Raw genomic sequence first — 44,551 nt, forward strand, 5'->3', positions numbered from 1 at the left:
GCCTTTCGTTTCTTCCCCATTCGGCGTACTGCCGAACGTCATCGTTCTCATCGTTCGCAAGAACAATCAGATCAGCGAGATGAGTGTTCGGGTGTTTTGCCACTCTCAGGCGCACAGCAGCAGAAGGGTGGGGAACGAGATGCGTGAGCATGTCACCTGTGGCTTTCGGATTCCATGACACCTCGCCACTCACTTTCGTGTCAGAGTCCGTGGCGAGGTTCGCAAGCGTGGTCAGTGAGATGTTCAAGTGACGGGCTGTGTTTGCCCGCACACTCCAATGCTCACTATCAGCGAGAACATCAAGCACAGCCGTAGTCGCAGCCGGGTTCTGATGAATATTGTGAATCGCGATCTCATGACCTTCCTGCGCCAAGCTCAGTAGCGTGGAAGGGCGAGCGCTGACGTTCCGCACGACCGCTTCCGCTACCGAGTAATGAAGCTCATCCAAACGACTCAGCAGGTCTGCGATCACTTCTGATGGGAGGTTCGGATTATTGGCTGCGCAACCGGGGATGTACACCTCATCCATTCGGAGCAACGTGGTCAGGACATCTCCCGGTGTGTGGGGGTTCCCGGCGACCCCTTCGACAGGCGCGGTATAGCGGTCGTTAGCCAACTTCCTCAGCACATCAGGCGGGGTGTTCAAATGCTTGGCGACCGCCGCACGTAGCTCGATGTCGTCGTCCTCGGCAAGCACACGCAGGGCATCCGGGGGAGCGGTGGGATTCTCCGTCAGGACTTCACGTACTCTCTTGTGCTTGTCGTGCGCGAGTGACACAAGCACATCAACAGGAGCCGAGTGATTCTCCGCAACACCCACACGCACATCCGCCTCTTCATCGGAGGCGAGCCGTCTTATCACGTGGGTAGGAAGCCGTGAGTCGGCGGCAGCGAATCGCCGAACAAGCCAATCCTCATCGGATGTAAGGAGGATAAGCACGTCCTGAGGGAAGTAGGAGTTCTCCCGGTGAAGCAAGCTGCCGGGTGGGTTCTTGGCAGGGTCAGGCGGTACCAACGCTGCTCGCACCGAGCTATCTCTGTCGCGGGCGAGCTTACGAATGAGGTCTTCCGGGAGATCTTCCCGGCGAGCGACCCATTGCCGAACTGTGTAGTCATCGTCCTCAGCGAGCTTACGAACCAAGTACTCGGGGGTGTCGCTCCACATCGCGACCCGCCCCCGGACATTCCGATCCGGACTCTCCGCTTCCCGCTCATACCGCTCAACGTCGACATCCCACTCAGTCATCAGTAGCAGACCACCGTTGCTCACATGCCTTGTAACCGGACACGGACACTCCTTCGGAGGGAATCAAGTAACTGAGCGACACCCTATCGGGATGATGGGGTGTCGCTCAGCAGAAATCGGTCAACGGTCATGCGCCTCGTGGGAGTGATGGGGGTGAAAGCTCTAAGCCCGGAAGGGTCTCAGCATCCACACGTTCACGAGCCTCCACAATCTTGTCCAAGAGCTCAGCGTTGTAGAGCATCGCAACCGCGTACTCGTAACCGTTGCGGTAGACCCTTGTGGGGGTGAAGAAGCGCGCCTTTACAAGAGCCTCACGAGCATTGCGGCGATACGCGGCAGCACCGTCACGAGTCAGCATGAAGGTGTTCACAGCGTCACTCCAAGCAAGGTAGCTCGCTTCATCAGCAGGATTCTTCTCAAACGCCTTACGCAGACGGTTGATGTGCTTCTCAGCAGGGGTTAGCTTTTGGTAGTTCCTCATAGTGGTAGTCCTCTCGTAGTGGGGGTCTCCTTCTATATCGGCAGAACCCGCCTCAGTTGGGTTGAGGCGGGTTCTGTGAGAGGTATCAGTTCTTGCTATGGCGGTTGTAGAGTTCAATCAGAGGTAGTTTCACTTTGTCAGTCAACTCGGCTACACCGCTGTTCTTCACTGTCGGCGTTCCGTCTACGACCTCAATCCACACTTTTCCTATGTCAGCGAGTTCGCGGCTTGCTCGGGAGTTGGAGATTCTCTCTCCGTTATGTTCAGCGGAACTGATGTTTCCTGTGTTGTACCGACTGATGTTGTAGCCGAGGGCTGCTTCAACGCTACTACCGCCCCACTTCTCATCGTTGAGGTAGTACCTCACTGTGCCGTCTGTTGGATGCTCCCAAGTTCTCAAGACAACTCCCTCGGGTGGCTCAACATCCTCAGATGAGGGCGCGGACGAGACGGAGAGATCTTCATCTTCCTTCGCCTTCGCGACGTTCAGAGCTGCTTCCGCTGTGCTGTACTCCTGAAGAGCCTTGCGGATCGCGGGAGTCCAATGCTTCTGTCCCAACTCTTTCCACACGGCGTAGTCGGAAGCAGACATCACTTGGCTGCGCAAGTTTTTCTCAGCAGCTTCGACTGTCGTTCCTTCGGCGTCTATCCCGGTAGCGTCAAAGCCTTCAACATCGCGACCTGATGAGTCGTATGGTGTCACGTTTACTTCTTCTTCGACGGTGATGCCAATATCAGCCATTGCTTGTTTCGCTTCGTCGCGGCTTTTCTCACCTATCGCAAGACGAGTTCTCACCTGACGAGTTGAGATGCCGTTCTTGACGTGGTGCTCGAAGAGGGCTCGATTACGCTCGATGCCCTCAGGTGAGCTGTCGTACTCATCGCGAGCTGTTAGGTAGCGTTCTTTCGCTTCGGGGGTTCCTGCTTCTCTCCAAGCAGCGCGAGCTGCTATCAGTGATGCTCGTGTGTGAGATGAGCAGCGAGGTCCGGGTAGTGGGTAGCACATCGTGGGGTGTCCTTTCGTAGTGGGTTCCCCTTCTATATCGGCAGATCGTGTCCGTAACGGACAGCACCTAAAAAAGAGCCTCCACCCAATGAAGGGCAGAGGCTCAGAGGGAGACGTTCGTGGCGTCAGGGCGTCATCAGTGCGGGTATCAAGTTGATGAGGATAACGACGAGACCCACGTAGAAGACTGCGAGCCACAGAAGACGATGCCCACCGAACTCATCGGTAGCAACCGAGAAGTCATTCTCACGTGAGGGATCACGGTACGTCTCAAGTGTCTCCAAGAACAACACGGCGACCCCTGATGAGATGAGGAACAAGCCAAGAAGCACCAACGCCCATGCGAACGGAACAACGGCGCTAAGTAAGAAGGAGACGGTGACGAATCCGATGAAGCCGAAGGTAAGGAGAAATGCTCTCAGGGAGCGGGAACACATGAGCAGAAGAAGACAGACACCGGTAAGCAGGAGCAGTCCGAAATGAGACCCGGAGAGGGTCACCACGTCTTCATGCGGGACGACAAGACACACGATGAAGAGAACAGTGCTCACCACAGCGAACGGAAGTCCAAGCCCGTAGAGCGGTGTGCTCATCAGTAGAGCAGCAAGAACGGCGAACGCAACCACACTGCCCCACAGGGGGGTGAAGCTGAACTCTCTACCGAGACCGGCAGCGAGCAACACGATGCCGAGAAGCACAGAGGCTGAATGCCCTGAGAGAAGTGTCAGCAACCGGAAGCACCAAGCGAGCGGTGCGTCAATCCACTTAGGAAGAGCCGTGAGCAAGATGGGCGGATGCGGATACGTGGCAGCATCGCCATTCAAGGAAGCGACCTTGATAGATGGGAGCGGAGTTCCGAAGGGAAGCTGAACAACTGCGTGCCCAAGCTCGTGAATCATCATGTCTGCCAAGCTGCCGACACGAACGAGGAAGGCAAGCGCGGTATGTAGCGCAGGAGCGCGGTCAAAAAGATTCAGCATCATCGGATTCTCCAAAGGTCAGGGGTACAAGTGATATCGGTCAAACACCAACATGTGTAGACACGCACACCCTGACGTCCTTTCCCAACCGCTACCGGCGACGACGACGGAACAGACCGGTCGGCTGCGACAGTTCCTCACGAAGAGCAGCCACCTCAGCCTCAAGCTCACGCACCCGAGCCTCCGCAATCTCAAGCGCCGAAGGAGCAGGAACATTTGAAGGGGAGGGATCAACCCACCCGAGCATCTGAAGAGTCGTGTGAGGGATACGCCACCCCTCATCACTCACCGTCGCTCCCGCAGCCACAAGCTTGTCCTTGTTGTAACGGAACTTGCCCTGACTGAAACCCGTCAGGTCAGCAGCCTGACGAAGTGAGTAGACCCGCTCATTCAGATTCATCATCATCGTGTTCCTTCGTGAAGTGTGTTTTCAGAGGTGTTGTATCCCCCGGTACAAGAATCGCTCGAACCTCGGACATTGTGTGTTTTCGGCTTCCGAGACCAAAATCGGTGCTCGCAATCTCTCGCTACCCGCATTTTGTGCCTCTCGGCAGCCCCGGAAGGGGGTTCTAACGCGATTAGGCATCTTCTACGGGTCAGCGGAGGGGTACGAGTTCTCAAAGGCTCACAGAGGCGTACAGCAAAATCAGATTCACCCCGAAGTCGACCTCAACCGCACTCGTGAATCTTGGCGAGACGACGAAGCAAAGTTGTAGGGGGAGGATCAAAGACGATCCAAGCCAACCCACACCGGGACGGTTCCACGTCTCTGTCGCAATTCCCGGTCGTGAGCCGACAGCGTGAAGCTCCAACTCGAACTTCTGAGTTGGAGCTTCACCGCTCATATAAGTCAGCTTCACTCCCCGATGAACGCCCTGATGATGTCAGCACGATGTGCTCGTGGCGCATCAAGAAGGACACCAAGCTCACACAGCGTCAAGTCCACCAACTCCGAAAGAGTCTCAGGCGAGAACATCGCAACGCGTGCTTCCGCAGCGACACGAACTCTCTCATCCTTATCTGCGGTGAGATGAACAAGAGACCGGGTGGGGGTGTTCAGATTCTCCGCAACGTCAAGACGCACCAACGTGTAGTGATGTTTGGCAAGATGAGACAGGACATCGGACGGCGTTGAGAGATTAGACGCTACCCCTCTTCGCACGCCCATACTCATCTCCGTACTCAACTCTCTGAGCACGTCAGGTGGTGTGTTCGGGTTGAGCGCGACGGTGGCTTTGACGCGAAGGTTCTCATCCTGCGCCAATCTTCGAAGGGTGTTCGCAGAGTAGGCATTGCGAGCCTTGGCGACTTTGGTGTCTGAGACGAACTCAAAATAGTCGTCATAGTCTTTTAGCTGTGGCATGCGGATGAGGTTAGGCATGGGGTCTCCTTCGTTGGTTGTACCTATATCTATCGGGCGCAATGAAAGAACCCCCACTCCGAAGAGCAGGGGTTCAACGATTGAATCTCGGTTCACGAAACGGGAACTGCGTGGAGGAAGAGAAGGTTTCCGGTCTGAACACCACCCTCAGAGCGGATCCGAGCAGGGTTGCTCACCTGAGTGAAGAGCAGCCCATTCACCGGCACCGCAACAAGACAATCCATCAGAGCCACAACATCCTCATCAAGCACAGGAACGATGACCGCCAACGACGAAGCACCCATACCGGTCATCTCAGATACGGCAGCGTCACCCGCGAACGTCAACTGAGTCAGAGTGTCAGGGCGAACAACCTCCACCTCGGCCGCACTGTCATCCGTGAACAGACGCACCACCTCAGTAGCAGCAGAGAGCAGACGAGCAGGAGTGTCCTCGTCTGCCTCAAACTCAGCGAACCGGGCGAACTCATCCGACAGGGAGAGAGCTGCGTCAGCCTGATGAGAGGTGAACCGGTCAGCAGGACGAGCATCCACCACATCCTCAATAGCAGGGTTCACAAAGAACAACACCCGGAACTTCCCCGGACGAGCGAGAAGACCCATCACCAACACGTCCGTGTTGAAGAACCGATTGACGATGGAGAACTCACCCTCGTAGGTGTTGAAGAGGTCAGTGAAGAGGTCTACGAACACCGCGTCCTCGTGAACACCCACGCCGATCTTCATGGAGCCAACGTCCGGGTTGCTCCGTAGCCGGCCGAAACCCTCAGCCTCACCAAGGGAGTCCGCGAGCATCATTGACATCTCCACATAGTCATGCGCAGCGAACGGCAGGAACCGAGTCAACGGTTCACGTGTGCGTCGGTCAGAGTTCATGATCTTCTCCTTCGAGGGATGAACCCAAGTTACCGTAACTTATATAACCGCTCAAGTAAGTAGATGTTACTCCGTCACGCCGGGACAAGTTCTCGTCCCCAATGACCAAGAATCTGCCGATAGCACTTCTGAGGGATTCACCCGGAGTCCCACGGAAGGAGAACCCGATGTGTAAATCAAAGGATGACGGCGGGAGACGATGCCTTGCCCATGTCAAGCAGGGACTTGGCAGCAAGAACAGACAAGTAGAGCAGAAGACGGCGCACCTTGAAGCGCTGAGAGCAGAGCCAACGAACGGGGAGATACGCAAGCGCATCATCCGCTTGGAAGACACACTTGAACGTCTCATCGTCAAACGTGACGAGCTACAAGCGGAGTTCACCATGCTTGACGCTGAAGCGAAGCTCAAACAGGAGCAAACCGAGCTTGACCGTAGGCAGAAGCGCAAGGTGAAGAACGAACACGAAGACCACAACCTTGAATCAGACTTCAAGATCGCGGTCACTGATGACGAACGAGACGAGATTGAAGACAAGCGAGAAGGTCACACCGTCGCTGACTACCTCATCCATACAGCGATGAACAAACCACTTGGACACAACAGCAAGGTTCGTGCCCTTGCTGAGCTTGATATGAGGAAGACAAGTAGGCACCGTGTAGCCGAGTTCATTGACGAAGAGGGAAACACCACGAAGACTCAACTGTCACAGGGGAGGATGCCAACCGAGGACGCAACCGTTCGCGACAAGTACATCAAGATTCAGAACGGAATCAAGAACCGAACCGCAGCCACCCACTACCTCAACGTGATGTCCCAAGCCTACGGACTATCCCGAGACGCCTACGTGAGGATGAGGGCACTCGGAAAAGACATGTATGAACCCCACGCCCACCTTTCAGATGAGAGCAACAAGTATCGTCTTCGTCATCAGATGAAGATGGAGCGTGAAGCAGGGATTGACGCCAACTCCACGAAGGAGCAGATTCTTGAAGCGCGCAGGAAGTACGACGAGGAAGCCTCACAGCGAGCATGGGCAGCAGTAGAGAAGAAGTTCGGTGCTCACGCCGTCACAGCACTACGTGGCACATACGGCGCATAGAACATAGAGAAGCCCCCACCTGATTCAGGTGGGGGCTTCTCTATGAGTTAGGCAGCAAGGGCAGGGGAGAACAGTTCGTCCAACAATCCGCAGCGCTGAGCAACCTCAGCCAAGCCAACGGGATTGAAGAACCCTTGAGCCAAGTCTTCCTCAAACAGGTAGAACACCTGTCGACCTGTCTCAGCTTCCCATGCCAACTGCGCACGAAGATTGGCGAGTTGGTCAGCGCGGAACCCTTCGTTTCCACGGGCAGGAGTAGCAAAGAGAAGGTTCTTGATTTGCCACCCGTCATCACCAACACGGTCAAGGTGGTTCTTGGACTCTTCCTCGGGTGTAGGCATACGAACCTTGATGTTATTGGCTTCAAACAGTTGGTCCGCGAGCTTCTCGGTTCTGAATCCCTCATCAGTCTGAACGATGAGGCGGATGTAGAGAGCATTCAACGCGAACTCGGTTGTCAAGTAGTCACGCAAGATGTTGCGAGCATCAGCGCTGAGGTGAGGTGCGTACTCACGCAGCACTTGTCTACGAGCCTTGATAGCAAGTTGAACGAACGACTGATAGGACAGCACCTCAGTGAAGTAGCGTTCTTCCCACGCAGCACGGTCAAGGTCTCTGTGTAGCTCGCGGTGCTTCATCATCGCTCCAACAGCAGCAACGTTGGTGTAGCCGAAGTTTCGGAACGGCGTGTTGAGTAGTTTGTATGCGCGTGAGGTTCGTGTGGCGGTAAGACGTGTCTCACTCCACAGTTGCGGGATGACTAACCTCTTCTGCTCTTCCAATGGAAGGTGAGCACGTGCCTCTATGAGGTGGGCTTCTACTTGGCGTAGGTGAGCACTGCTTCCGTGAAGGCGAGTCACCCATCTTGATTGACCGGTCATGGTTCTCCATTCGTGAAAGCAAGGGGTTTACCTTCACTCTTTGTTCCTATCGGCGTCTTATCGGGAAAGACGAAAAACCCCACTCCACGGTCTGTGGGTGGGGTTTCGGAGAGTGGTCAAGGTCGGTGCTGCTCTGCGCCGATTCCTGCTGAGCCTGAACGAGTCTCAATGAGGATGCCTTGCTCATGAGCGTCATCGGAGATGATCCCGGCTGAACCGCTCTTCTGTTCTATGAGAGTTCCGGGTTGGGCTTCGTTTGATTGAAGCTTGTGGTCAACGGTCATCTCATGTTCGGTTGGGATGCTTGTTCCGCAGCCTGTGAGCGTGATGAGTAGCGCGATAGCGGCAGCGGCAGTGGTAAGTCGTTTCATGGTGGGTCTCCTTCGGTTGGGGTCTCTTCTAATATCGGCACTTCGCCGGAGATCGAACGGAAACGGTTCACCTCCCCAACCGTAGAAGGGGAGGTGAACCTGACCAACGGAGCCGGATACCCGAAGGGATCAACATGTCCACCTTCTATATCGGCAGAACGCGACCGGAACGAACGTCACTGAGTCAAAAACTTCAAGAGTTCCGCATCAGCGCCAACCGAGCATGCTCTTCACCTGAGAAGGGTGGTCGCGAAGCATGGTCTCAACCGCAGAGACATCGTCTGACATCCCCAATCGGGTGGCGACCATCGTGGGGGATTCCAAGATATGAGAACGAGCCGCTGTGTGAACATCAGCGTTGTCATCGTCCGTGAGAGTCCAAAGCACCTCAGAATGCGTATTCGGATTGCCCGCGACGTTCATACGAACTGAGGATTCCTCAGCTTTCGCAAGACGAGACAGCGCCTCAGTGGGAGTGTTGGGATTGCCCGCGACAGCGACACGGATCATGTATCCCTCATCCTCCGCGAGATGAGACAACGCCGTGGCGGAGGTTGTCCTCGGACTAACGGCTACCCAATAGCGAACGTTGCGGTCGTTCGACCTTGCGAAATATCCGTATGCGAACTCGGGGTCATGATGAGCAGCAACAACATACGGGATGTAGTCAATCGGTGAAGGGTCACGCACTCCCTTCACTGACTCAGAGAGAAGCTCACGAAGAGACTCCCGATTGTCAGCCTCTCGGGAGAGGAGAGCAGAACGCTTGTAGTCCCTGTCATCTATCGCCTTGGACGCAGCAGCACGAACCTGCTTGATTCCCTCCGGAGTGATTGCGAAGTCACTTTCAGCTTCGCGTAGCGCCGTAGCAGTAGCTGTCGTGGGGTTAGAAGTATGCGCAGCTTGCGCCTTCGTGAGTGCTTCTTTGGCATGCCCCGAGCATCGGGGTCTTGGTTGTGCGTAACACATGGTGTTGTCCTTTCGTAGTGGGTCACCTTAGATATCGGCAGATCCCGTCCGTAACGGACAGACCTCCAACCGTCAGATGAGGTGATGGGAAAAGAGGCACTTTCCTTGGAGCGGGACGGTCACATGTCCCTGACGACCGTGAAAGGGATTACGCCGCATCCGCCGACCGCTCCCGGATGAACCCCTCTACCGCAGCAACGAACTCCACATCACGAGCCACATGACGAACCTCAGTGCTCAACAGCCCCCCCTCAGCAGTCAGCCACGACACACACAGCACCACAGCACCACCAACACACGCCTCACACCGGCAATCCACCACAGACGCATCAAACGTCACATGCGCAGCGAACCCACCCACAAGCAGCGTCAACGACCACGACACGTCAGAGAACATCACCGGCAGCATGTGCTCAACAAACGTCGCCACATACGACGTCGACGCGGAACGCTCAACCGGCAGCGTCTCAACACGCCCCAACCGGGAGCAAGCAAAGAACTCCACAGAAGCAGCGGAGGAAGGGAAGTCAATCAGATTCATCGTGAACAAGGTCTCTATGTCCTCTAACCCCCTACAGGGTGAGGATCGTAACCGCAGAGCGCGGGAGACGTTGTTCAGTTGAGTACATCTCAAGATAACACACAAAAGTTACGTAAGTCAATACCAAGCCTCAAATAACTTATCTGAGTGTCCGTGCCTACCTCTACGGTCGACGTACCCAAGAAGGAGCACACCATGAACGAAACCCAAGCCGAACGACGCGGACACACCTTCCTCCCCGCAGAGACCACCATCCCGGCGCTCTACTCCACCGAAGAAGTCCGAGCCGGGAACAAGATGCTCACCCTCCACTACTTCATCGGAGAGAGCCATTGGTACCTCTGCGAACTCGACCCCACCACCGGGATCGGCTTCGGATGGGCGATCCTCTCCGGGAACATCCAAGACGCGGAGTGGGGATACGTCTCCCTCGAGGAATTGGAGACCCTCAACTTCCGAGGCTTCATCGTGGAACGCGACACGGATTGGAACCCCTGCCCCGCACGAGAAGTGCTGCCACCGAAGGCATGGAACTTCGACTGACCTCAACGAAAGAACCCCCACCTGATTCAGGTGGGGGTTCTTTCGTGTGCGGCTACTTCGCCAACACCTTGTCAAGCGTCTGACGCAGCTGCTCATTCTCTGACCGAGCAACAAGCAACTCAGAGTTCAGGCGACCGATCTCCTTCGCAAGCACCTCAGGGGGGAGCTTCACAAGAACGAACGGATCCGTCATGTCCGCATCCGCAGGGTCAACCGCAGCAGCAGGGCGACCACGACGAGAAGCATTCACCGTGCCGTCCTCGTTCATCCACCCAATCTTGATGAGAGCCGAACGGGGGATAGCCCACCCCTCAGCGCCGCCTACGCTCGCCCCGTACTCCTGAAGCGCCTCACGGTTCTTCTGCGTGTAGAAGGAACCGGTGGTGCGTCCAACCAAGTCCGCTGCCTCTGCGAGGTTGTAGATCTCATCGCTGCTCATAACTTACATAGTAACGAAATAAGTTATGAGCAGCAACGATGGAATACTCACTCTGTGACGGTAGGGGGAGCCGCTTGAGGCGCCGTGGTGATGTCTGTGCTGCTGTCGTAGACGAGAGGCTCACCGTCGTTGTAGCTCGGGTCAACGATCTCTATGCGGAGCGTCTGAGGGTTCCATACCTTGTTTCCCTCGCTGTCAAAGGAGAAGTGAGGCTTGTTGCCCTTCACGCGAACACAGGAGTTCTCGGTGGGGTGGACAGCAGGAAGACCGCCAACAAGCTTCTGAGGTTCACCGTCGCATCCTGAGACAAGGTCGAAGGTGTCAGCCGTGTTTGGGCTGCTGATGTACGCGGTCACGTATGACTGCTGCTGTCCGATTGCTCCGGACATCTGAAAATCATGTTGAAGCTGCGTGCCGTTGATGAGGGTCGCACCGGAAACGGCAGCGAGAGCGGCGAGAAGCGTCGTAGCGACGATGGTTTCAAGTAAAGAGGGCATGAGGGTAGTCCTTTCTGTGTAGGGGTAAGAGGGGGAGCACGCAAAGAGAGAGACCCTGAACCGGCATGCTCAGAACGGTTCAGGGTCTCAGTCTTGTTAGGCGGTTGCTCTACGGCTTAGGGCGAACAGTGCTCCACCGAAGATGAAGATGCCGACACCGGCAATCCCAATCATCCATAGAGTGCTGCTATCAAGACCGGTCTTCGCAAGAGGCTCATCCACCACAGGTGTGTCAGTCACAGGTGGTGTGACAACCGTTGGAGGCTCCACAACAGGAGGAACAACCACAGGTGGCGTCACTACCGGTGGAGTCACTGCTTCAAGAGTCTTGGAACAAGAAGCGAAAGCAGGGTCAAGGTACTCGTGAAACTCAAACTCGTAGACTGCTTCACTCTCACCGTTGTAAGGCGCTGTGAAGGTCACAGGTGCTGTCGTAGCAGTGATGGAAGTGAAGTCATCTGACACAACGTAGGTGCGGTCAGAGAAGTCCACAGGCGTGTCACTCACAACTTCGCCGTTCAAGCTCCATGAGAGAGCCGTGTTGAACACTGTCCACATGTAGGTAAGAGGTGTCACCTCGGGGTTGAACATGTTGATGGTGAAGAGTTCGGAACCCCAAGCGTCATCATTGTAGGTGTAGGAGTCGAAACCGTACTCACTTCCGTCATTCAACTCGGCAGGGATATCAAGTGAGGAACTGAACTGAACCTCGGAAACAAGCTGACCATCAACAACACGAGCATCCACGATGGAACAGGTAGTTGAAGCCCAAGCAGAGTTACCTTCACCTGTTCCACCGTCAACAGGAATCTCAGGTCCTCGTGGGGAAGTTGTGGTGTGTTGGTTGGAAAGATCCAAGCCCCACACCTCACCACCGTTACATACTTCGCCGGGTTCGCAGACAACATCGGTGAAGTGAGCAAGGTCAGCAAGGAACTGTGAGTAGTCACCGAACGCGTTCGCAACGGTATATTGGTAGATGTCCTCGCCAATCTTCACTTCAATCACTGCGAAGATTCGTGCTTCGTACATCACGGCGTTCAACACACCATCGGTGTTCACGGTTCCGGTTGGGTTCAGAGTGAACTTCGCGGTGATGTTCTTCCCTGTGCTTGTGAAGTCGTTGTCTGAGAGGTCAGCGTCAACACCGAAGAGAGTGTATTCAGGCATGTGGGTAGAGGCTCCACCAAGACCTTCATATGGACTCGTGTAGGTCTGACCAAGCAGACCATACGCTGTTGGGTTCAGTGTTTCACCGTAGAAGCCGATTACTCGGAACTCAGGGTTCACTTTTCCACCCTGCGGGAAGGTGTTGAAGAAGTTGAAGTCAACCTCATACTCACGGGAAGCCGTAGATGGTGAGGAAGGGTCAATCAGAACAGCGGAGTCCGCACGGTGTCCTTGTGGGGCTGCGTAGTCCCAATCGGTACGGAACTCGCCAAGAGTGACGTGTGGGGCTGAGATGTTCGCAGGGAGCGGGTCAGCATCAGCAGGAACGGTAGCGGGAGCCAAATCGCGATAGGTGAAGTCCTTACAGTCCACGGTGTCTGCTTCAAAATCCGAGATACAGATCGTGTCACGGGCAGGAACGTAGTCATTCGCAGGAGCGACAGCAAACGGTAACTGACGTGCCTCAGGAGCAGGGGTTGGAACGGGCGCAGGAGCGGCTTCTTCTTCAACAGGAGCTACCGGAGTAGCCTCCGCCTCTTCTTCGGCTACCACAGGCTCGACAGGAGCCGTAGGAGTGCCGTTCATGTAGTCACTGTTGATTTGGTTGTAGGTGCTGATGACCTCAGCAGGTTCGCCTTGGTTCACAATCGCCACGACTGTTCCGTTCACAAGCACTGTGTCTGTGCCGTCATCGTTACGTGTGGTGGATACGGCGAAGGAAAGGTTGGATGCGGTGGCAGCTACTTCCTCGGCTACGGCTTGACGGTCATCACATAGCTCGTCGTTGACGGTGCCTGTGAGGTTGTAGGTTTCCCATTCACAGGGAGCAGCGGTTTCACCTGTTGCTGCTACGGCTGCGGTGATGGGTGCTGTGGTGATTAGTAGTGCTGCGACTACGGCAGCGAGAGCGGGTTTCGTCGCTCTGAGTTTTCTAAGTCTCATAGGATCCTCCGGTGGTCAAGCGAACGGGGTTGTTCGCCTCTACAAGTAGTTATCGGCAAAAAACGGAAATGCGGGCGGGACAAGATCACGTCCCCTGCCAATTCCCGGTCAGAACCTGCCAAAGAGAACCCCGCCTGTGTTGGAGGTCACAGGCGGGGTACAATCACGCGGCTTCGTGACGGAACAAGTTGAAATCACTCGCGTGTCTTTCTCCAAGAGCTACAAGGCTCCAAGTGAGTTCCTTCACTCGCTCATACTGTTCAGGAGTCAGAACCCCCGGAGTCTTCGCAAGTAGCTGAGCGGCTTCGATGTAGTCTCCGGTTTCAATCAGATACTCAAAGCACACATCGCCAACCGGATGACGGTCTATCGCAAACTTGCGAACGAAGTAGCCGTGAACGATGCCTCTCCATGCTGCGTCTGAGTTCAGGATGCCCTTTGAGCTTCCACTGTGGATGAACAGAGCTTCAACGAGAGAGGCGCGGTCTCGGGGTAACGCACAGTCGATGTTGTTACACATTTCAAATCACCTCCATCACTCTGTTGTTCTGATGACGGATATCGGCTGCGCACGTGCGGCAGACGTAGAGCGTGATGTTGTCGCTGTCTGTGATGACCTCACCGATTCCTCGGATGATGCCGTAGCACTCATCACACTCGTAGCCGTGGTGAGTAGTAGAACGAACTACCTCTTCCACCTCATAGCGATATGACTTAGCCATGTCAGTTGCCACCACCGATGGTTGCTGAACCGAAGCCGTAGATGGTCTCGCCTTCTTGGTAGGTGGTGACGGTGTCTTCGTCTTGTGATGAGGCGTTCGCTACACCGCTTGTGGTTGTGATGCCTGTCACAAGCAGAATCGCTATGACAGCAATCCATGCTTTCTCGCGAGCGATTTCAAAGACGTTGCTCCAAGCGAAGGACAAGTTGGAAGGTGCTACTACCTCATCGGAGATGGTGTCGTAGTGTTCACGTACTTGGCTTACTGCGGAACGATTGAAGTTGGTCATGATGGTCATGTTGTTTTTCCTTGGTCAGAGTTTGCTCACCCTCCTTGGGTGGGCATAGTTATGTACTAACGACGTCTGATCGGGAAAAACACAAAATGCGGGTGGAGACGGCATCCAACGAAAGAACCCCTCCACCAAAACAGGTAGAGGGGTTCAGGGGAGTGGCGAACTCTTCAAGTTTTTGAATCCGCAGAGCGCGGGAGCTACTACAGATCAGTCAGACTTCTGTACGCGGATCAACGACCTGTACCGGTGCGCAGCCGTCGCCAACTCTCGAAGTTTTTAACTCGCCACGTCAGACACACGAACCGACACACCAAGACGAGAAGCAAGTGCTCCACGCACAAGGTCATCATCGTCTCCCATCAAACGCTGAACCACACCAAAGGGAGCGTTCGGGTTCTTCAAGACCTCAGCACGCACCCTGCTGCTCCAATGAGATTCAAGCGAACGCAGCACACTCTGAGAAGCGCGAGGATGACGAGCCACATGGAACGGAACGAAGTCACTCATCGGAGCGATACTCAACGCTGTCTTCAAGGCGAGAGTGACCGCCTTCTTCGGAGCGTTTGGGTTGAGCACCACCCATCCCAAAACGTAGATGTTCTTGACGGTGGAGAGAGTAATGAGATCCGCAGCACGAGTGTGAGCGTGAGAAGCAACAGCGTTACGCACTGAGTGCTCGGCGCTACCTACTAACAGGTGGAGGATACGTCCGGATGCCTCAGGGTGCGTTGCTATGGCTGTGAGCGCCTTGGGGTGGGTTTCTGTCTTGGCTGCTTCGTAGAGGATGTGTTCAGGGCACGCAGGGTTGCTGAGGGCTTTGAATCGCACGTAGGGAGATTCGTCTGCGATGAGGAATCTGAACATGCGTTCTTCTCGTGCTGTCAGGGGAGTGGTGGTCTCTTCATTGAGTGTGGTGATCGTTGTTTTCATGGTGTCCTCCGGTGGTTTGCTTCGTTACTCGTACTATCGGCAAAACACGAAGCAAAATGCGGGTGGAGACGGGACAGGATCACGTCCTTGACTCAATTCCCGGTCAAGGCGATGGGGGAAGAAACCCTGCCTGTGTTGGAGGTCACAGGCAGGGTAGGAGGTTCAAGCAACAAGGTCGCTATCAAACTCCGCATAGGGGAAGTAGCCGATGTAGCTGAGTCCCATGTTGTCCGTGCTCATCAGCAGCGCAACATCCATAGGGCTGATACCTTCCTCACGGAAAGCCTCAGCAACGGCAGCAGATATCAGAGAGGTTGAGTTAGCAACGAAACCAACACAGGTTACTCCGAACATCCCGCGACCGGAGTATCCAACGTGTGCTCTCGCATCGGAATCGTAAGGTTGTAGCGCCTCAACTACGCGTTCAATCTTGTCTTGTGTGAATCTCATTTCAGTCATCATGTTGTCCTTGGTCATGTGAGCGGACTGCTCACTGTCTCTGTGGAAGGAGTCGAACCTTCACTGAACCGCTACTCAGGCGGATTCCTCTACCGGTTGGGATACACAGAGGGGAGCCACCCCAAAGGGTGATGGTCGTTATAGGAGAACGGTTACGCGATCCGCGTCAGTGCCGTTCCATCGCGTCTCAAACCCGTTCGCCTCGAAGACAGCAACAGCCGCAGCAACCCTTTCTAAGTCACCACCATGAAACAGTGAGAGTTCGGTCACGGGGTATGTGTTTTGAACGGACTCTTCTACGTACTCATCCTCTTCGTAGTCAAAGTCCAACTCGTCTTCCCACACGGTTAGCGTCAGGTGACTGCCAAACATGTTCCATGACCAACTTGGGTCACTACCGTGCTGTGTCACGAGAATCTCCGCAAGATAGGTGTCCACACTCAGGTCAACGCTGAGCATCTCGGGAAGGTTCGTGCATCCGTAACAGCAAGCTCCTTCGCCCATATACCACTTGATGCCGAGCGCTTCAATCTCAGCGACCGCCTTGGTGAAGAGTTCTTCCTTGGTGTGAGTGCTCATGGTCTTTGCGTCCTTTGGTCTTGGTGATCACCCTCCTTGGGTGCTCATAGTTATGTACTAACGAATGTCCGAATGGGAAAGTACACATCTTGGAGACACTTCACCATCGCGATAGATCGAGTTATATAACTTACCATAAGTCTTAAAATAAGCTCAGAAATCGAACACACGAAAGTTGCCCCTCACTCAACGAAGAGCAAGGGGCAACCGAAGCAACAGCTGAATCAGTAGTTGAGATACACGCGAACCGCGAACACCCCATCCCACGCAGTGTGAAGACCCGCCTCACGGAACGCACTCACAACCTCACTACCGTCCCTCGTGAAGTTGACCCACAGAACATCAGCAGGTTCACCCACACTCCAAACCACAGGAGCGCCGTCAGGCACATCTAAAGCAGCACAGACATCACAACACGCGGCAAGACGAGTAGTAACACCTCGCTCCATCAACAGGCGCTCAGCAGCGCTCACACGGGCATCAAGAATCGAACTCATCAGAGAACTCCAATCAATCAGGGAAACAAGGAGGGATACCTTGTTCTGACATCTCTAACGAGCAGAACCAACGAACCAACACGAACCCACACCGGGACGGTTCCACGTCCCCAACGACCGGGAATAGAAGTGATTCAAAAAGAAGAAGCCCCCACCCAACGAAGGGCAAGAGCTTCAAGTAGATGAGTAGAACTACATCAGGATGTCTCGGAAGCAGCCATGAACAGCGAGTAGTCAAGCAGCGAGAACGCCACAGCCAACACACTCTCCGACGAAGCACGCAGACCCTCCGCCCGCAAAATGCCCTCAGCGACCCGGAACGAGGCATCAGACGGCACAGAATCCGCAGAACGCATCAACACAAGCAAATCCTCCCTGTGAGCCTCATACGCCCGCACAGAACGAGCATCCGAAAGAAACGAGATCACACCCGGATCGTTCACAAGAAGATTCACCATACCCACCAAGATACGAACAACATCAGACACCGGGACGGCTCTACGTCTCTGAATAATTCCCGGTCGGAGCGGGTGAGAAGAACCCCGCCTGATGGACGACAAGCGGGGTTCAGATTGTGAGGCTACTCATTCCGAGAAGTAGCGGAAGGCGGGGCCGTGCGATACGTCAGTCCCACAGCCCATCAAAGTCAACTTGTTTGATGATGCGTACCTTGTCATCACCAACAGTTTCTGCTGCTACCGCTGCCTCATCAGTATCAGGGATATGGCGTCTCACTTCACGCACATGCCCGATGACACTACTGCCGGGTTCAGGGGTGAAGATTCTTGTCTCTATGATTTCCATTCTGTTGTCCTTGCGTTATCACGGTGAGCATCATGCCCACTGACCCCGTGGCGGGACTCAAACCCGCAACCTCCTGCTCCGCAAGCAGGTGCTCTATCCAATTGAGCTACACAGGGAGGGAACACCCGAAGGGTGCTACCGCTCAACCTTCTGTGTAGTAATCCACAGCAGTGGCTTTGAAAGTCTGATAAGCAGCGTCAAAGAGTTCCACGCCGTTGAAGTCTTCAAAGTACGCAAGTATCTTCGCGTCAAAGTCTTCATCGTTCACAACAGGGAAGCGAACATCAAGTATAGGAAGCTCCCAATCAAGTTCGTTCAGTTCGGCAACAGTGGTGATGCGAGGTGTGGTAGTCATTTCGGTTTCCTTCGGTCGGAGTGAACAACCGTTTCGTTGTTCTTCCTTATCTCTAACGGATGTCCGAATGGGCAAAGTACAGATTCCGGATACGTCGGAATCCAACCGGGATAGTTCCACGTCCCTCGCGACCGGGAAAAGAAGTACTCCCGAAACAAGGTATCCCCTCAGTCATCACAACCAAGGGGATACCAAGAATCAGACAGCAGCAGCATCAAGCATCAAAAGAGAAACCAATCGCGGTGATGCGAGGACTAAAGAAAGAACTCCTACCTGTCGCTACTCCATCAAAAACAAGTGGAACGACATCATCACGGTAGACATCCCTCCTGAGTGACTTCAAGAGAGAGCGACTGAACACGCCTTCTCCTACCACGTCAAACCACAGCGTCTTCGTAGGAGTGGGAAACATCCAATCAGGAACATCCTCAACATAAGTCTCGTAATCCACTGAACGCTGCGCAGGGTCGGCAGCGAACCTCATCGCGAAGTGTCTCTCAATCTCTTCTCTGTCTTGTGTGTTCATGGTGTACTCCAAAGGTCATAGAACACATCCGACTGATGCGCTCACTACCTATATCGGTAGAAACACAAGAATGCGGATGAGCAAGGGATGAAGCGCCAACACAGGTAGACACATCCATCGGGGGAAAAGTAGACACTGTTCACACGTGGAGACACTTCAAACATCAACACCGAAGAGAAGCAACAGCACCGGCAGACGCCCACGACCACACACGAGGGGAGTGCCCATCCTGTCCAACCGGGGAAGTCTTCTGATGAACACACCCGCACACACAGTCAACAAACACCGCCTACACGGAAGGGGATAAACCCCTCCCGCACAGCAAACCCCTCCAAGGAGGGGCACTCCCCACCAACCACCACCCGCAACAAGCACCACGCCTACCGGCACCCACACCGCAACCCGCAACACCCAACCGCAAGCCCCGTCCTACAACACCCGCAAAATGCGGATGAACAACGCAGCCCTCAACCGCAGCACCGCAACCGGGGAAGCAACATCACCCGCAACGAGTACTCACAAGCCCGCAACATCAGAAGCAAAATGCGGGTAGCCACCGCAACACCACCGCAAGCAAAATGCGGGTGGATCAGAACAAGGAGAGCATAGAGCTACTCCTGACCATAGCGGTTGGCGACCGCGAGGGAGACGACCGACGACGGGAAGGAGAAGCGCGACGCTCTCCTTGTTCTGATGGGCAACTGATCTATCAGTTGTCTGCTCCCGAAGGGAGCCTCCACCCTCATTCGCTATCAGTAGGTATCACCAACATCAGAACAAGGAGAGTGAACCTATGAAAGACAGGTGATGGGGTTGGAAGAAGGGGGAGATCAGAAGAGGTGGATGAACCCCTTAAGAAGAGAAGAGATGAGTTATCTCGTATATAACCAAGAGCGCTGCTGTTCGGGGTGGGGTTCCGGTAGTACGTGAATGGGGGTGGGTGTCGCTATCCTCGGTCCGCGCGTGGTGTGGGGGTGGGCAGTTCTTGGGGCTGTTGCCGGTAGGGGATCTCGGCGGCTGATGCTTGCTCCACACCACGCCTTCCCTTGCCGCAGGGTCTCGGGGACATAGAGACTGTCCCAACCATCTATCAGACTGTCCAAACGGGCGTAGGTGTTAAAACGGGTGTTAATATGGTTGCGAAGTGGCTCCGATGCCCCGAGAAGCCCGGTAAATCAGGGGTAGCAGTGTATCGGTTCAAATCCCACCGTCACCGCCATGAAAGCCCCCGAGAGATCGGGGGTTTTCGCGTATCCGGCGTAAGTCCGGGGTATCGCCATGTCTGTCACCTCAGGTACGTTAACCCGTACTCAGGTGTACGACATAGGAGTTGCCATGACCAGATTGATCGTCAGCATGTGGACGACCGTCGACGGCTATGTCGCCGGACTCGATGACTCCATGGACTGGCTTCGCGCCGATTCCGACCTCATGGACTACGAGCTCGACCTCGTGGAGAACGCGGGTGCTCTTCTGCTCGGCCGGATCACGCACGCCGACTTCGCCTCCTACTGGCCGGCCGTCGCCGCCGGAGAGGTCGACGCCGACGAGGGCAATCGGCGCTACGCTCGCCGCCTCGATCAACTCGACAAGTTCGTCGCCTCTCGCTCGGGCGACGTCGCCCCCTGGCCGGAGACCCGGCACGTCGAAGAGGTGAGCGCCAGCGAAATCCAGCGCATCAAGGATCACGCGGACGGCGACGTGGTCGTCTACGGCAGCCTCAGCCTGATCTCGACGCTCAACGCGTTGCACGCGATCGACGAGTTCCACCTCGTCGTCAACCCCGTTCTCCTCTGCCAGGGCAAGCCCGTCCTCGGCGCAGACCAGCCTCCGACTCCGCTGGAGCTGCGGGAGTGCCGTCCGTTCTCCTCCGGCGCGGTGCTGCTTCGGTATGCCGCGCGGGGCTGAATGATCTGGAGGTCCAGCGCGCTGTTACCAACAAATAACTCATTAACTGTTGGTATCCTGAGGGAATGGCCACGGATACGGCGTTCCCCTCGATACCGATCGAGGGGGTCTCGCACGAGACCTTCGAGTGGGTGCCGCGCGCTCCGGAGGTGTTCTCACGCGCCGACGTGGCGCGGCAGACAGGTCCGTACGACGCGACCGTGACAGCGCCGATCGCTCAGTGGCATCCCCGGCTCTCCGGCGAAGACGCGGCCGACGTCGAAGATGCCACCCGTCAGCTGGTCGAGTTCGATCAGCATGCGCAGAAGAAGCTCGGCACGGACAATCCCGCCCTCGGGCCGATGACCGCGATACTGCTGCGCACGGAGTCGGCATCGAGCTCCCAGATCGAACACCTGACGACCTCGGCGAAGCAGCTCGCCCTGGCCGAGATCGACGAAGGCGACAAGGCGAACGCTCTGACGGTCGTCGGCAACGTCCGCGCCATGGAAGCTGCGCTCCAGATGGCCGACGACATCAGTCAGGACTCCATCCTCGCCATGCACCGTGCGCTGCTCACGCACCAGCGCGGCCTCGAGCACGAGGCCGGCCGCTACCGCCAGGAGCAGGTCTGGATCGGCACGGGGAATGCCGGCCCTCGCTTCGCGACGTTCGTCGCCCCGCACCATGACCGCATCCCCGAAGCGGTCGCGGACCTGGTCGCCTTCATCGACCGCCAGGACGTCTCGGTCTTGGTTCAGGTCGCGGTCGCGCACGCCCAGTTCGAGACCATCCACCCGTTCGTCGACGGCAACGGCCGCACCGGACGTGCGCTCGCGCAGTCGATCCTGCGCAACAAGAAACTCGTCGGCTCCACCGCCGCGCCGATCTCGGCGGGGCTTCTCGTGGACACCGAACGCTACTTCGCGGCCCTCGGCGCGTTCCGTGACGGGGACGCCGGCCCCATCGTCCATGAGTTCGCGATGGCCGGCCGTATCGCTGCGAAGACGGGCACGCGGCTCGTGGACGACCTGGCGGAGCAGCTCGACGAATCCCGCCAGAAGATGAAGGGCATCCGTGCGGACGCCGCAGCCTGGAAGGTGCTCCCGCACCTGGTCGGCCAGCCTGCGGTGAACACGAAGTACCTCATGGCCGAGCTCGGCCTGGGTGAGATGGCGGCGCTGCGCGCGCTCGACGCGCTGACCGCGCGGGGAGTGCTCACCGAGACGACGGGGAAGGGTCGCAATCGGGTCTGGCAGCACCGCGGGATCCTCGGGGTGCTCGACGCGTATGCCGCGGAGATCCGCCGCATGGCCGCGCACTGATCACTTCGTCCGAAGGAGAGCACGCGCCCTCGCGGTCGACGAGAACCGGGTCGGTCAGAGGGCGCCGGTGCCGGTGTAGGCGGACACGGTGCGGTCGGCGAGCAGCGGGATGATCGTGCCGACGGCGATGCGCTGGAAGTGCGCGCTGTCACGGTGCGCCTGGAAGGCGGCGGCATCGACGTAGCGCTCCGCGATCGTGAACCGCGTGGGCTCCTCCAGGTCACGCGCCACGGTGTAGGAGATGTTGCCTGCTTCGGCGCGACTCGCCTCGGCGAGCTGCGGGAGCAGCGTCGCGACCTCATCGGCGGTGTCGCTCGTCGCCGTGTACGTCGCGATCACAGTGAAGTGCGTTGTCATTGCTGTTCCTTCTTGTATGTCCAGAGAGCGCGAGCGCTCGTCGAGACACCGGTCGCGCCGCACGCGAGCGCGGCGATCACATCACGGGGAGTCGAGATGAATCCGCCTGCCAGCACAGGGCTGACCGTCATGATCGGCTCGTCTCGGATATAGGGGAGCACCGGCGCGGGCATGATCTGCACGTAGCCGGGCTGCGCCGAGGCCACCGCCTGGGTCGCACGGGGGAGATTCAGCCGGTCGGTGACGAAGAGCTTCTGGACCGCGACCATCTGACGCGCCTGCACCCGGGAGATGATCGTCCCTCGGGTCGTCACGGTCCCGTCGACGCCGATACTCGCCAGGAAGTCGATGCCGCCCGCGTCGCTGGCGAGACCCGCGATCGAATCGAGATTCACGAAGACGAACCGCCCCTTCTCTCGAAGCCCGGAGACGAGCGATTCCAGAGAACGCAGATCGGCGTTCGCCAGGATGCACGCAGGCGCATCCGTCGCGGTGAAGGCCTCGATGTCATCCGCGGTGAACAGCGATGCGATCACCGGCCGACACCGGAGGAGCCTGCTGAGCACGCCCCTCCGGTGTTCCAAAAGCTCCATCACGTCAGCGTATTACGGCAGCCCGAGCTTCCCCGGGTTCAGGATGTTCTTCGGATCGAGGGCTGCCTTGACGGTGGACAGCACCTCGAATCCCGCGCCGAGCGACGCCGCCATGTACGGCGCACGCAGAAGACCCACACCGTGGTGGTGGCTGAGCGTCGCGCCGTGCTTCACGATGACGGCGTTCGCCGCATCCCAGGCCGCGCGGTACCAGTCGGCACGGTCCTCGACGGCGACGTCGCCGCGCAGGCTGAAGTACAGGCAGGCGCTGTCGACGTACGCGTGCGACTGGTGCGCCGATCCCGCGAGCGTCCCGGGGACGCCCTGCAGTGCCGCGACGACCTCCTCGTAGATCGCCGGCAGGTCACGCCAGACGCCGATCATCTCCAGGGTGTCCGCCACGAATCCCGGGCCCTTCGTGAAGCCCTCGGCGCTCTTGCCGGTCAGGTAGCGCGTGTCGAGCCAGCGCTCGAAGATCGCGTCGCCGTCGAGCTCGGTCCCGCCCGTCTCCGCGCAGGCCGCAGCCGCGATCTCCAGGCCGGCGTCGACGATGCCCGCGGCGCCCTCGTCGGCGATGAGCAGCACCGCCTGATCCGGGATGTCGAACTGCACGCCGCTCTCCAGCGCGTCGTACAGCCGCAGCGCCGCGGGCGTCGCGCCCCGCTGCATGATCTGACGGCACGCTTCCAGGCCGGCGGCGAAGTCCGCGAAGCCGTACGCGATCGCCCGACCGTAGTCCGGCAGCCGCTCCAGCTTGAAGCGAATCCGGGTGATGACGCCCAGGGTTCCCTCCGAGCCGATGAAGAGCTGCAGCAGATCCGGTCCGACCGCGGCACGAGCGGTGCCGCCGAAGGTGGCGAGGGTGCCGTCGGCGAGGACGACGTCCATGCCCACGACCATGTCCTCGATCTTGCCGTAGCGCGTCGAGAGCTGACCGGCGCCGCGGCAGGCGACCCACCCGCCGACCGTGGAGATCGCGTAGGACGACGGCCAGTGCCCTGTGGTCATCCCGTAGTCGCGCTGGATGGTCTCCTCGAAGATGTCACCGAAGACGCCGGCCTCGACATCGACGATCTGGCTCTCCGCATCCCACGAGACGATCCTGTCGAGACCGCACACATCGAGGACGATCCCGCCGCGCAGGGGAAGCGCTGCGCCCGTGACGTTCGAGCGTCCCGCGGAGACGGTCACCGGGATGCCGTGCGCCGACGCGACGCGCATGACAGCCTGCACCTGCTCGGTGGTCGACACCTTGACGATGACGGCGTCGATGACGGCGGGCGCACCGCTGGTCTCGGCGATCATGGTGCGCGCCCACCAGTCACGGGTGCCCGCGATGACGTCCGCCTGCGCCGTGAGGACCTCATCGGCCACTTCGCGCAGCTCGGCGGTCACGGCATCAGGGACCGCCACCACATCGGCGGCGAGGGAGGCCGCATCGGCCGCTGCCGCAGACTCCGGCGCCCAGTGCGGAGGTGTCGGGGCACCCACCACATAGTTCCCGCGGTTGTATCCGCGCTTGACGGCTTCCTTGCTGATCATGCCTTGTCTCCCATCAGGATGGCCTTCTCTGTGGCGACCGCGGCGCGGTAGCCCGACACCTGCGCGTCGCGCTCGATGTCACTGAAACCCAGCTCGCGCTGGAGGAGCTCGGCCACGCGGGGCGCGGCCTCAGCCGACGCGTCACGGGCCTGGATCCGGCTGCGCGTGCGGCGCGCCAGGATGTCGTCGACGTTGCGGGCCATCTCGTGACGGGCCGCGTAGACGACCTCCGCCTCGAGGTAGGGGAGCCCCGCGACCAGAGGCGTGCTCAGCGACGGGTCGTCGGCGATCAGCTGCCCCAGGAACGCGGCCTCCGTGCCGTAGCGCTCACCGAAGTGCGCACGGATGCCCCCGGATGCCACGACGGCCTCCGGATCGTAGCCGGCAGAGCCGAGCAGGTACGCGTCCTTCGTGCGCACACGGCGACGTTCACCGAGCACCTTCTGCGCCGCATCCACCGTCTGCTCCGCCATGTGACGCGCCGTCGTCAGCTTGCCGCCGACCACCGTGACCAGGCCGTCGGCGTCGGTGCGGATCTCGTGGTTGCGCTTGACCTCGATCGTCTTCCCGCCCGGGGGAGCGACCAGCGGCCGCGTGCCAGCGATGCTGCCGAGCACCTCTTCCGGCTTGATCTCGGTGTTCAGCGCCACCTGGGCGCCGTCGAGCAGGAAGTCCAGTTCGTCCCGCGTGCAGTGCACGTCGTCCAGATCGCCCTGGTAGTCCTCGTCGGTCGTCCCGAGATACGCGGTGTCGCCCCAGCGCGTGATGGTCGCACGGCGGTTGCGTCCCGGAACGGGGATGGTCACGGTGCAGTCGTTCTGGATCTTCACCCAGGGCACGGCGACGTGCACGCCCTTGGCGGGGCGGATGTTCGGCACGTCGGTCCCGGGCTTCGTCCCGTCCCAGTCGCGCAGCCACGACCCGACGGCGATGACGACCGCCCGTCCGCGGACGTCGATGGACTCGCCGTCCGTCTCGACGACCACTCCGGCGACTTTTCCGCCCTCGCGCCGGACATCGGTGACCTTCGCGCCGTTCAGGATCGTCGCGCCGTGGAAGGCCGCCGTCCGTGCGATCGTCAGTGTGAGTCGTGCATCGTCCGCCCGGGCGTCGTAGTACATGAAGCCGCCGTCGAGGTTCTCCGCCTTGAACGTGGGGCAGTGCGCGAGCACCTCGTTCTTCGACAGCTTCTGGTGCAGGATGCCTTCCCGCCAGCCGCCCGCGAGGTCATACGTCCACAGCAGCGACTCGAATCCGGCGGCGAGGCGACGGTCGAAGACGCCGTCCACGCTCAGCACCGGGAAGAGGAACGGGAGCCGCTGAACGAGGTGCCGCGCGTTCCGCCGCAGCCGCTGGCGCTCGAGCAGCGAGTGCCGCACGAGCGGCAGGTTCCCCTGTTCGATGTACCGCAGCCCTCCGTGGATCATCTTCGAGGACTTGGAGGACGTGCCCTCGGCGAAGTCCCCCTTCTCGAGCAGCGCGACACGGTAGCCGCGCAGGGCCGCATCCATCGCCGCGTAGGCGCCGGTGATGCCACCGCCGACGATGATCATGTCGTATCGCTCGGTCCGCAGCTTCTCCTTGCTCTCGCTGCGGTCGAGTCGGAGTGGTTCCACCAGGGTCATGCGCTCACGCGCATGGTCCGCTTTGCGGGCAGGCAGGCCGACCATCTCACACCTCCAGATTCGTGTGTCGTTGACTGAGTTCGATCTCCGCGTGCACACGGGCGCGCCACGAGGCCACCCGCTCATCGCGTTCGTCCCGGGACATGAGGGGCTCGAAGGCGGCCTCGTGCGCGAGCAGGGCGGACGTGGACTCCACGTCGTCCCACATCTCTCCCGCTCCGGCGAGGAACGCGGCGCCGCGGATGCTGGCGTATTCGGTTCCCTCCAGGCGCCGCTGCGGCACCTGGGTGAGGTCGGCCTGCATCTGCAGGAGCGGATCGCTGTGCGCGAGGCCGCCGCCGACGGTGACGCCGGTCACGTCGATCCCGGCGACCTCGGTGTCCGCCTCCAGGCTCCAGGCCACCGACTGCGCGATGCCCTCGAGCACGCCGAACGCGACCTGCGCTCGGGTCGTCGCGAAGTCGATCCCCGCGAGCGCCGACGTCACGTCGGGGTTGACCACGGGCATGCGCACGCCGGTCATCGCCGGGATGAACTGCACCGAGCCGGCCGCATCCGCTCCGGCGGCCGCTGCGGAGATCGCCTTCGCGCTCTCGAACCAGCCCAGGGTGTCGCAGATCCAGTCCAGGGCGCTGCCCGTGGCCGCGGTGAACGTCTCGATCGAGTAGCGGGAGAGGCCGCCGGACCGCCAGGCGACGAGCGACAGCGCCCCGTCGTACCTGCCCGGGTTGTCCGGTTGCGCAGTGCCCATGTTGAGGTCGACGAACGACCCCGTGCCGTGCACGCACATCGCGTCGCCGGCGTGGAGAGCGCCGACGCCGATCATGCCGGCGTGCAGGTCGCCGATGACGGCGCGAAGCGGAACCTCGATGCCGAGGACCTCGGGATCCGTGAGCCCGAACTCGCCCCCATCGTCGCGCAGCTCGGGGAGCAGCTCGGTGGGGAAGCCGAGCGCATCGATGTAGTCGTGCGCGTAGGAGTGCGCACGCAGGTCGTAGGCGCCACTGCTCGTCGCGTTCGTGGCTGTCGTGACCAGGGGCCGACCCTGCACGAGATTCCAGATCAGCCAGGTGTCGATCGTGCCGAAACCCAGCCGACCGGCCCGATAGGCCTCGCGCACGGCGGGGTCGTCCTGGATCTGGCGCGCCGCGGTGAGGTAGGGCGTGCGGACGCCGGTTCCTCGTCCCACGCGCGGGATCAGCGCACTGTTCCACGTCGTGCCGAGCTCGGCGAGGTCGTCGGCATAGCGCGTGTCCTGCCAGACCACGGCAGGGGCGAGCGGCTGCCCGGTGCGGGTGTCCCAGAGGACGGAGGTGGCCCGCTGGGTGGCGATCGCCATGCTGACGATCGCCACCCCCTTGGACTGTGCATCGGCCAGCGTGTGGCGGACCGCGAGGATCGTCTTCGAGAGGATCTCCGCGGCATCCTGCTCGACCACACGGTGGCGAGGGGCGGAGACGGCGAGTCTCTCGTAGTGCAGGCCGCCGACCTCCCCGCTCTCGTCGACCCATGCGGCGCGAGTGCCGGTCGTTCCTTCGTCGATCGCGAGGATCGCCTTTCGCTGAGCCACGGTCATTCCTTTCAGCGAGTCGCGCTGGCGAACTGCGGTGCATCGACCTCTTCATCGGGGCTGACGGTCGCACGCGTCGGCTCCCACTTGATGACGGAGCAGACGATGAAGCCGACGAGAGGCACGAGAGAGAGGATCAGGAACGTCGTGCTCAGGCCGAGCTCCTCGCGCAGCAGCGGGAAGACGACGAGACCGAGCGCGGCGCCGAGGGAGCCGATCGCCCCGATGATGCCGTTCGCGCCGGCGCGCAGCTCGCTGCGGAACGACAGCGTCGACAGGCTCTTGCCGTTCGCGCCCGGCCCGGCCGAGTGGAACAGGATGAACAGCGACGGCACGACGAAGGCCAGCCACAGGGGCAGCGAGTCGAAGAAGAACCCGAGGATGAGCAGCATCACGAACACCGCGCCGAAGCCGATCGCCGAGGCGCGGCGCAGGCCGAGCCTGCCGGCGACGACCGGAGAGAGGAATCCGCCGACGATGCCGAAGACGTTGAACAGCAGCGTGCCGAGCGTCGCCAGGACGAAGTCTCCCTCGCCGAACAGGGCGAGCGCGATGATCGGCAGATACCATCCCACCGCGAAGTACTGGATGGACTGGCCCATCTGGACTGTCGCCGCAAGGACCGTGCGCGGGAGGTAGGTGCCGCGGAAGATCAGGGCGACGTTGCGGATGCCCTTGTTGGCGAGGTTCACGACGGCGACCCGCTCCGAGACCGGCGCGGCGACGAACTGCTCCTTGTAGATGCGCGTCATCGACTCCGCCGCCTTCTCCAGGCGTTCCTTGCGCGCCAGCCACGTGGGGCTCTCGACCAGCAGGGTCGCCTGCAGGATGAGCAGGATCAGCGCGACCACACCGGCGGCGCCCACGGCGTAGCGCCAGATCGCATCGCCGACATCCATGCTGTAGAAGCCGATCGCGAGAAGCAGGTTCGTGGACACGGCGACGTACCAGATGCCCTGCCAGGTGTTCAGTCGGCTCTTGAAGCGAGCGGGCGTGAACTCGGCGAGGAGTGCCATCGCGATGGCGAAGTCGATGCCGTAGGCGGCGCCCACGAAGAAGCGACCGGCGACGACGAGCTCGAACGTGGGCGCGAAGGCCGCGATGAGCGCACCGGCGAGGGCGAGGACCTTGGCCGCGATCAGCGGAGGGATGCGACCGTAGCGATCGGCGAGCCAGCCGCCGATGGGGTTGAAGACCAGGGCCACCCACGAGGCCATCGAGGTCAGCAGCGCGACCTGTCCGGCCGTGAGGCTCATGTCGCGCGTCATCGGCCCCAGTCCCGCGCTCAGCGCCGAGTTGGAGAACGCGTCGAGGAAGAGACCGCCGAGCGCGAGCCACCAGATGATCGCGGCGCGACCACGGATCCCGGTGCGGGAATCGATGAACGCGACGACGTCGTGCACACCGCGAAGGCTATGTGTTGCCATCGGAAAATGACCTCTCTGTCATCCCGACGGAATGCAACATCAGCAAAAAGGGCAAGCGAAGACCTCCGTCAGGAAATCTTCATCTTGCCCTGTGGGAGCCATAGTGACATGTCCGGAGGCAGGGCGCAAGCCGCAGTCCGGTTTGGTCGGAGGCGCGTTCGCGCCCTACCGTGTTGACCCATACCCGTCGCCTCCCTCCCCTCGAAAGGGGTCCGCACGCATGAAGATCACCGGAGCAGTCCTCGCGCACACCGGCGCCGAGCGCCCTTATGCGGCCAGCAAACCGCTGATCGTGCGCGAAATCGAACTCGACGAACCGGGGCACGGCGAGCTGCGGTTGCGGATCGAGGCCGCCGGGCTGTGCCACTCCGATCTGTCGGTCGTGAACGGGACCCGCCCTCGCCCGATGCCCATGCTCCTGGGCCACGAGGCCGCCGGAATCGTCGAGGCTCTCGGCCCGGGAATCGACGATCTGGAGGTCGGCGATCGGGTCGTCACCGTCTTCCTGCCGCGGTGCGAGGAATGCGCCAACTGCCTCACCGGCGGAAAGCTCCCCTGCACCCCCGGGAGCGCGACCAACGGCGCAGGAACACTGCCCTCCGGTGCCCGCAGACTGCACGATGACGCCGGTGAGGAAATCCACCACCACCTGGGGGTCTCCGGGTTCGCGACCCATGCCGTCGTCGACCGCAGATCGGTGGTGCGCGTCGGCAGCGACGTCCCGCCCACCGTCGCCGCCGTCCTGGGCTGCGCGGTGCTCACCGGCGGCGGAGCGGTTCGCAACGCGGGTGGGCTCGTGGCCGGCCAGGACCTCATCGTCGTCGGGCTCGGGGGAGTCGGAATGGCGGCGGTGCTCGCCGGTCGCGCGATCACGCACGCGGCGGGCGGTCGGGTGATCGGCATCGACTCGAACACCGACAAGCACGCCACCGCGCTCGCGCTCGGCGCCGACGCCGTGCACACCCCGGAGGAGGCGGCAGAGCTCGGCATCACCGCGCCTGTCGTCGTCGAGGCTGCGGGGCACCCGCGCGCCTTCGAGACCGCCTTCCACGCGACCGCACCCGGCGGCATCACCGTGACAGCGGGCCTGCCCGCGCCCGGAGCGACCTCGCAGATCCCGCCGCTGACCGTCACCGCCGAGGCGCGCACGATCATCGGCTCCTACCTCGGCTCGGCCATCCCCGCACGGGACATCCCCGTGTTCGAGGCCCTCTGGCGCGACGGGAGTCTGCCCGCCGAGAAGCTGATCACGTCGACCATCACCCTGGACGGGCTGAACGAGGCGCTCGACATCCTGGATGCGGGAGACGCGATCCGGCAGTTGATCGTCTTCTGACGGCGCCGCTCGTCTGCGTTCGGCGACGCGCTCGGCCGCCCCCAGGCGTGCCTACCGTGGCTCGGCGGCGGCGAGCACGGAAGAATGCAGCGCTGAACGACTCTGCACGGTGCGAACCTCCCCTCCGTCGTTCAGACGTCGCGGGCGGGGCGGGCGTCGTAGCGCAGCGCGACGAGCTGGGAACCCGGCAGCACGCGTGCGGACAGCAGCGTCAGGCCTGCTCGCGGGCCGGAGTAGAGCTTCGATCCGTCACCGAGCAGCGCCGGGCCGACGAGCACGATCAGCTCGTCGACGAGCCCGCGTTCGAGCAGTGGGTTCCAGGTCGTCGCACTGCCGAACATCACGATGTCCCCGTCGCCGGACTGCTTCAAGCGCTCGACCTCGGCTGGGCCCTGGGCGCGGGGGACGACCCTGGTCGTCGCGGCCCACGGATCGGCGGGATCGATCGAGAAGGAGTCGCTGATGATCACCGACTCCGTCGAGAGCACGGCCCGCGCGATCTCCCGGTTCTGCTCGGTCTGGGAGTCGTCGGCGGCGACGCCCGACCAGTAGTCCCAGTTCTCCGGGAACCACCTGCTGCCGTAGACGATGGTGCCGGCGTGCGACAGCAGCTCGTGGTTATGGTTGTCGAAGGCGTCCTCGAACGGCATCGGACCGAGCTCCTTGCCCCGTCCTTCGAAGTAGCCGTCGAGCGAGGTCAGCACGGAGACGACGAGTGTGCGCATCGCCCCAGTGAACTCCGCTCGGCCATGTCAAGGCAAGGCTCAGCGGCACCCTGACCCGACGTGCGTGTCGGGCGTGCAGACCCCCGGCCCCCGGGTTCCGCTCACGCCGAGCTCGGGCGGGATGCGGTCGTCGGTGCTTCGCGTCGCCCCACGGCCTCGGCGAGATAGCGGCCCGTGACGGACGCGGTGCTGCGCGAGAGCCCGTGCGGCGTGCCCTGGTACACGATGCTGCCGCCCTGCTGACCGGCACCGGGACCGAGGTCGATCACGTGGTCGGCGTGGGCGACGACGCGGAGGTTGTGCTCGATAGCGATGATCGTCGCGCCGTCGTCGATGAGCTCGTCGAAGAGGTGCAGGAGCCGGTCGACGTCGGATCCGTGGAGGCCTGCGGTGGGTTCGTCCAGCACGATCCGCAACGCCTGGGCGTCCGGGGCGTCGGCGAGCTGGCGGGCGAGGAGGAGGCGTTGGCGCTCGCCGCCGGAGAAGGTGTCGAGGCCCTGGCCGATGGCGACGTACCCGAGCCCGACGCGCTCCATCCACTCGAGTCGTCCGGCGATGGCGGGGTGCGCGGCGAGCACCTCGCGGGCCGGGCCGGCGTTCATGGCCAGGAGGTCTGCGATGCTGCGGCCGTCGATGGTCGCCGCCAGGGCCGTCTCGGTGAAACGGGTCCCTGCGCACGCATCGCACGTCGTCTGCACGTCGTCCAGAAAGGCCAGATCGGTGACGATGACGCCCTTGCCCTTGCACATCGGGCACGCTCCGCGGCCGTTCGCGCTGAACCACGACGGATGAAGCCCGGTGGCGGACGCGTAGACGCCGCGAACGGCTTCGGCGATACCGAGGACCGTGAGGGGGGTCGAGCGGATTCCGCCGCGCAACGGTGCCTGGTCGACCACCACGAAGTCCGGATGCTGCCGGGGGAGCTCGGTGGCGAGCAGCGTGGACTTGCCGGATCCGGCGACTCCCGACGCGACCGTGAGCACGCCGAGCGGCACCTCGACGGTCAGATCGCGGAGATTGTTGCGGCGGGCATCGCGGATCGTCACCCAGCCGCGGGCGGTCCGCGGGTGCTCGCGCAGCCGGACAGGGACGTTCAGCATCCGGCCCGTCGCCGTGTCCGACTCGGCGAGACCTCCGGGGGGCCCGTCGTACTGGACGGTGCCGCCGTTCGCGCCGCCCGCCGGGCCGAGCTCGATCACGTGATCGGCGGCCTCGATGACGGCACGGTGATGCTCGACCACCAGGACGGTGTTGTGCGCATCGCGCAGCCGCCTCAGCAGCTCGTTCAGGCGATGGACGTCGCTGGGGTGCAGGCCGACGCTCGGCTCATCGAACACGTAGGTCACATCGCTGAGCGCGCTGCCGAGGTGACGGACGATCTTGATCCGCTGCGCCTCGCCCCCGGAGAGGGACCCCGAGTCGCGGTCGAGACGGAGGTAGCCGAGCCCCACCGTGTCGAGCGCGTCGAGCCGGCTGAGGACGGCTCGCCGCAGCGGTGCCACCTCCGGTGCTCGGACGTCGGCCACGACGTGCCGAAGGTCACTGACCGGCGTCGCAGCCCAGTCCGCGATCGAGCGGCCGTCGATCACGCTGGCCCTCGCGGCCGGGTTGAGGCGTGAGCCTGCGCACTCGGGACAGGCCCGGCGGGTGACGACGCGGGCCAGTGCGATCTGCTCCTCGTCGGTGAGCCGCGACGGCTTCTTGCGCAGGTAGGAGTTCTGCAGCCGCGGCACGATCCCATCGAAGAGCCCTGACCGGGGGTACTCCGGGGCGGGGTCGCTCAGACGCAGACCCTCCGCGTGCAGCAGCGTGTCCAGCTCGTCCGGACGGAGTGTGCCGAGCGGTGCATCGGGATCGACCAGACCCGAGTGGACGAGCCGCTTCCACCGGTAGGTCCCCGGCGCGAAGGTCGGAAACCGGACCGCTCCGTCTCGGAGGCTCCGCGCCGGGTCGATCAGCTCTTCCAGATCGATGTCGTCGACGGTCCCGAGGCCCTCGCACCGGGGGCACATCCCCGCCGGATCGTTGAAGGAGTACGCGGGCGAGAAGCCCGCCGACGGCTCTCCGATCCGAGAGAAGAACAGTCGCAGGAGCGGAGCGATGTCGCTCGCCGTGCCGACCGTCGAGCGGGCGTTGCCGGTGAACCGCCGCTGGTCCACGATCGTGGTGAACGTCAGCCCGTCCACCCGATCGACATCCGCGGGTGGATGCTGCGGCAGCCGATTCCGCACGAACAGGGGGTAACTGTCCGCGGCCAGGCGTTCGGCCTCGGCGGCGATCGTGTGGAACGCCAACGACGACTTCCCGGAACCGGAGACTCCGGTGAACACGGTCAGCCGGTGCTTCGGCACCCGCACCGATACCTGACGGAGGTTGTTCGTCCGCGCGCCCTCGACTGTGATCCAGCGACCACGGTCGGCGCCCTCGCCCGATGTCTCTTCCCTCATGTCGTCCATAGGGGGACGCTAACCCGAGATGCGGTCGATTTCGGGCCGCATCTTCGGCGCCCGATCCCGGGATCAGCGGCGGAGGCTCTGGATCAGGTGCGCGACCGGCTCTCCTCGTCACCGGGTGCGCTCGCCCGTCCGATCCTTCCTCGCTCGCCCGTCACTCCAGCAGCCCCCGCTGAAAACCCACGGCCACGGCGGCGGCCCGATCGCTCACACCGAGCTTCGTGAAGATGTGGAGGATGTGCGACTTCACCGTCGCCTCGCTGATGAACAGTCGAGCAGCGGCCTCGCGATTCGTCGCGCCCGCCGCGATCAGCCGCAGGACCTCCAGCTCCCGTGCGCTCAGCGGCGACTCCGGCGCGCGCACCCGTCCCATCAGGCGCAGGGCGACGGTCGGTGACAGCACCGCCTCGCCCCGTGCGGCCGCTTCGACGGCTCTCATGAGCTCGTCGCCGGGAGCGTCCTTCAAGAGGTATCCGGTGGCGCCGGCCTCGATCGCGGGGAGCACCTCGCTGTCCGTGTCGTAGGTGGTGAGCACCAGCACCGAGGTGGGCAGCTCCAGCTGGGCGAGGAGCTTGATCGCCGTGACCCCGTCCATGCGGGGCATGCGCAGATCCATGAGCACGACGTCGGGGGCGAGCGTGCGCGCGAACGCGACGGCCTCGGCCCCGTCGGCCGCCTCGCCCACGACTTCGAAGCGGGGATCGCCGGTGAACATGCCCCTCAGGCCGTCCCGGACGACCGGATGATCGTCCGCGATGAGCACGCGGATGGGGGAGTCAGGCATCGGTCGATCTCCTCTCTTCGGAGGGTTCGGGAGCGAGGACCGGGATGCTGGCGGAGACCGCGGTGCCCTGCTCCGGTCCCGATTCGATCTCCAGGGACCCGGCCACGCGGTCCATCCGCTGGCGCATCGAGGTCAGGCCGAACCCGCCCCCGCGGCCCGCGTCGGCCGGCTCGAAACCGATGCCGTCGTCGCGGACGTCGAGGGTGACGACGTCGTCCATGTACGACAGGGTGAGTCCCACCCGACTCGCGCGCGCATGCTTCCCCGCATTCGTGAGCGCCTCCTGGGCGACGCGCAGGAGCGTCACCTCGGCCTCGGGGTGCAGCGGACGCACGTCGCCGGTGGTGTTCACCTCGACGGGCACTCCCTGTCGGCCGCTCCATTCGGAGGCCGCCGCCGCGATCGCGTCGGGCAACCGGGTCGATTCGAGCTCCGGCGGTCCGACGGCGTGGACCGACCGCCGTGCCTCCGCGAGACTCTCCCGCGCGAGCGCGGTGGCGATGCCCAGGTAGCGTCGGGCGGAGCCGTCGCCGCCGACCTCGATCGCGCGGTCGGCGGCGTGCAGCTGGGTGATGACGCCCGTGAGTCCCTGCGCGATGGTGTCGTGGATCTCCCGAGCGATGCGCTGTCGCTCGTCGAGGACACCTGCTTCTCGAGCCTGCACGAGCAGCTGCGCCTGCAGCCCCTCGTTCTCGCGGATGGTCTCCTCCAGCCGGGCCACCATGCGCTTGCGTTCCGCGCTGTGCTCCCTCGTGACATCGCCGATGCTGCTGAAGAGACCAACCACCGCCACGATCGCGACGATGAACAGGACGTGGACCAGGATGGCCGCGGGCGCCGGTCCGGGCAGGCCACCGGTGAACGTGGTGACGCTGATCGCGGCGGTGGCGATCACTCCCACGAAACGCCAGGCGCCGCGCAGGTACTGCCACGAGTGGAGGTAGCCCACGAAGCCGAAGAATCCGGCGAACCACATGTCGCGGCTGCAGAGCAGGGCGATGAGCACGAGGAGACCCGTGACGTACACGGCGCCCCCGGGGCGGCGCGTGCTCATCGTCCACATCCACACCGCGGTGAGCAGCACGAGTCCGAGCGAGATGAGCCGGTCGCCCCACGTCCCGGTGCCGGTGATCATCGACAGCGTCGCCGACGTGGCGAGGAGCAGATACGGCGCGACCGCCAGTAGCCTCAGGAGCTGCTGCTCGCGCCGCTCGATCTGCGTCAGCGACATCGACGTCATGCGATCACTCCCAGCGGAAGAATCTGGCTGCGGCGAGACTGAGCACCACCGCGTAGACGGCCATGACCCCCAGCAGCAGAGGATCGGCGGCCGCGCCCGTCCAGACGTCGTTCAGGCTTCGGCGGAAGGCGCCGAGGGGGGTGAACTCCCCGATCGCCACCAAAGTAGCAGGCATCAGAGAGACCGGCTGCATGATCCCCGCGAGATACGCCGACGGGAAATAGAGCAGCACGCCGATGCCGTTGGCGGCGCGTCCGCTCGGCGCGAGCGCAGCGATCAGCAGGCCGATGGCGAACAGGGAGGCGGTGCCGAGCGCGAAGACGGCGGCGAACATCAGGGCGTCGGCGGGGAGCGGCGCCCCGAACGCGATGCCCGCGACCGCGAGGAGCACGCCGCAGCTGACGAGGGCGAGCACCACCTGCAGGAGCAGCTGCACCGTCAACAGGCTCGCCGGTCGCACGGGCGTGGTCGAGAGTCGACGCAGGATGCCCTTCTCCCGATAGCCGGCGAGAGCCGTCGGCATCAGATACAGACCCACGAGAGCGATCGCGACGGCGATCACCATCGGGAGGAGAGTCGTGTCGTCGGGCCCGATCGAGTTCCCGAACGCGAGGAGGATGAACAGCGGGATCACGACGGTGAACAGCGATCCGGGCTCGCGCAGGAGCAGCTTGGATTCGACGGCGGTGAGCTTGGCGGTGGCGGACATGGGGTCTCCCGGGTGCGCAGGGCGGATGCGGGTCAGTGGTCGAACGTGCGGCCGGTGAGGGCGGCGAAGGCGTCGTCGAGGGTGCGCTTGTCGATGCGCAGATCGGTCGCGACGATGTGCTCGCGCGCCAGCAGCGTGGTCACCGCGGTGGCGAAGTCGCTCGTGCCCGACACGACGACGACATCGGCGGTGATCCGTGCGGACGTCACCCCGGGCAGGGTGCGGATCGCATCGAGGATCCGCGTCCCCTCCTCCGACTCCACGCGGAATCGCATGGCGTGCTCCGCATCGACGGCGTCGATCAGCGCGGCCGGGGTATCGATCGCCGCGATGCGGCCCTGGCTGATCACGGCGACACGGTCGCACAGCTCCTCGACCTCGTCCATGAAGTGGCTGACGAGCACCACGGTCACCCCTGCGGCACGGATCTGCTCGACGAGCTGCCAGGTCGCGCGGCGGGCCTGTGGGTCGAGTCCCGTGGTGAGTTCGTCGAGGAAGGCGATCCGCGGGTTGCCGACGAGCGCGAGCGCGATGATGAGGCGCTGCTTCTGCCCGCCCGAGAGCTTGGCGAAGCGCACGTTCCGCTGATCGGACAGGCCCCACTCGTCGATCAGCTCGCGCCAGTTCCGCGGCTGCTCGTAGAAGGAGGCGTACAGGTCGAGCGCCTCCCAGACCTTGAGGTTGTCGGGCAGCTCGGTGTGCTGCAGCTGCACGCCGATGAGCTGCCTGAGCCGGCGGCCGTCGGCGACCGGGTCGAGGCCGAGGATCTGGACCGAGCCGGAGTCGGCCGTGCGCAGACCCTCGAGGATCTCGACCGTGGTCGTCTTGCCGGCGCCGTTGGGGCCGAGGATGCCGAAGATCTCGCCCTCCTCGACGGAGAACGTGATCCCGTCGAGGACGGTTCGCCCGGCGTAGCGCTTGGAGAGGTCGATGACGTCGATGGCTGGCATGGCTCCAGCCTTCCGGGCTCACCCGCCACGCCCATCGTCCGTGCGGATACTCGGTGCGCGCTCAGGGCTGAGTCGGGAATCCACCGATCGGTCGATGCGGCGTCCCGGCGTCGGGATGGCGCGCGGAACGCCCGCAGCACGGTGGCGGCGCTCTCCACGGCTCCCGATGGGGCAGACGTCAGTCGTCGGTGTGCATCCCGACGTTCACGACCCTGCCGTCGGACGCCCGGTAGAAGAAGCGCGTGACGCCCCACGGCTCCTCGGTGAGAGGATGGACGATCTCCAGCGCGGCGGACTCGACGCGCGCCAGCGCCTCGTGCACGTCGTCGACGAACACCGAGACGCCGGGGTTCACGGGGGCTGACGCGTCCTGGGTGATCAGGCTCAGCTGGTGACCCTCGTCGTCGCCGAGCGTCGCGATCCATCCGTGATCCATGAGCACGCGGAGTCCGAGCACCGCAGCGTGCTCGGCGACCGCCCGCGGGAGATCGGTCACGGTGAGATTCGGAACGACTCGGTCGACGCGCATGCGGACATTGTCGCAGTTCGCACGCTCGGCGACGGCCGCTTCACCTCGCGGCGGTGCCGACCGGCGCGAGGTGTCGTCAGAGGAACAGGGGGAGCAGCGAGGCGACCAGGCCGAGGACGCCGACCGACGCGAACACCGTGCCGACCGCCCGCAGCACCCGGCGAAGGTGCGGCGGCTCACCGACCCGCGCGCGGGAGGGATCGTTCGAGCTGTACACGCCCTCCGTCCACCCGTCGACGGTGGCCGTGGGCTCGTCGCGGCGAAGCGGCCGCTCGTGGAAGTCTCCGCCCGCGAACCACCGGGCGACCGGCTGACCGTCGCGGTCGATCACGGCGATCTCGACGGACACCCACTGCCCCTCGACGAGCCGGATCAGCAGCGCGGTCGCGAGCAGCAGCGCTCCGAGGCCGAGACCCAGCCAGGACAGCACCTCGCCGACCGCGCCGAGGGTGTCGAGGAGCTGCACGACTCCATCGTAGAGAGCCCGTTCGTATGCTCGGCGTCGGACCGGAGGTCAGCGGGACGTCCGGCCCGGCGCCGTGCGGTCCGCAGCACCACTGCGTCGACAGCCGTCAGCGCGCTCAGTGCCCGGTCCGCCGGCGCCTCAGGAGGGAGAGGGCGCCCCCGAGCAGCAGCAGCACCGCCGCCAGCTGCAGCAGCCCGGTGGAGTCGGCGCCGGTCCGGGAGAGCGAGTCCGCGGTGGGCGAGCCGCCGGCCGCGGGCGTCGGATCGGGCGCGGGGGCGGGAGGCGGCGTGGGGGTCGGCGTCGGTGTCGGGGTGGGCTCCGGCGCCGCAGCGACGGTGACCGGGCAGGGGACGAGCTCGTTGTCGACGGCGGCGGTGAAGGCCCCGGTCCCCGGCGTGGTCCCGGTGAACGTGCCCGTGCGCTGGGCTGCGGCGGGCGTCGGATCCTGGAACCCATCGGTCGGGATGCCGGTGAACGCGGCGTCCACCGAGCCGATGCCTCCGGTCACGGCACCGGTCATCACGGGCTGCAGGGCGACACTCGACAGCGTGGTGAGGATCGTCGGCATGCCCTGGACGTTCCCGCTGACGGGTGCGGTGGCACCGACCTCCACGGGGGCGGTGGGTCCGGTGCAGACCAGCGTCAGCCAGTCGTCCACCACGACCTTCGTGCGTTCCGCGTCGGTCGGCACGTCGTGGTCTCCGACGCCGCCGTCGTCGTCGTGGTAGCGGATGGGGTCGGCCGGAAGCCCGGTCGTGGCGGAGACCGCGCCGGGGCCGGTGTTGGTCCCCCACCAGTTGCTCGACAGGTCGTACGCACCGACCGTGGTGAGGTCGAGGTAGCGCGCGAAGGCGCCGACCGTGTTGCCGAAGATCCGGTTGTCGGTGGCCGTGATGCCGGAGTTCATGGGCAGGCCGGGGTCGACCAGGCTCAGCCGCAGCCCCTGTCCGTATCCGGTGATGGTGTTCCCGGCGATCCGCATCCCGGTCATGTTGAAGACCTGCACCGCGCGACCGTCGCCGCCCGCCCCGACGAACGTGTTGTCGGTCACGGTGACGTCGGTCGAGTCGAAGAAGAAGGTCGCGGCGTCATCGCCCGTCTGCCCCGGCGTGAAGAACTCGTTGCGGGTGATCGTGCCGCCGGCCACCCCTCCCGAGAAGGAGACCCCGGCCAGCGCGGTGTCGGCGAACACGTTGTCCTGGATGAGCACCTCGGCCGTGGGGTACACGGCGTCGGCGTAGACGTCGTTCCCGGCGCCGAAGGTCTCGGGGAACAGGTCGTTGTCGCGGAAGAGGTTCCGCTCGATGACGGTGCCCCGTCCGCCGAGGTACACGCCGAAGGTCATGCCCTGCACGATGCTGTTGCGCAGCACGAAGCCGGGCACGTCACCCTTCTGCGCGCCGTGGATCGCGTTCTCCCATGCGGGCACCGCGTCGAGCGCCGTCGGCCCGCCGAACTCGTCTCCGTGTGCGGTGCGCGACGTGCCCTCGAAGAGCAGACCGTCGAAGGTGGAGCCGTTGCCCTCGGGGATACCGGCCGTGTTCGGGTCGTCGATGCGGAAGATCCCCGAGCCGGCGTTGAAGTACGGGTTGAGCTCCATGTGCAGCACGGTCTCCGCACCACGGGCGGCATGGCCGGGAACGCCGGCGTTCGCGCCGACGACCGCGACGGGCTCGTTCAGCATGAAGTCGTCGTAGATGGTGTAGGTCCCGGCAGGGATCGTGATCGTGTCGATGCCAGGGGTGCCCGCGGGGCATCCGTCGACGGCGGTGTTGGTGTCCGCCGCCTCGACGGCCTCGCGCAGGGAACACAGCCCGTTGTCGTTGGAGACGTTCACGATCGCCTCCTGACCGAGCGGTTCGCCGCCGAGCGGCGTGGTCGTCCACGTCGCGGTCTCCGCCGTCTCGTTCACGGTGATCGATGCCGCCGCTGCCGGCTCCGCTATCAGCACGACGGCGCCCAGCGCCACGGTCGTGGACAGCACAAGAACGACAGGCCCCCGCCTCGCAACCATCGGAATCTCCTCCGCTCGGTCAACGCAGACATGATGCGCCTCCGAGAACCCGCGCACAACCCCACCTTCATTTCCCTCGGGGGGTGACGAGCGGCCACCGTGCGGAGCGGCGGCGCAGACGGCGAACTGCGGTGCGGCTGTGCTCATCCGTTGCGTGGTGCCCCTCCTCCCCGGAGGACCGCCTGGCGGGTCGCGGTGCTCGACGTGGAGGAGGGGCGGTCGGGGGGTCAGGCGGGGCGTGCGGGGTAGCGGCGCCCCCGCACGATCCGGCCGAGGACGACGCCGGTGAGGACGACCACCGCTGACGCGACCAACACGGGACTGAGCAGGAACAGCGGGTCGGGGGCCGTGAGGCCGACGAGGGCGGCGGTGGCGGTCGCGGGCGGATGCGGCGCCTTGAGCAGCATCATCGGCGCGGTGCTGAGTCCGGCCGCGAGCGCCGCCGTCCAGACCGAGGGCCCGAGGAGTGCTGCCGCCGCGAGCGCGATCCCCGCGCCGAGGACATGCCCGAGGAGGATGTTGCGCGGCTGCGCCAGCGGCGACGTCGGTGCCAGGGCGACGAGGGCCGCGCTGGCCGCGAACGGCAGTGCGAACAGCGGCAGCCCGGTGAGGGTGGCGACCCCGGCGAGCACGAGAAGCGCCGCGGTGGTGGTCGCCGTCACGAGCAGCGCCGAGGGGACGCTGCGCGGGACGACCCGGTCGAGGACCCTCGCCATCAGCCGGCGAGACCGCGCAGGAAGCGGCGTACGAGCCCGGCGCTCTCCGCGAGGCGGGTGGAGAGGGGGAAGTGGCCGGCGTCGAGCAGCTCGACCTGGACGTTCTCCACGTCCCGGGCGAACGCGCGGGCGCCGTCGGGGCCGAAGATCTCGTCGTTGCGACCCCACGCGGCCAGCACCGGCGGCCGCTGCGTGCGCAGGTACTCCTGCCATCCGGCGTATCGACCGGGGTTGACGCCGTAGTCGGCGAAGAGGGCGCGCTGGATCTCGGCGTTACCGGGGCGGTCGAGGAACGCCTGGTCGAGCGCCTCGAGGCTGGGATCGACGAGCGGCAGATCGCTCTCGGGGACGCCGTGGGTGTACTGCCAGTGCGTGCCCTCCCGGGTGGTCAGACCCGCGAGTGCCTGAGCGTCGGCCTCGGTCGCCTCTCCCGCCCACCAGCGGCGCAGCGGCTCCCAGAACGGGGTGAGGCCCTCGTCGTAGGCGTTGCCGTTCTGGGACACGATCCCGGTGATCCGCTCCGGGTGCCGCTCGGCGAGCCGGAAGCCGACGGGGGCGCCGTAGTCGTGCACGAAGAGGGCGTAGTGCCGGAGCGCCAGGCTCTCGAGGAGCGCCTCGACGACGTCGGTCACGTGGTCGAACGTGTACTCCCACTCCTCGGGGGACGGCGCGGAGCTGTGACCGAACCCGGGGTAGTCGGGAGCGATCAGGTGGAACTCGTCGGAGAGTTCGTCGATGAGCGTGCGGTACATGACCGACGACGTGGGGAATCCGTGCAGCAGCACCAGGGTGGGCGCCTGCGGGTCACCCGCCTCACGGTAGAAGACGTCGAGCCCGTCGATGCGGGCGGTGCGGTGGGACTGGGTCACGTTGGTTCCTAACCGTTGATAAGTTGATGACTGGTTATGTCGGACGAAGTCAACGTAGCCAGGGCGACCTCAACCTGTCAATAGGCGAATAGCGGTTATAGTGAGGACATGCAGAGACCGCTGACAGGGGAGCCGCTCGCCCTCGACCTCGCCAACACGGCGTGGATCGAGCACGGCCGCTGGGTCGATCTCTTCGACGACCCCACCGCGCTCTCCGCCTGGCTCGCCGAGCACGAGCTGCCCGAGAACGACGGAGCGCGGGAGACTGTGACGGCAGCGAGAGACGCCGTGCGCGCGGCCGTGCTCGGCGACACGGCGCCGCTCGACGCCGTCCTGGCGCACGGCTCACGGCGGCCGGTGCTCGCAGGCGGGGTGGCCGGTGACGTCGTCATCGTCGACGAACCCCGCTGGCACGCGGCCTGGGTCGCGGCAGCCGACCTCGTCCGGCTCCACGGCCAGCGGCCCGAGCGGATCCGGAAATGCGCGAATCCCGAGTGCGTGCTGTGGTTCTACGACACCAGCAAGAACGGCCAGCGCCGCTGGTGCTCGATGCAGGGCTGCGGCAATCGGATGAAGGCCGCCCGCTTCTACGACAAGCACATCCGGTCGAATCAGGAGGGCTGAGGGAGCGCCGTCGCGGCCGAGTCGGTTCGACCGGATCGGCGCGGGCGGGTCAGCGGGCCCGCGCCTCCTCCAGGTAGTTGTACGCGGTCACGCGGGAGATGCCGAGCCTCTTGGCGATGGCCTCCACGGACTTGCGCATCTGCGTGGCGCCCCGGCGGTCGAGGCGTTCGAGCACGCTGATCTTGTCCTCGCGGGACATCGCTTCGACGGGGCGACCGATGTCGCGGATGGCCTCGGTGATCATGGCGTCCATGACGGCGACGAGGTCGGTGCCGAAGTGCTCGGTCGGCGCGGCCTCGGGCCGGGCGGCGGGCAGGAGTGCGTCCAGCACGTCACGCGCCTGGCGGAGCTGGCTGACGTCGACGTTGATGCATAGCGACGCGATGATGTCGCCGGCACGGTTGTGGAAGTACACCGAGGAGCACCGCAGCTCGCGGCCGTCGCTCGTGAAGGCCGTGTAGCCGAAGGCGTCGTGGACCTTCTGGCGCTCGCGCAGCACGCCGAGCCCGAGCGAGGTCGACGGTCCGCCGACACTGCGCCCTGTGACGTGGCCGTTCTCGATCGCGACGATCGTGTGGCCGAGATCGACGTCGTTGCCGTCGAGGTTGTGCAGCACGACCTCGACGGACGGGCCGGCGGCCGCGGCGAGTGCGGGCAGCAGCGGGCGATACATCTGCAGCACCTCTTCCGCGTTCTCGTACGTCTCCCGCGGCGACTCCGTCGGAGCGGGCGCGGTGTGGTTCTCGATACGCGGGGCTGTGGACACGGGCGACACCTCTGATGAACAAAAAATACAAATCGTGGACAGAATGTCTCTGCCCCTGTTAGTTTATCGACGCCGAGGACGGCGGTCGAGGGCGGCCGCCGCCGGCGATGACTCATCTGGCGAGGAGGCTGGGATGACCACAACTGCTCCGGGCAGGCTGACGGCGAAGCAGCGCAAGACGGTCGCGGGAGGCGCGATCGGCACGATCATCGAGTACTACGACTATTACCTGTACGGACTGGCCGCCGCCGCGGTCTTCCCCGCGGTGTTCTTCTCGTCCAACGATCCGCTGGTCGCTCAGCTGTCCTCGTTCGCGACGTTCGCGGTGGGCTTCTTCCTCCGCCCGCTCGGCGGGATCATCTGGGGCATCGTCGGCGACCGCGTCGGTCGCAAGGTGGTGCTGATGAGCACGGTCGTCGGCATGGGCGTCGCCACGACCGGCATCGGCCTCATCCCGTCGGACCAGGCCATCGGGATCGCCGCCCCACTGCTCCTGCTCCTCTGCCGGCTGTTCCAGGGCTTCTTCGTGGGCGGCGAGATGGGCGGCGCGGCGACCATGGTGGTCGAGGCGGCTCCGACCGGGAAGCGCGGTCTCTACGGCGCCTTCCTCATCAGCGGCGCCGGCATCGCCAACGTGTTCTCCGGCGGACTCATGGCCGCGCTCGGGGTCACCGACGACTCCTGGTTCCTGCAGTGGGGCTGGCGCATCCCGTTCGTGCTCTCGATCGTGCTCGCCATCGCGGCGGTGCTGCTGCGCCGTCAGCTCGAGGAGTCGGACGCCTTCACCGAGACGCAGACGCTGCAGCTCACCCTCGTCGGCAAGAAGGTGAATCCGCTCGTCGAGGCCTTCCGGCACCCGAAGAACGCGATCATGGGGATCCTGATCGGTCTGCCGCAGTCGATCGCCGGCTACGTCGTGCTCACGTATGGTCTCGCCTTCATGGTCTCCAACGAGGAGCTGCCCGCGTGGATGGGCTTCGCCGGCACGATGATGGTGGGTCTGCTCCAGATCGTGGTGGCGCCGCTGTGGGGCGCGATCTCCGACCGGATCGGCCGACGCACGGTGTACATCATCGGCTGCCTCGGGTTCGCGGCGATGGTGTACCCCGCGTTCATGATGTTCAGCACCGGGAACATGTGGCTGATCTGGCTCGGTCAGATCCTGGGGTTCGTGGTGTTCGGCGTCGCGATGCAGGCGACCCTCGCGACGATGCTCGCCGAGATGTTCGACCCGGAGGCACGGACCACCGGGGTGAACATCGGCTACCAGATCTCCAACACGCTCGGCGGCGGCCTCGCCCCGCTCATCTGCACCGCGCTGGTCGCGGCAGCAGGGGGTGCGTTCTGGCCCGTGGTCGTCTACTCCGCCGTGATCGCCGTGATCGGTGTGATCGCGACCCTGGTCGCATCGATCCTCCCCGACGTGGAGGATGCGGGACGACTGCACGAGCTGGG

General features: G+C 63.1%; 48 protein-coding genes and 1 tRNA gene. 7 read left to right on the top strand and 42 right to left on the bottom strand.

Features of this window, described 5'->3' with window-relative positions; genetic code table 11:
- The 7 genes from M3C17_RS11630 to M3C17_RS11660 form a co-directional block, all read right to left on the bottom strand.
- Positions 1 to 1,246 (bottom strand): HEAT repeat domain-containing protein (locus tag M3C17_RS11630; protein ID WP_396820081.1); only part of this gene is annotated, 1,246 nt, incomplete at its 3' end.
- A gap of 127 nt (positions 1,247 to 1,373) precedes the next feature.
- Positions 1,374 to 1,727: a hypothetical protein gene (locus M3C17_RS11635; protein WP_259977916.1), complete on the bottom strand. Its 354-nt coding sequence runs from the start codon at positions 1,725 to 1,727 to the stop codon at positions 1,374 to 1,376.
- An 85-nt stretch (positions 1,728 to 1,812) separates the two neighbouring features.
- Positions 1,813 to 2,523 carry a hypothetical protein gene (locus tag M3C17_RS11640; protein WP_259977918.1) on the bottom strand — a complete coding sequence of 237 codons (711 nt, stop codon included), beginning with the start codon at positions 2,521 to 2,523 and terminating at the stop codon, positions 1,813 to 1,815.
- A gap of 335 nt (positions 2,524 to 2,858) precedes the next feature.
- Complete coding sequence (locus M3C17_RS11645; RefSeq protein WP_259977919.1) at positions 2,859 to 3,716, bottom strand: hypothetical protein; 858 nt, start codon at positions 3,714 to 3,716, stop codon at positions 2,859 to 2,861.
- An 88-nt stretch (positions 3,717 to 3,804) separates the two neighbouring features.
- Positions 3,805 to 4,119, bottom strand: a complete 315-nt coding sequence (locus M3C17_RS11650) for a hypothetical protein (RefSeq protein WP_259977920.1) — start codon at positions 4,117 to 4,119, stop codon at positions 3,805 to 3,807.
- 450 nt (positions 4,120 to 4,569) lie between these two features.
- On the bottom strand, positions 4,570 to 5,094 hold the full coding sequence (locus M3C17_RS11655; RefSeq protein ID WP_259977921.1) for a hypothetical protein: 525 nt from the start codon (positions 5,092 to 5,094) through the stop codon (positions 4,570 to 4,572).
- A 92-nt stretch (positions 5,095 to 5,186) separates the two neighbouring features.
- Positions 5,187 to 5,969 carry a hypothetical protein gene (locus tag M3C17_RS11660; protein WP_259977922.1) on the bottom strand — a complete coding sequence of 261 codons (783 nt, stop codon included), beginning with the start codon at positions 5,967 to 5,969 and terminating at the stop codon, positions 5,187 to 5,189.
- A 101-nt stretch (positions 5,970 to 6,070) separates the two neighbouring features.
- Here M3C17_RS11660 and M3C17_RS11665 point away from each other — a divergent pair, with 101 nt between their 5' ends.
- Complete coding sequence (locus tag M3C17_RS11665) at positions 6,071 to 7,069, top strand: hypothetical protein (protein ID WP_259977923.1); 999 nt, start codon at positions 6,071 to 6,073, stop codon at positions 7,067 to 7,069.
- 47 nt (positions 7,070 to 7,116) lie between these two features.
- Here M3C17_RS11665 and M3C17_RS11670 read toward each other — a convergent pair whose 3' ends face one another.
- From M3C17_RS11670 to M3C17_RS11680, 3 genes are all read right to left on the bottom strand, one after another.
- Positions 7,117 to 7,851, bottom strand: a complete 735-nt coding sequence (locus M3C17_RS11670; RefSeq protein ID WP_259977924.1) for a hypothetical protein — start codon at positions 7,849 to 7,851, stop codon at positions 7,117 to 7,119.
- Positions 7,852 to 8,066: 215 nt separating this feature from the next.
- Positions 8,067 to 8,321: a hypothetical protein gene (locus M3C17_RS11675; protein WP_259977925.1), complete on the bottom strand. Its 255-nt coding sequence runs from the start codon at positions 8,319 to 8,321 to the stop codon at positions 8,067 to 8,069.
- A 1,117-nt stretch (positions 8,322 to 9,438) separates the two neighbouring features.
- Entirely contained in the window at positions 9,439 to 9,831 is a 393-nt protein-coding gene (locus M3C17_RS11680; protein WP_259977928.1) for a hypothetical protein, read from the bottom strand.
- Between the two features lie 195 nt (positions 9,832 to 10,026).
- Here M3C17_RS11680 and M3C17_RS11685 point away from each other — a divergent pair, with 195 nt between their 5' ends.
- Positions 10,027 to 10,374, top strand: coding sequence for a DUF2958 domain-containing protein (locus tag M3C17_RS11685; RefSeq protein WP_259977929.1), 348 nt, complete (start codon positions 10,027 to 10,029; stop codon positions 10,372 to 10,374).
- Positions 10,375 to 10,426: 52 nt separating this feature from the next.
- Here M3C17_RS11685 and M3C17_RS11690 read toward each other — a convergent pair whose 3' ends face one another.
- From M3C17_RS11690 to M3C17_RS11755, 14 genes are all read right to left on the bottom strand, one after another.
- Positions 10,427 to 10,813: a hypothetical protein gene (locus M3C17_RS11690; protein WP_259977930.1), complete on the bottom strand. Its 387-nt coding sequence runs from the start codon at positions 10,811 to 10,813 to the stop codon at positions 10,427 to 10,429.
- A gap of 47 nt (positions 10,814 to 10,860) precedes the next feature.
- A complete protein-coding gene (locus M3C17_RS11695; RefSeq protein WP_259977931.1) occupies positions 10,861 to 11,310 on the bottom strand; it encodes a hypothetical protein in 450 nt (149 codons plus the stop codon).
- Positions 11,311 to 11,406: 96 nt separating this feature from the next.
- Positions 11,407 to 13,422, bottom strand: coding sequence for a hypothetical protein (locus M3C17_RS11700; RefSeq protein ID WP_259977932.1), 2,016 nt, complete (start codon positions 13,420 to 13,422; stop codon positions 11,407 to 11,409).
- 163 nt (positions 13,423 to 13,585) lie between these two features.
- On the bottom strand, positions 13,586 to 13,942 hold the full coding sequence (locus M3C17_RS11705; RefSeq protein WP_259977933.1) for a hypothetical protein: 357 nt from the start codon (positions 13,940 to 13,942) through the stop codon (positions 13,586 to 13,588).
- 1 nt (position 13,943) lies between these two features.
- On the bottom strand, positions 13,944 to 14,156 hold the full coding sequence (locus M3C17_RS11710) for a hypothetical protein (RefSeq protein WP_259977934.1): 213 nt from the start codon (positions 14,154 to 14,156) through the stop codon (positions 13,944 to 13,946).
- A complete protein-coding gene (locus M3C17_RS11715; RefSeq protein WP_259977935.1) occupies positions 14,146 to 14,442 on the bottom strand; it encodes a hypothetical protein in 297 nt (98 codons plus the stop codon). The genes M3C17_RS11710 and M3C17_RS11715 overlap by 11 nt, the downstream gene beginning before the upstream one ends.
- Positions 14,443 to 14,715: 273 nt before the next feature.
- A complete protein-coding gene (locus M3C17_RS11720) occupies positions 14,716 to 15,369 on the bottom strand; it encodes a hypothetical protein (RefSeq protein WP_259977936.1) in 654 nt (217 codons plus the stop codon).
- Positions 15,370 to 15,531: 162 nt separating this feature from the next.
- Complete coding sequence (locus M3C17_RS11725) at positions 15,532 to 15,846, bottom strand: hypothetical protein (protein WP_259977937.1); 315 nt, start codon at positions 15,844 to 15,846, stop codon at positions 15,532 to 15,534.
- 120 nt (positions 15,847 to 15,966) lie between these two features.
- Positions 15,967 to 16,407 (bottom strand): hypothetical protein, encoded by a 441-nt coding sequence (locus M3C17_RS11730; protein WP_259977938.1) that lies wholly within the window; start codon positions 16,405 to 16,407, stop codon positions 15,967 to 15,969.
- 694 nt (positions 16,408 to 17,101) lie between these two features.
- Positions 17,102 to 17,362, bottom strand: a complete 261-nt coding sequence (locus M3C17_RS11735; protein ID WP_259977939.1) for a hypothetical protein — start codon at positions 17,360 to 17,362, stop codon at positions 17,102 to 17,104.
- Positions 17,363 to 17,528: 166 nt separating this feature from the next.
- Positions 17,529 to 17,708: a hypothetical protein gene (locus tag M3C17_RS11740; RefSeq protein ID WP_259977940.1), complete on the bottom strand. Its 180-nt coding sequence runs from the start codon at positions 17,706 to 17,708 to the stop codon at positions 17,529 to 17,531.
- Positions 17,709 to 17,750: 42 nt separating this feature from the next.
- Positions 17,751 to 17,824, bottom strand: a tRNA-Arg gene (locus M3C17_RS11745).
- Positions 17,825 to 17,850: 26 nt separating this feature from the next.
- The gene (locus tag M3C17_RS11750) at positions 17,851 to 18,063 is read right to left on the bottom strand and encodes a hypothetical protein (RefSeq protein ID WP_259977941.1); all 213 of its coding nucleotides are present in this window, start codon (positions 18,061 to 18,063) and stop codon (positions 17,851 to 17,853) included.
- 214 nt (positions 18,064 to 18,277) lie between these two features.
- Positions 18,278 to 18,589, bottom strand: coding sequence for a hypothetical protein (locus M3C17_RS11755; protein WP_259977942.1), 312 nt, complete (start codon positions 18,587 to 18,589; stop codon positions 18,278 to 18,280).
- Positions 18,590 to 19,924: 1,335 nt separating this feature from the next.
- Here M3C17_RS11755 and M3C17_RS11760 point away from each other — a divergent pair.
- On the top strand, positions 19,925 to 20,497 hold the full coding sequence (locus M3C17_RS11760) for a dihydrofolate reductase family protein (RefSeq protein ID WP_259977943.1): 573 nt from the start codon (positions 19,925 to 19,927) through the stop codon (positions 20,495 to 20,497).
- A gap of 65 nt (positions 20,498 to 20,562) precedes the next feature.
- On the top strand, positions 20,563 to 21,801 hold the full coding sequence (locus tag M3C17_RS11765) for a Fic family protein (RefSeq protein ID WP_259977944.1): 1,239 nt from the start codon (positions 20,563 to 20,565) through the stop codon (positions 21,799 to 21,801).
- A gap of 54 nt (positions 21,802 to 21,855) precedes the next feature.
- On the opposite strand, the gene M3C17_RS11770 is transcribed toward M3C17_RS11765, so the two are convergent.
- The 6 genes from M3C17_RS11770 to M3C17_RS11795 all read right to left on the bottom strand — a co-directional run bounded on the left by M3C17_RS11770 (position 21,856) and on the right by M3C17_RS11795 (position 28,891).
- Entirely contained in the window at positions 21,856 to 22,158 is a 303-nt protein-coding gene (locus M3C17_RS11770; protein WP_259977945.1) for a putative quinol monooxygenase, read from the bottom strand.
- Entirely contained in the window at positions 22,155 to 22,694 is a 540-nt protein-coding gene (locus tag M3C17_RS11775; protein ID WP_259977946.1) for a glycerol-3-phosphate responsive antiterminator, read from the bottom strand. Before M3C17_RS11775 ends, M3C17_RS11770 begins: the two co-directional genes overlap by 4 nt.
- A gap of 69 nt (positions 22,695 to 22,763) precedes the next feature.
- A complete protein-coding gene (locus tag M3C17_RS11780) occupies positions 22,764 to 24,293 on the bottom strand; it encodes an FAD-binding oxidoreductase (protein WP_259977947.1) in 1,530 nt (509 codons plus the stop codon).
- Positions 24,290 to 25,918: a glycerol-3-phosphate dehydrogenase/oxidase gene (locus tag M3C17_RS11785; RefSeq protein WP_259977948.1), complete on the bottom strand. Its 1,629-nt coding sequence runs from the start codon at positions 25,916 to 25,918 to the stop codon at positions 24,290 to 24,292. The genes M3C17_RS11780 and M3C17_RS11785 overlap by 4 nt, the downstream gene beginning before the upstream one ends.
- A 46-nt stretch (positions 25,919 to 25,964) precedes the next feature.
- A complete protein-coding gene (locus M3C17_RS11790; protein ID WP_259977949.1) occupies positions 25,965 to 27,488 on the bottom strand; it encodes an FGGY family carbohydrate kinase in 1,524 nt (507 codons plus the stop codon).
- Positions 27,489 to 27,499: 11 nt separating this feature from the next.
- Positions 27,500 to 28,891 carry an MFS transporter gene (locus M3C17_RS11795; RefSeq protein ID WP_259977950.1) on the bottom strand — a complete coding sequence of 464 codons (1,392 nt, stop codon included), beginning with the start codon at positions 28,889 to 28,891 and terminating at the stop codon, positions 27,500 to 27,502.
- Between the two features lie 244 nt (positions 28,892 to 29,135).
- Between M3C17_RS11795 and M3C17_RS11800 the strand changes: the two genes are divergently transcribed.
- Complete coding sequence (locus M3C17_RS11800; RefSeq protein ID WP_259977951.1) at positions 29,136 to 30,251, top strand: alcohol dehydrogenase catalytic domain-containing protein; 1,116 nt, start codon at positions 29,136 to 29,138, stop codon at positions 30,249 to 30,251.
- A 131-nt stretch (positions 30,252 to 30,382) separates the two neighbouring features.
- Here the strand turns inward: M3C17_RS11800 and M3C17_RS11805 are convergent, their stop codons facing one another.
- From M3C17_RS11805 to M3C17_RS11855, 11 genes are all read right to left on the bottom strand, one after another.
- The gene (locus M3C17_RS11805; RefSeq protein WP_259977952.1) at positions 30,383 to 30,976 is read right to left on the bottom strand and encodes a dihydrofolate reductase family protein; all 594 of its coding nucleotides are present in this window, start codon (positions 30,974 to 30,976) and stop codon (positions 30,383 to 30,385) included.
- Positions 30,977 to 31,077: 101 nt separating this feature from the next.
- The gene (locus M3C17_RS11810; protein ID WP_259977953.1) at positions 31,078 to 33,432 is read right to left on the bottom strand and encodes an excinuclease ABC subunit UvrA; all 2,355 of its coding nucleotides are present in this window, start codon (positions 33,430 to 33,432) and stop codon (positions 31,078 to 31,080) included.
- Positions 33,433 to 33,583: 151 nt separating this feature from the next.
- Positions 33,584 to 34,213 (bottom strand): response regulator transcription factor, encoded by a 630-nt coding sequence (locus M3C17_RS11815; protein WP_259977954.1) that lies wholly within the window; start codon positions 34,211 to 34,213, stop codon positions 33,584 to 33,586.
- Positions 34,206 to 35,453 carry a sensor histidine kinase gene (locus M3C17_RS11820; RefSeq protein WP_259977955.1) on the bottom strand — a complete coding sequence of 416 codons (1,248 nt, stop codon included), beginning with the start codon at positions 35,451 to 35,453 and terminating at the stop codon, positions 34,206 to 34,208. Before M3C17_RS11820 ends, M3C17_RS11815 begins: the two co-directional genes overlap by 8 nt.
- 4 nt (positions 35,454 to 35,457) lie before the next feature.
- Positions 35,458 to 36,162: an ABC transporter permease gene (locus tag M3C17_RS11825; RefSeq protein ID WP_259977956.1), complete on the bottom strand. Its 705-nt coding sequence runs from the start codon at positions 36,160 to 36,162 to the stop codon at positions 35,458 to 35,460.
- A 32-nt stretch (positions 36,163 to 36,194) separates the two neighbouring features.
- Positions 36,195 to 37,112, bottom strand: coding sequence for an ABC transporter ATP-binding protein (locus M3C17_RS11830; protein WP_259977958.1), 918 nt, complete (start codon positions 37,110 to 37,112; stop codon positions 36,195 to 36,197).
- Positions 37,113 to 37,290: 178 nt separating this feature from the next.
- Positions 37,291 to 37,641, bottom strand: a complete 351-nt coding sequence (locus M3C17_RS11835) for a VOC family protein (protein WP_259977960.1) — start codon at positions 37,639 to 37,641, stop codon at positions 37,291 to 37,293.
- A gap of 76 nt (positions 37,642 to 37,717) precedes the next feature.
- Complete coding sequence (locus M3C17_RS11840; protein WP_259977961.1) at positions 37,718 to 38,107, bottom strand: hypothetical protein; 390 nt, start codon at positions 38,105 to 38,107, stop codon at positions 37,718 to 37,720.
- Between the two features lie 115 nt (positions 38,108 to 38,222).
- Complete coding sequence (locus M3C17_RS11845; RefSeq protein WP_259977962.1) at positions 38,223 to 40,121, bottom strand: right-handed parallel beta-helix repeat-containing protein; 1,899 nt, start codon at positions 40,119 to 40,121, stop codon at positions 38,223 to 38,225.
- A gap of 227 nt (positions 40,122 to 40,348) precedes the next feature.
- Entirely contained in the window at positions 40,349 to 40,837 is a 489-nt protein-coding gene (locus M3C17_RS11850; RefSeq protein WP_259977964.1) for an HPP family protein, read from the bottom strand.
- The gene (locus M3C17_RS11855; protein ID WP_259977965.1) at positions 40,837 to 41,706 is read right to left on the bottom strand and encodes an alpha/beta fold hydrolase; all 870 of its coding nucleotides are present in this window, start codon (positions 41,704 to 41,706) and stop codon (positions 40,837 to 40,839) included. The genes M3C17_RS11850 and M3C17_RS11855 overlap by 1 nt, the downstream gene beginning before the upstream one ends.
- A gap of 108 nt (positions 41,707 to 41,814) precedes the next feature.
- On the opposite strand from M3C17_RS11855, the gene M3C17_RS11860 reads away from it, so the two are divergent.
- On the top strand, positions 41,815 to 42,330 hold the full coding sequence (locus tag M3C17_RS11860; RefSeq protein WP_259977966.1) for a CGNR zinc finger domain-containing protein: 516 nt from the start codon (positions 41,815 to 41,817) through the stop codon (positions 42,328 to 42,330).
- Positions 42,331 to 42,379: 49 nt separating this feature from the next.
- Here M3C17_RS11860 and M3C17_RS11865 read toward each other — a convergent pair whose 3' ends face one another.
- Positions 42,380 to 43,096 (bottom strand): transcriptional regulator, encoded by a 717-nt coding sequence (locus tag M3C17_RS11865; protein ID WP_259977967.1) that lies wholly within the window; start codon positions 43,094 to 43,096, stop codon positions 42,380 to 42,382.
- Positions 43,097 to 43,229: 133 nt separating this feature from the next.
- On the opposite strand from M3C17_RS11865, the gene M3C17_RS11870 reads away from it, so the two are divergent.
- Positions 43,230 to 44,551 (top strand): MFS transporter (locus M3C17_RS11870; protein ID WP_259977968.1); only part of this gene is annotated, 1,322 nt, incomplete at its 3' end.

The organism is Microbacterium sp. p3-SID336 (assembly GCF_025143365.1).
Lineage (GTDB): Bacteria > Actinomycetota > Actinomycetes > Actinomycetales > Microbacteriaceae > Microbacterium.

Bases quoted from the DNA above. Each gene is read 5' to 3' on its own strand.
- M3C17_RS11635 (WP_259977916.1), bottom strand. From the start codon at position 1,727: ATGAGGAACTACCAAAAGCTAACCCCTGCTGAGAAGCACATCAACCGT.
- M3C17_RS11645 (WP_259977919.1), bottom strand. From the start codon at position 3,716: ATGATGCTGAATCTTTTTGACCGCGCTCCTGCGCTACATACCGCGCTT.
- M3C17_RS11650 (WP_259977920.1), bottom strand. From the start codon at position 4,119: ATGATGATGAATCTGAATGAGCGGGTCTACTCACTTCGTCAGGCTGCT.
- M3C17_RS11655 (WP_259977921.1), bottom strand. From the start codon at position 5,094: ATGCCTAACCTCATCCGCATGCCACAGCTAAAAGACTATGACGACTAT.
- M3C17_RS11660 (WP_259977922.1), bottom strand. From the start codon at position 5,969: ATGAACTCTGACCGACGCACACGTGAACCGTTGACTCGGTTCCTGCCG.
- M3C17_RS11665 (WP_259977923.1), top strand. From the start codon at position 6,071: ATGACCAAGAATCTGCCGATAGCACTTCTGAGGGATTCACCCGGAGTC.
- M3C17_RS11675 (WP_259977925.1), bottom strand. From the start codon at position 8,321: ATGAAACGACTTACCACTGCCGCTGCCGCTATCGCGCTACTCATCACG.
- M3C17_RS11680 (WP_259977928.1), bottom strand. From the start codon at position 9,831: ATGAATCTGATTGACTTCCCTTCCTCCGCTGCTTCTGTGGAGTTCTTT.
- M3C17_RS11685 (WP_259977929.1), top strand. From the start codon at position 10,027: ATGAACGAAACCCAAGCCGAACGACGCGGACACACCTTCCTCCCCGCA.
- M3C17_RS11690 (WP_259977930.1), bottom strand. From the start codon at position 10,813: ATGAGCAGCGATGAGATCTACAACCTCGCAGAGGCAGCGGACTTGGTT.
- M3C17_RS11695 (WP_259977931.1), bottom strand. From the start codon at position 11,310: ATGCCCTCTTTACTTGAAACCATCGTCGCTACGACGCTTCTCGCCGCT.
- M3C17_RS11700 (WP_259977932.1), bottom strand. From the start codon at position 13,422: ATGAGACTTAGAAAACTCAGAGCGACGAAACCCGCTCTCGCTGCCGTA.
- M3C17_RS11705 (WP_259977933.1), bottom strand. From the start codon at position 13,942: ATGTGTAACAACATCGACTGTGCGTTACCCCGAGACCGCGCCTCTCTC.
- M3C17_RS11715 (WP_259977935.1), bottom strand. From the start codon at position 14,442: ATGACCATCATGACCAACTTCAATCGTTCCGCAGTAAGCCAAGTACGT.
- M3C17_RS11720 (WP_259977936.1), bottom strand. From the start codon at position 15,369: ATGAAAACAACGATCACCACACTCAATGAAGAGACCACCACTCCCCTG.
- M3C17_RS11725 (WP_259977937.1), bottom strand. From the start codon at position 15,846: ATGACCAAGGACAACATGATGACTGAAATGAGATTCACACAAGACAAG.
- M3C17_RS11730 (WP_259977938.1), bottom strand. From the start codon at position 16,407: ATGAGCACTCACACCAAGGAAGAACTCTTCACCAAGGCGGTCGCTGAG.
- M3C17_RS11735 (WP_259977939.1), bottom strand. From the start codon at position 17,362: ATGGTGAATCTTCTTGTGAACGATCCGGGTGTGATCTCGTTTCTTTCG.
- M3C17_RS11740 (WP_259977940.1), bottom strand. From the start codon at position 17,708: ATGGAAATCATAGAGACAAGAATCTTCACCCCTGAACCCGGCAGTAGT.
- M3C17_RS11750 (WP_259977941.1), bottom strand. From the start codon at position 18,063: ATGACTACCACACCTCGCATCACCACTGTTGCCGAACTGAACGAACTT.
- M3C17_RS11755 (WP_259977942.1), bottom strand. From the start codon at position 18,589: ATGAACACACAAGACAGAGAAGAGATTGAGAGACACTTCGCGATGAGG.
- M3C17_RS11760 (WP_259977943.1), top strand. From the start codon at position 19,925: ATGACCAGATTGATCGTCAGCATGTGGACGACCGTCGACGGCTATGTC.
- M3C17_RS11765 (WP_259977944.1), top strand. From the start codon at position 20,563: ATGGCCACGGATACGGCGTTCCCCTCGATACCGATCGAGGGGGTCTCG.
- M3C17_RS11770 (WP_259977945.1), bottom strand. From the start codon at position 22,158: ATGACAACGCACTTCACTGTGATCGCGACGTACACGGCGACGAGCGAC.
- M3C17_RS11780 (WP_259977947.1), bottom strand. From the start codon at position 24,293: ATGATCAGCAAGGAAGCCGTCAAGCGCGGATACAACCGCGGGAACTAT.
- M3C17_RS11785 (WP_259977948.1), bottom strand. From the start codon at position 25,918: ATGACCCTGGTGGAACCACTCCGACTCGACCGCAGCGAGAGCAAGGAG.
- M3C17_RS11800 (WP_259977951.1), top strand. From the start codon at position 29,136: ATGAAGATCACCGGAGCAGTCCTCGCGCACACCGGCGCCGAGCGCCCT.
- M3C17_RS11805 (WP_259977952.1), bottom strand. From the start codon at position 30,976: ATGCGCACACTCGTCGTCTCCGTGCTGACCTCGCTCGACGGCTACTTC.
- M3C17_RS11810 (WP_259977953.1), bottom strand. From the start codon at position 33,432: ATGGACGACATGAGGGAAGAGACATCGGGCGAGGGCGCCGACCGTGGT.
- M3C17_RS11815 (WP_259977954.1), bottom strand. From the start codon at position 34,213: ATGCCTGACTCCCCCATCCGCGTGCTCATCGCGGACGATCATCCGGTC.
- M3C17_RS11820 (WP_259977955.1), bottom strand. From the start codon at position 35,453: ATGACGTCGATGTCGCTGACGCAGATCGAGCGGCGCGAGCAGCAGCTC.
- M3C17_RS11825 (WP_259977956.1), bottom strand. From the start codon at position 36,162: ATGTCCGCCACCGCCAAGCTCACCGCCGTCGAATCCAAGCTGCTCCTG.
- M3C17_RS11830 (WP_259977958.1), bottom strand. From the start codon at position 37,112: ATGCCAGCCATCGACGTCATCGACCTCTCCAAGCGCTACGCCGGGCGA.
- M3C17_RS11835 (WP_259977960.1), bottom strand. From the start codon at position 37,641: ATGCGCGTCGACCGAGTCGTTCCGAATCTCACCGTGACCGATCTCCCG.
- M3C17_RS11845 (WP_259977962.1), bottom strand. From the start codon at position 40,121: ATGGTTGCGAGGCGGGGGCCTGTCGTTCTTGTGCTGTCCACGACCGTG.
- M3C17_RS11850 (WP_259977964.1), bottom strand. From the start codon at position 40,837: ATGGCGAGGGTCCTCGACCGGGTCGTCCCGCGCAGCGTCCCCTCGGCG.
- M3C17_RS11860 (WP_259977966.1), top strand. From the start codon at position 41,815: ATGCAGAGACCGCTGACAGGGGAGCCGCTCGCCCTCGACCTCGCCAAC.